The sequence below is a fragment of the Pseudomonas sp. GG8 genome, assembly GCF_052976945.1.
Genome location: NZ_JBRIIP010000001.1, coordinates 3460172 through 3514897 on the forward strand (window position 1 = coordinate 3460172; position 54726 = coordinate 3514897).

At 54.3% G+C, this 54726-nt stretch carries 62 protein-coding genes, 2 tRNA genes and 4 pseudogenes (1 of these 68 running past the window's edge); 33 read left to right on the top strand and 35 right to left on the bottom strand.

Annotated features, from left to right (window positions below; translation table 11 throughout):
• Positions 1-193 precede the first annotated feature (193 nt).
• On the bottom strand, positions 194-973 hold the full coding sequence (locus ACVBEG_RS16730) for an SDR family NAD(P)-dependent oxidoreductase (protein WP_322216287.1): 780 nt from the start codon (positions 971-973) through the stop codon (positions 194-196).
• Between the two features lie 83 nt (positions 974-1056).
• Between ACVBEG_RS16730 and ACVBEG_RS16735 the strand changes: the two are divergent.
• Positions 1057-1275 (top strand): annotated as a pseudogene (locus ACVBEG_RS16735) (tryptophan-rich sensory protein); the annotation flags it as partial.
• Here the strand turns inward: ACVBEG_RS16735 and ACVBEG_RS16740 are convergent.
• From ACVBEG_RS16740 to ACVBEG_RS16750, 3 genes are all read right to left on the bottom strand, one after another.
• A complete protein-coding gene (locus tag ACVBEG_RS16740) occupies positions 1262-1681 on the bottom strand; it encodes a hypothetical protein (RefSeq protein WP_447108094.1) in 420 nt (139 codons plus the stop codon). The pseudogene ACVBEG_RS16735 and the gene ACVBEG_RS16740 sit on opposite strands and share 14 nt — an antisense overlap.
• Positions 1682-1834: 153 nt before the next feature.
• Positions 1835-2044 carry a DUF6957 family protein gene (locus tag ACVBEG_RS16745; protein WP_447108095.1) on the bottom strand — a complete coding sequence of 70 codons (210 nt, stop codon included), beginning with the start codon at positions 2042-2044 and terminating at the stop codon, positions 1835-1837.
• Positions 2020-2256: a DUF6957 family protein gene (locus ACVBEG_RS16750; protein WP_447108096.1), complete on the bottom strand. Its 237-nt coding sequence runs from the start codon at positions 2254-2256 to the stop codon at positions 2020-2022. The genes ACVBEG_RS16745 and ACVBEG_RS16750 overlap by 25 nt, the downstream gene beginning before the upstream one ends.
• A gap of 60 nt (positions 2257-2316) precedes the next feature.
• Here ACVBEG_RS16750 and ACVBEG_RS16755 point away from each other — a divergent pair, with 60 nt between their 5' ends.
• On the top strand, positions 2317-2667 hold the full coding sequence (locus ACVBEG_RS16755) for a hypothetical protein (protein WP_447108097.1): 351 nt from the start codon (positions 2317-2319) through the stop codon (positions 2665-2667).
• Between the two features lie 140 nt (positions 2668-2807).
• On the opposite strand, the gene ACVBEG_RS16760 is transcribed toward ACVBEG_RS16755, so the two are convergent.
• Positions 2808-3086, bottom strand: a complete 279-nt coding sequence (locus ACVBEG_RS16760; RefSeq protein WP_447108098.1) for a DUF3391 domain-containing protein — start codon at positions 3084-3086, stop codon at positions 2808-2810.
• 47 nt (positions 3087-3133) lie between these two features.
• Between ACVBEG_RS16760 and ACVBEG_RS16765 the strand changes: the two are divergent.
• The 3 genes and pseudogenes from ACVBEG_RS16765 to ACVBEG_RS16775 form a co-directional block, all read left to right on the top strand.
• Positions 3134-3355, top strand: a pseudogene (locus ACVBEG_RS16765) (transposase domain-containing protein); the annotation flags it as partial.
• A gap of 186 nt (positions 3356-3541) precedes the next feature.
• Complete coding sequence (locus ACVBEG_RS16770) at positions 3542-4114, top strand: TetR/AcrR family transcriptional regulator (protein WP_322178512.1); 573 nt, start codon at positions 3542-3544, stop codon at positions 4112-4114.
• The gene (locus tag ACVBEG_RS16775; RefSeq protein ID WP_447108099.1) at positions 4111-5088 is read left to right on the top strand and encodes a DMT family transporter; all 978 of its coding nucleotides are present in this window, start codon (positions 4111-4113) and stop codon (positions 5086-5088) included. The genes ACVBEG_RS16770 and ACVBEG_RS16775 overlap by 4 nt, the downstream gene beginning before the upstream one ends.
• 212 nt (positions 5089-5300) lie before the next feature.
• Here the strand turns inward: ACVBEG_RS16775 and ACVBEG_RS16780 are convergent, their stop codons facing one another.
• Positions 5301-5612 (bottom strand): hypothetical protein, encoded by a 312-nt coding sequence (locus tag ACVBEG_RS16780; RefSeq protein WP_447108100.1) that lies wholly within the window; start codon positions 5610-5612, stop codon positions 5301-5303.
• 247 nt (positions 5613-5859) lie between these two features.
• On the opposite strand from ACVBEG_RS16780, the gene ACVBEG_RS16785 reads away from it, so the two are divergent.
• Positions 5860-6510, top strand: coding sequence for a CGNR zinc finger domain-containing protein (locus tag ACVBEG_RS16785; protein WP_447108101.1), 651 nt, complete (start codon positions 5860-5862; stop codon positions 6508-6510).
• Between the two features lie 21 nt (positions 6511-6531).
• Here ACVBEG_RS16785 and ACVBEG_RS16790 read toward each other — a convergent pair whose 3' ends face one another.
• Positions 6532-6780 carry a hypothetical protein gene (locus ACVBEG_RS16790; protein WP_447108102.1) on the bottom strand — a complete coding sequence of 83 codons (249 nt, stop codon included), beginning with the start codon at positions 6778-6780 and terminating at the stop codon, positions 6532-6534.
• Positions 6781-6863: 83 nt separating this feature from the next.
• A complete protein-coding gene (locus ACVBEG_RS16795) occupies positions 6864-7574 on the bottom strand; it encodes a response regulator transcription factor (protein ID WP_322216336.1) in 711 nt (236 codons plus the stop codon).
• A 151-nt stretch (positions 7575-7725) separates the two neighbouring features.
• Here ACVBEG_RS16795 and ACVBEG_RS16800 point away from each other — a divergent pair, with 151 nt between their 5' ends.
• The 7 genes from ACVBEG_RS16800 (at position 7726) to ACVBEG_RS16830 (ending at position 16490) form a co-directional block, all read left to right on the top strand.
• Positions 7726-8418, top strand: a complete 693-nt coding sequence (locus tag ACVBEG_RS16800; RefSeq protein ID WP_447108103.1) for a winged helix-turn-helix domain-containing protein — start codon at positions 7726-7728, stop codon at positions 8416-8418.
• Complete coding sequence (locus ACVBEG_RS16805) at positions 8396-9763, top strand: sensor histidine kinase (protein WP_447108104.1); 1368 nt, start codon at positions 8396-8398, stop codon at positions 9761-9763. Before ACVBEG_RS16800 ends, ACVBEG_RS16805 begins: the two co-directional genes overlap by 23 nt.
• A gap of 524 nt (positions 9764-10287) precedes the next feature.
• Positions 10288-10491, top strand: a complete 204-nt coding sequence (locus tag ACVBEG_RS16810) for a co-regulatory protein PtrA N-terminal domain-containing protein (protein ID WP_447108105.1) — start codon at positions 10288-10290, stop codon at positions 10489-10491.
• A gap of 241 nt (positions 10492-10732) precedes the next feature.
• On the top strand, positions 10733-11569 hold the full coding sequence (locus ACVBEG_RS16815) for a glycosyltransferase family 2 protein (RefSeq protein WP_447108106.1): 837 nt from the start codon (positions 10733-10735) through the stop codon (positions 11567-11569).
• Between the two features lie 264 nt (positions 11570-11833).
• Positions 11834-12574, top strand: coding sequence for a COG4705 family protein (locus ACVBEG_RS16820; protein WP_447108473.1), 741 nt, complete (start codon positions 11834-11836; stop codon positions 12572-12574).
• Between the two features lie 1197 nt (positions 12575-13771).
• On the top strand, positions 13772-14812 hold the full coding sequence (locus ACVBEG_RS16825) for a hypothetical protein (RefSeq protein ID WP_447108107.1): 1041 nt from the start codon (positions 13772-13774) through the stop codon (positions 14810-14812).
• 361 nt (positions 14813-15173) lie between these two features.
• Positions 15174-16490: an MFS transporter gene (locus ACVBEG_RS16830; protein ID WP_447108108.1), complete on the top strand. Its 1317-nt coding sequence runs from the start codon at positions 15174-15176 to the stop codon at positions 16488-16490.
• Positions 16491-16525: 35 nt separating this feature from the next.
• Here ACVBEG_RS16830 and ACVBEG_RS16835 read toward each other — a convergent pair whose 3' ends face one another.
• The 4 genes from ACVBEG_RS16835 to ACVBEG_RS16850 are packed head-to-tail and all read right to left on the bottom strand — an operon-like array spanning position 16526 to position 19158.
• The gene (locus tag ACVBEG_RS16835) at positions 16526-17269 is read right to left on the bottom strand and encodes a TraX family protein (protein ID WP_447108109.1); all 744 of its coding nucleotides are present in this window, start codon (positions 17267-17269) and stop codon (positions 16526-16528) included.
• Positions 17266-17703: a YqaA family protein gene (locus tag ACVBEG_RS16840; RefSeq protein WP_447108110.1), complete on the bottom strand. Its 438-nt coding sequence runs from the start codon at positions 17701-17703 to the stop codon at positions 17266-17268. The genes ACVBEG_RS16835 and ACVBEG_RS16840 overlap by 4 nt, the downstream gene beginning before the upstream one ends.
• An 11-nt stretch (positions 17704-17714) precedes the next feature.
• Entirely contained in the window at positions 17715-18851 is a 1137-nt protein-coding gene (locus ACVBEG_RS16845) for a nickel/cobalt efflux protein RcnA (protein WP_447108111.1), read from the bottom strand.
• A 7-nt stretch (positions 18852-18858) separates the two neighbouring features.
• Entirely contained in the window at positions 18859-19158 is a 300-nt protein-coding gene (locus ACVBEG_RS16850; RefSeq protein WP_069557030.1) for a metal-sensing transcriptional repressor, read from the bottom strand.
• A gap of 157 nt (positions 19159-19315) precedes the next feature.
• On the opposite strand from ACVBEG_RS16850, the gene ACVBEG_RS16855 reads away from it, so the two are divergent.
• The 5 genes and pseudogenes from ACVBEG_RS16855 to ACVBEG_RS16875 all read left to right on the top strand — a co-directional run bounded on the left by ACVBEG_RS16855 (position 19316) and on the right by ACVBEG_RS16875 (position 23676).
• On the top strand, positions 19316-19624 hold the full coding sequence (locus ACVBEG_RS16855) for a hypothetical protein (RefSeq protein ID WP_447108112.1): 309 nt from the start codon (positions 19316-19318) through the stop codon (positions 19622-19624).
• 47 nt (positions 19625-19671) lie between these two features.
• Positions 19672-20409, top strand: coding sequence for a HupE/UreJ family protein (locus ACVBEG_RS16860; RefSeq protein ID WP_447108113.1), 738 nt, complete (start codon positions 19672-19674; stop codon positions 20407-20409).
• Between the two features lie 12 nt (positions 20410-20421).
• Positions 20422-21057 carry a transmembrane anchor protein gene (locus ACVBEG_RS16865; RefSeq protein WP_447108114.1) on the top strand — a complete coding sequence of 212 codons (636 nt, stop codon included), beginning with the start codon at positions 20422-20424 and terminating at the stop codon, positions 21055-21057.
• A 496-nt stretch (positions 21058-21553) separates the two neighbouring features.
• Positions 21554-22987: a Shedu immune nuclease family protein gene (locus tag ACVBEG_RS16870; protein WP_447108115.1), complete on the top strand. Its 1434-nt coding sequence runs from the start codon at positions 21554-21556 to the stop codon at positions 22985-22987.
• Positions 22988-23228: 241 nt separating this feature from the next.
• A pseudogene (locus ACVBEG_RS16875) lies at positions 23229-23676 on the top strand (LexA family protein).
• A gap of 124 nt (positions 23677-23800) precedes the next feature.
• Here ACVBEG_RS16875 and ACVBEG_RS16880 read toward each other — a convergent pair.
• The 4 genes from ACVBEG_RS16880 to ACVBEG_RS16895 all read right to left on the bottom strand — a co-directional run bounded on the left by ACVBEG_RS16880 (position 23801) and on the right by ACVBEG_RS16895 (position 27057).
• A complete protein-coding gene (locus ACVBEG_RS16880; RefSeq protein ID WP_447108116.1) occupies positions 23801-24112 on the bottom strand; it encodes a hypothetical protein in 312 nt (103 codons plus the stop codon).
• A 390-nt stretch (positions 24113-24502) separates the two neighbouring features.
• Positions 24503-24916 (bottom strand): hypothetical protein, encoded by a 414-nt coding sequence (locus ACVBEG_RS16885; protein ID WP_447108117.1) that lies wholly within the window; start codon positions 24914-24916, stop codon positions 24503-24505.
• Between the two features lie 463 nt (positions 24917-25379).
• Positions 25380-25685, bottom strand: a complete 306-nt coding sequence (locus ACVBEG_RS16890) for a DUF4124 domain-containing protein (RefSeq protein ID WP_447108118.1) — start codon at positions 25683-25685, stop codon at positions 25380-25382.
• A gap of 451 nt (positions 25686-26136) precedes the next feature.
• On the bottom strand, positions 26137-27057 hold the full coding sequence (locus ACVBEG_RS16895; protein ID WP_447108119.1) for an AraC family transcriptional regulator N-terminal domain-containing protein: 921 nt from the start codon (positions 27055-27057) through the stop codon (positions 26137-26139).
• Positions 27058-27231: 174 nt separating this feature from the next.
• Here ACVBEG_RS16895 and ACVBEG_RS16900 point away from each other — a divergent pair, with 174 nt between their 5' ends.
• On the top strand, positions 27232-28254 hold the full coding sequence (locus ACVBEG_RS16900; protein ID WP_447108120.1) for an alpha/beta hydrolase: 1023 nt from the start codon (positions 27232-27234) through the stop codon (positions 28252-28254).
• A 175-nt stretch (positions 28255-28429) separates the two neighbouring features.
• Positions 28430-29698, top strand: a complete 1269-nt coding sequence (locus tag ACVBEG_RS16905; protein WP_447108121.1) for an MFS transporter — start codon at positions 28430-28432, stop codon at positions 29696-29698.
• 240 nt (positions 29699-29938) lie between these two features.
• On the opposite strand, the gene ACVBEG_RS16910 is transcribed toward ACVBEG_RS16905, so the two are convergent.
• The 6 genes from ACVBEG_RS16910 to ACVBEG_RS16935 form a co-directional block, all read right to left on the bottom strand.
• The gene (locus ACVBEG_RS16910) at positions 29939-30325 is read right to left on the bottom strand and encodes a hypothetical protein (RefSeq protein WP_447108122.1); all 387 of its coding nucleotides are present in this window, start codon (positions 30323-30325) and stop codon (positions 29939-29941) included.
• Positions 30326-30403: 78 nt separating this feature from the next.
• Positions 30404-30784, bottom strand: a complete 381-nt coding sequence (locus ACVBEG_RS16915; RefSeq protein ID WP_447108123.1) for a hypothetical protein — start codon at positions 30782-30784, stop codon at positions 30404-30406.
• A gap of 478 nt (positions 30785-31262) precedes the next feature.
• Complete coding sequence (locus ACVBEG_RS16920; RefSeq protein WP_447108124.1) at positions 31263-31697, bottom strand: DUF6957 family protein; 435 nt, start codon at positions 31695-31697, stop codon at positions 31263-31265.
• A 74-nt stretch (positions 31698-31771) separates the two neighbouring features.
• Positions 31772-32176, bottom strand: a complete 405-nt coding sequence (locus tag ACVBEG_RS16925; RefSeq protein WP_447108125.1) for a DUF6957 family protein — start codon at positions 32174-32176, stop codon at positions 31772-31774.
• Positions 32177-32677: 501 nt separating this feature from the next.
• Positions 32678-33055, bottom strand: coding sequence for a hypothetical protein (locus ACVBEG_RS16930; protein ID WP_447108126.1), 378 nt, complete (start codon positions 33053-33055; stop codon positions 32678-32680).
• Positions 33055-33783 carry a metallophosphoesterase gene (locus ACVBEG_RS16935; protein ID WP_447108127.1) on the bottom strand — a complete coding sequence of 243 codons (729 nt, stop codon included), beginning with the start codon at positions 33781-33783 and terminating at the stop codon, positions 33055-33057. The genes ACVBEG_RS16930 and ACVBEG_RS16935 overlap by 1 nt, the downstream gene beginning before the upstream one ends.
• 190 nt (positions 33784-33973) lie before the next feature.
• On the opposite strand from ACVBEG_RS16935, the gene ACVBEG_RS16940 reads away from it, so the two are divergent.
• Entirely contained in the window at positions 33974-34447 is a 474-nt protein-coding gene (locus ACVBEG_RS16940; RefSeq protein WP_447108128.1) for a helix-turn-helix domain-containing protein, read from the top strand.
• 180 nt (positions 34448-34627) lie between these two features.
• Here ACVBEG_RS16940 and ACVBEG_RS16945 read toward each other — a convergent pair whose 3' ends face one another.
• Positions 34628-35116, bottom strand: a complete 489-nt coding sequence (locus ACVBEG_RS16945; RefSeq protein WP_447108129.1) for a hypothetical protein — start codon at positions 35114-35116, stop codon at positions 34628-34630.
• Positions 35117-35237: 121 nt separating this feature from the next.
• Between ACVBEG_RS16945 and ACVBEG_RS16950 the strand changes: the two genes are divergently transcribed.
• The 3 genes from ACVBEG_RS16950 (at position 35238) to ACVBEG_RS16960 (ending at position 39038) form a co-directional block, all read left to right on the top strand.
• The gene (locus ACVBEG_RS16950) at positions 35238-35543 is read left to right on the top strand and encodes a helix-turn-helix domain-containing protein (protein ID WP_447108130.1); all 306 of its coding nucleotides are present in this window, start codon (positions 35238-35240) and stop codon (positions 35541-35543) included.
• 165 nt (positions 35544-35708) lie between these two features.
• The gene (locus tag ACVBEG_RS16955) at positions 35709-37691 is read left to right on the top strand and encodes an ATP-binding protein (RefSeq protein ID WP_447108131.1); all 1983 of its coding nucleotides are present in this window, start codon (positions 35709-35711) and stop codon (positions 37689-37691) included.
• 189 nt (positions 37692-37880) lie between these two features.
• The gene (locus tag ACVBEG_RS16960) at positions 37881-39038 is read left to right on the top strand and encodes a hypothetical protein (protein WP_447108132.1); all 1158 of its coding nucleotides are present in this window, start codon (positions 37881-37883) and stop codon (positions 39036-39038) included.
• 90 nt (positions 39039-39128) lie between these two features.
• On the opposite strand, the gene ACVBEG_RS16965 is transcribed toward ACVBEG_RS16960, so the two are convergent.
• The 3 genes and pseudogenes from ACVBEG_RS16965 to ACVBEG_RS16975 all read right to left on the bottom strand — a co-directional run bounded on the left by ACVBEG_RS16965 (position 39129) and on the right by ACVBEG_RS16975 (position 40738).
• Complete coding sequence (locus ACVBEG_RS16965; protein ID WP_447108133.1) at positions 39129-39428, bottom strand: DUF3841 domain-containing protein; 300 nt, start codon at positions 39426-39428, stop codon at positions 39129-39131.
• Between the two features lie 278 nt (positions 39429-39706).
• Positions 39707-40276, bottom strand: a pseudogene (locus tag ACVBEG_RS16970) (transposase); the annotation flags it as partial.
• 51 nt (positions 40277-40327) lie between these two features.
• Entirely contained in the window at positions 40328-40738 is a 411-nt protein-coding gene (locus ACVBEG_RS16975; RefSeq protein WP_447108134.1) for a hypothetical protein, read from the bottom strand.
• Positions 40739-40970: 232 nt separating this feature from the next.
• Here ACVBEG_RS16975 and ACVBEG_RS16980 point away from each other — a divergent pair, with 232 nt between their 5' ends.
• Positions 40971-41102 carry a hypothetical protein gene (locus ACVBEG_RS16980; protein WP_447108135.1) on the top strand — a complete coding sequence of 44 codons (132 nt, stop codon included), beginning with the start codon at positions 40971-40973 and terminating at the stop codon, positions 41100-41102.
• Between the two features lie 107 nt (positions 41103-41209).
• Here ACVBEG_RS16980 and ACVBEG_RS16985 read toward each other — a convergent pair whose 3' ends face one another.
• Together ACVBEG_RS16985 and ACVBEG_RS16990 are read right to left on the bottom strand one after the other, a co-directional pair.
• Entirely contained in the window at positions 41210-42496 is a 1287-nt protein-coding gene (locus ACVBEG_RS16985; RefSeq protein WP_447108136.1) for an RES family NAD+ phosphorylase, read from the bottom strand.
• Positions 42497-42550: 54 nt separating this feature from the next.
• Entirely contained in the window at positions 42551-42952 is a 402-nt protein-coding gene (locus ACVBEG_RS16990) for a hypothetical protein (protein ID WP_447108137.1), read from the bottom strand.
• 699 nt (positions 42953-43651) lie between these two features.
• Between ACVBEG_RS16990 and ACVBEG_RS16995 the strand changes: the two genes are divergently transcribed.
• On the top strand, positions 43652-43972 hold the full coding sequence (locus ACVBEG_RS16995) for a hypothetical protein (RefSeq protein ID WP_447108138.1): 321 nt from the start codon (positions 43652-43654) through the stop codon (positions 43970-43972).
• Here ACVBEG_RS16995 and ACVBEG_RS17000 read toward each other — a convergent pair.
• The 5 genes from ACVBEG_RS17000 to ACVBEG_RS17020 form a co-directional block, all read right to left on the bottom strand.
• Entirely contained in the window at positions 43949-44797 is an 849-nt protein-coding gene (locus ACVBEG_RS17000; RefSeq protein ID WP_447108139.1) for a hypothetical protein, read from the bottom strand. The genes ACVBEG_RS16995 and ACVBEG_RS17000 overlap by 24 nt on opposite strands.
• A 596-nt stretch (positions 44798-45393) precedes the next feature.
• Positions 45394-46023: a pentapeptide repeat-containing protein gene (locus ACVBEG_RS17005; RefSeq protein ID WP_447108140.1), complete on the bottom strand. Its 630-nt coding sequence runs from the start codon at positions 46021-46023 to the stop codon at positions 45394-45396.
• On the bottom strand, positions 45990-46466 hold the full coding sequence (locus ACVBEG_RS17010; protein WP_447108141.1) for a hypothetical protein: 477 nt from the start codon (positions 46464-46466) through the stop codon (positions 45990-45992). Before ACVBEG_RS17010 ends, ACVBEG_RS17005 begins: the two co-directional genes overlap by 34 nt.
• 1075 nt (positions 46467-47541) lie before the next feature.
• Positions 47542-47632: transfer RNA gene (locus ACVBEG_RS17015), tRNA-Ser, on the bottom strand.
• Positions 47633-47645: 13 nt separating this feature from the next.
• Positions 47646-47753 (bottom strand) — tRNA-Ser (locus ACVBEG_RS17020).
• Between the two features lie 121 nt (positions 47754-47874).
• Here ACVBEG_RS17020 and ACVBEG_RS17025 point away from each other — a divergent pair.
• The 7 genes from ACVBEG_RS17025 (at position 47875) to ACVBEG_RS17055 (ending at position 52124) form a co-directional block, all read left to right on the top strand.
• Positions 47875-48549, top strand: a complete 675-nt coding sequence (locus ACVBEG_RS17025; protein WP_322178433.1) for a Bax inhibitor-1/YccA family protein — start codon at positions 47875-47877, stop codon at positions 48547-48549.
• Between the two features lie 93 nt (positions 48550-48642).
• Entirely contained in the window at positions 48643-49035 is a 393-nt protein-coding gene (gene tusD, locus ACVBEG_RS17030) for a sulfurtransferase complex subunit TusD (protein ID WP_322178432.1), read from the top strand.
• A gap of 1 nt (position 49036) precedes the next feature.
• Positions 49037-49399, top strand: a complete 363-nt coding sequence (gene tusC / locus ACVBEG_RS17035) for a sulfurtransferase complex subunit TusC (protein ID WP_322178431.1) — start codon at positions 49037-49039, stop codon at positions 49397-49399.
• On the top strand, positions 49399-49698 hold the full coding sequence (gene tusB / locus ACVBEG_RS17040; RefSeq protein WP_322178430.1) for a sulfurtransferase complex subunit TusB: 300 nt from the start codon (positions 49399-49401) through the stop codon (positions 49696-49698). Before tusC ends, tusB begins: the two co-directional genes overlap by 1 nt.
• Positions 49695-50030: a TusE/DsrC/DsvC family sulfur relay protein gene (locus ACVBEG_RS17045; RefSeq protein WP_322178429.1), complete on the top strand. Its 336-nt coding sequence runs from the start codon at positions 49695-49697 to the stop codon at positions 50028-50030. Before tusB ends, ACVBEG_RS17045 begins: the two co-directional genes overlap by 4 nt.
• On the top strand, positions 50027-51028 hold the full coding sequence (locus ACVBEG_RS17050) for a glycosyl transferase family protein (RefSeq protein ID WP_322178428.1): 1002 nt from the start codon (positions 50027-50029) through the stop codon (positions 51026-51028). Before ACVBEG_RS17045 ends, ACVBEG_RS17050 begins: the two co-directional genes overlap by 4 nt.
• Before the next feature lie 88 nt (positions 51029-51116).
• Complete coding sequence (locus ACVBEG_RS17055; RefSeq protein WP_322178427.1) at positions 51117-52124, top strand: glutathione S-transferase family protein; 1008 nt, start codon at positions 51117-51119, stop codon at positions 52122-52124.
• Positions 52125-52197: 73 nt separating this feature from the next.
• On the opposite strand, the gene cysG is transcribed toward ACVBEG_RS17055, so the two are convergent.
• Together cysG and serS are read right to left on the bottom strand one after the other, a co-directional pair.
• Complete coding sequence (cysG, locus tag ACVBEG_RS17060; protein ID WP_322178426.1) at positions 52198-53592, bottom strand: siroheme synthase CysG; 1395 nt, start codon at positions 53590-53592, stop codon at positions 52198-52200.
• Positions 53593-54726, bottom strand: the 3' portion of a protein-coding gene (gene serS, locus ACVBEG_RS17065; protein ID WP_322178425.1) for a serine--tRNA ligase. Its footprint extends 147 nt past the window's final position; only the last 1134 of its 1281 coding nucleotides appear in the window; the start codon falls outside the window, past its right edge; the stop codon is at positions 53593-53595.

The following is a 54726-nucleotide window of genomic DNA, read 5'->3' on the forward strand; positions in this document are numbered from 1 at the left end:
GTTGCTACGTAAAAGCTGTCAGCGCGTAGCTAGTCAGCAGACCAAAATTTTGCGCAGAAACGCGTTTTCTGTCCCGATTCTGGCCGCCAAACCTGCTCTAAAACGCTTTTTCACAGCCTCGGCCAATTTCCGTCGGTCACACAGGGCATGTTTCGACCCAACATGTTGAAATAGGTCGTCAAGGGCCCATTGCTCAGGGCGCCTTGTTTTCGATCAGACAATTACCGCCATCCACCACCAGCACTTCACCGGTGATATAGCTGGCTTCTGGAGACGCCAGAAACGCCACTGCAGCGGCAACCTCTTCTGGACGACCGGCGCGGCCGATCGGAGTGTAGGTACCGGCACGGTATTCTTCCTCGGTCAATGCCCCCGTATCAATCCAGCCTGGTGCAACGCTGTTGACGGTGATGCCCCGTTTACCGACTTCCAGCGCCAGGCTCATATTCATCCCCAGCATCGCTGCTTTGGCCGCACTGTAAGCCGACTCACCTGGATTGCTGCCGCGTGTACCGGTCGTTGAACTGATGTGGACGATGCGTCCGTAACCGCGTGTCTTCATCCCAGGCAAAACCGCACGAGTCAGCAGAAAAGCGCTGGTCAGGTTGCGCGCCAGAGATAGATTCCAGGTCGCCAAATCCATGTCCGCCACTTCGACGAAGGGTTCCGGGCTGCCGACCATAGCCATACCGGCGTTATTGACCAAAATGTCGATATGGCCGAACTGCTCATGAGCCCAATCGGTCAGCTCCTTGACCTGCAATTCGTCAGTCAAGTCGGCTGTCATCGCCCGAGCGTCTATACCCTCAGCCTGCAACTCGGCGACACGTTGCTGGATCCGCGCACTGCTGGCAGTGATCAATACACGCGCGCCTTCGCGGCCCAAACGTCGGGCGATCGCCAGACCAATACCACTTTCACTGCCCGCACCGCTGACCAGAGCGACTTGACCTTGCCACATTGAAATCGCCATTTCTTATCTCTTTGTGATCACAAATTTAATGCACGATAGCAAAAAAGCCGATGAATGCGGGTGATTCGGGAATTTGTGATCAGGCCGGGTACCGGTTGACATTGATACCTGGAAGTCAGGTGGTGCTGGCTTTATGTGTGGCGCAGATTGGCCTTAATACGCTCTGGACACCAGTGTGTATAGGTGCTCACCACATTTTCGCCGGTATGGTGATCCTGACGCTACTCTGGGTTGTGGCCGCTGCGATGGTGGTGATGGCATTGCAGCTTGACGTGATCACTGGCTTGATCATGTTTCCTTAAACCCACCAGTCACTTTTTCTGCGGGATACAACGTTCCAGCCGCACTTTTTATACGCATGTGCCCAATGGGAGCTGCAGCGAATTGCTGCAGCAGAAAGAGATCAATCGACATCCCTGGCGGTACTACCGTTCTCGACAATATGTGCCGAGGTGCGGCACCGGCCGGGATGATATCGTGCAGAAAAGCTGGGGCAGGCTCACACCGAATATCCCACTCCAGTGGGAGGTTCGCACTGACGGCCGCCGCTTTAACCGTACCCAGTTGAATGAACTGATCCGCAAGATATTCGGGCAGATAGTTGATGTTGCACCGGCTTCGCAGGCTATCTCCAGGTGAATCGAAGCTGACCACAAATGCATCATGCCAATGGCCTTCCGAGTGAGTCTGGAGCGTGATGAATCCCATACATCTCGGCAAACTGCCGAAGCCTCACTGTGCTTATTGGGGGCCTAAGTAGCCCCGGACAGCGGGGAAGATTTCCTCGACCAGCGTCGCTGAATCACTTCATTCGCGAGCAAGGCACTCCGCCCAAACATGGAGCTTTTCCCAATCTCGCAACTACCTGACGAGCCCTGAAAAATTTTCATGCAGCGCTGCGACAGCAGGCACGCTTACGTGCTTTCTTGCACCACGACCGGCCAGAATGTACAGCTTGTCTTTGCTTTCAAAAAAACAACCATGAAAATCTTTTTGATAGCTTGTGATGAAACTACCGCCATCCGAGATGCGAGCTGCGAGCTGCGCTATCGAATACGACCCGATGGGCATACAGGACTGAGGCTGCAGCCCTTCCTTCTTACCTCACTCTCTTGGGCCTCAGGGAGTAGGAGGTCGAGTATCATCCAATTTCGCACAACGCAAAACGGCTGCCCTTCGAACTCCTCGCGCGCCAATTTTATTAGCTCGTCATCATCCAGTCGCGAGCCACCCAGCGTACGCGCTGGGCCGTACAAAACATCTGCCACCAATTCCGCTTCCACACCACCGCCTACATTTTCAAACTTTTAAAAAGCTGCTCGAAAGCCATTCATGCGCAAATCTTGGCTATTTTTACCTGTCGATACCTGCATTTGTCAGTGGATCATATTGACCACGGGCACGGTGCCGTTCTCGTGCCACCAATGGCAAATGACATATCGACTGCCGCTAAACGTCTCGCAGAGCAGATAGCCCTGGAGCTGAAAGACTTTTTCGATCTTGGACGTACGGATCCTTCTTCCATCCGCAAAGCGGCCCCGTGCGTCTGTAAAAACAATGCCTATCAAACACGGCGGTTGGAATTCGGTGCAGCACAGGTACCCAGTGACGTTGACGCCAAAATCAATATTTTGGGCATCCAGAATGCTTCTCGGGATAGCCATTTCTACTTCCCTTTACCTTCGATTTTTTGATACACACAAACGCCCCTGGACGACATCAATCAACCCTGTCGAACCTGTCTAAAGCACCATTTTCAAAAAGCCAGTGAGCAACGACGTATACGCCCCCATCGACCGTGGTGACGACCTCGAAACCTTCGCGTTGGTATCGGTTATACGTCGGACTGCTTCAAGCGCGCCACACTGATCAGCGCATGGGAATTACGCAGTAACGAATTGGATATGTCCTCAACCAGTCCGCCGATGCCCTCCAGCTCAATTGCACGCCCCATGCGTAAATCACTGAACATCTCGACAACGGCTGCCTTGGAGCGAGAACACAGTTTCAGCGCCTGTGATATTTCCTCCTGCATTGATACTTGAGGCCGCGTAAGGCCCTCTATTAACAGCGCCTTCGCAGAGGCTTGAGCCGTGTGCAGGGAAACTCGCATGCACGGTTCTTAGGGGGTTGGATGCGGGTGACCGCGTCTGACTACCCGACAACCAGATCCGGCCGTGGGCCTTTGGGCGTTCGAATTTGTTGTTTGCCGGATCGCTACGCATCAGAAAACGGGCGGCTGCGATCATGAGTTTGATCCCGTCGGCGCGACTTAATGGACATGATCCATATGCCTACCTGAAGAATGTTCTCACGCGCCTGCCGACGCAGCGGGCGAGTAAAATTACCGAGCGGCTGCCGCATAAATGGGCGTCCGTTTAACCACGCGGGTGCAGGAGCGCTTAGCTAGCGTAGCGAGTTTTCTGATTGGCCAAATCCTACGATTTACTGCTGCGTTGGCATGCTGCGGTCTGTGTCGTAACGGCCATGATTCAGGTCGTATTTGGATGCACCTGAATCTTACCGGTCAGTATAGTCAAGTCCGTCACGATGCCGGAGTGCCTTAAATTGGACAATACCCGTGAGCGCTTGATTGACTCAGCGCTGAAGCTGTTTCTGTCACAAGGTATATACATTACTGGTGTGATGGCCATCGCCGCGATGGCGGGTGTTACCAAGATGACGCTCTACAGCCATTTCCCCTCCAAGGATGCGCTGATAGTGGCTTGCCTTGAGGAGCGTGACCGACGCTGGCGTGAAGAGGTAGCGCGCACCTTGGCAGGGCATCCTGACCCGGTCAGTGGCATGCTCGCGTTTTTCGATTTGTATCAACGCTTTCTTTTGCAAGATAGCGGGCGCGGGTGCCTGTTCGTCAACAGTGCGGCTGAATTCCCCCAGTTTAGCCACCCTGTGCATTTGGCAGTGAGCAGGCATAAGCAAGGGATACGCGAAAATCTTACTGCATTGGCCATGAGCGCCGGTATAAGCGACCCTGACGTAGTTGCTGAGGGGCTGTTTATCTTGCTGGAGGGCAGTTTTGTCAGCGGCGCCATGGGCCAGGACGTGCGGGTATTCGACACTGCCCGGCACGTAGCTCATTGCTGGATCCGGAAGCAGGGCCAGCAGGAGCAGAGCGTATGACCCTAGGCTTATTAGCGGCCATTGCCGCCACTTTTTCCTGGTCGCTGCTCTACATATTTCCGGGGCTGGTCGGCGATTACAGCCTTTTTGATCTGGCTGTGGTGAGCTATGCCTTTGCCGGTTTAGGTAGCCTGCTAGTGCTGTTTGTTTACCGTAGCGAAGTGCGGCAATTGCGACTGAGCGACTGGGCCTGCGCCGCACTGCTGGGCTTCTTGGGATACATCGGTTACTTCTTTCTGATTACCACTGCGGTCTTGGCAGCTGGGCCGGTGATCCCTCCGGTGATGATGGGGTCAGTACCGATCGTGCTCGCGATTGCCGGCAACATGCGAAGCTCCAGCGTGCCCTGGCGCGCCATTGCCGGGCCACTGTTGGTGGCGGCATTGGGCATAAGTTTGGTCAACCTGAGCGTGTTTGATTTTAGCAGCGCAACGGTGGTGCTTCCGCCCGGTTCGATACTGCTTGGGCTGCTCGCATCGTTAATGGCAATTGGATTTTGGACTGGTTTTGGATTGTTAAATGAAAGTGCTTTGGCTCAACGCCCAAGCATATCTCCCATGTTGTGGTCAGCCATGCTGATATTCATGTGCAGCGTCGAAATGCTGGCCTTCATCCCAGTTGGGCTGTACTTGAAACTGTCCCACTTCGCTAGCCATCCGAGCGGGTTAGCAGGTACTCAGGCGCTAATAGTCTGTGGGTTAATTCAGGGGTTAGGGGCCACCCTTGCAGGTGCCTGGGCATGGTCAATCGCAACTCGGCGTCTACCTCTGGCTCTAAGCGGGCAATTGATCGCCAGCGAAACCATTTATGCAACTACGATGGGCCTGCTCATCAACCAACGCTGGCCCTCTCCTATGGAAGCGCTTGGGACAGGGTTGCTATTCGTAGGGGTGGTGTGGGCTATTCACGCCTTTTATCGCAGGCAAACACGCTTCGAGACGCATGGTGGGATAACTGACCTTAGCCAAAACTAATGCGACTGTGCCGGTATGGGCATTTCAGGTGTCCGCTTTGGATTGATTTGGCATCATTGCCCTAAGTGTTGAGGTCGGGAAGGTGTGTTGGGCGGACGGTTACGCAGGAAAAGGTCATTTATGCGATAAGGGCGCCGTATCCACCTATTTCAGAATGCGCAAACTGCCTAACGGCCTCTTGGCAAAATCAACCAAATGCCTTTGCTGGGTATTTATTCGATAGCACCAATGGAGACCAACTCGAAAAATCTATACTTCTCTTTGGTCGCTGCTTTTCGGGCTAGCTGCTCGGCGTCGAAACGACTCAACGTATTTGCATCGTGAACGAAGAGACTTTCTTCGCCTTCAAACTCACGTGTCACCCGAAGAGTAACGCGAAGCCCAGTGGAAGCTCGTTTTTTAGGCCTCTGTGGTTCCACAGGCGTCGAGACCGGAGTTTGCTCTGGCTCCTCTGGCGCGGCCTCGACTTTGATCTCAAGCCCCAAAGCGTTTCGCATTTCTTGCTCAGTCAGTCCTGTACTCATTACGACGCCTTTCTTGAGGGGAGTTAAGTGCAGCTTTATAGACACGAGCGGAGATTGACGCAATGCCCCTGGGGGCAATCGTTGCGATCCGTCTGGAGCCGTGACACGCTTCGAGGCCCCGCCTGCTTGTAGTGTTCGCAGAAAACCAGCGAGGCTGAACGGAGTGTTGACGCCATTGCGTAGAAATCTTGTGAACACTAGCTCGCGTCCAGGGACAGCAATCAGCTCCACAACAATGAGATGACATATGTTTTCTTACAAGTGGTCTAAAACAGCGTTTGTTGCGGGTGATCGTCTTCTCGATTTTCTCAATACCGTGGATTTTTCCGGGAGAACGGGGAATCACAATCGCCTGACTAGCTACTCCTCAGTAGTGGAGTGGAGTTTAGCCGCAGCGATAATTGACTCGGCCGAGGCCCAAGCGATCTCTTTAATTGTCGCGAACGCACCGTTCCAAGCGAAGCAAGCCTTAATCGATCTAGTGCAATGGAGGGAGACCGTTTACCAAGTTTTTTCAGCAGTCTCTCAAAAAAATGAACCATCGCCCGAAGACTGGAGAATTATTGAGGTATCGATTCAAGATGCCATCTCCAGCGCCTCGCTAAAACGCAACGACATAGGCATTGCCCATTGGGTAGCCGTTTCAAACGGCTTAACGACCATCCCACAGCGGCTAGCGTTAAGCCTGAACGAGCTGCTGAGCAGAGATTTGGTTGTGAAACTCAAAAAGTGTGAGGGGTGTACATGGCTTTTCATCGATACATCGAAAAGTCATCGACGGCGTTGGTGCGCAATGGCTACGTGCGGTAGTCGTGCAAAGGCGCAACGATATAGCCAGATGACCGCATTGGATCGCGGCCGAGCTGTGGAGACTCACGTTCACAACGTTATCCTTTAATCGATCCCTGCCTGAGTAATACTACTTGGGGTCGAAATATGAGGTCTTGCTGGCTTCCAGGCCTGACCACAGTTCGTCGATGCCTTTGAAACCCCAATCTTCAACTTTCTCGCGACTGATAATTCTGTCCTCCCCTACCCGCTTCGCCAGATCCACTATGGTTTGCTCAATTGGCATTCCGGATTGAGCCGAAAAAAACACCTTCACTTTCGGGGTCAGCAGCGACTTGTCATGCTGCTCAATGACTACACCAATGCGTCCGCCTTTCACCCTAGCCAACATGCCGCGCACTGAACCTGTACGACGTTTCGCTGGATAGCGCTCCCTCAGGGTTTAGTTTAACCAAGGCCGCTCTAGCCCTCAGACTCGGCCTCACGAGGAGATTTAGCGTCGACCTCCAGACGATACCCTGCGCTTGGCACGGTCTGTATCAACGAACCGGAAAAACCTTCGTCGAGTTTGCGGCGCAAGCGATAAATATGCTTATCGATCACATTGTCGTTAGGGTCAAACTCGTAATCCCAGGCGCTCTCCAGGAGCATGCTGCGGGTCACGATCTCACCGCTGTGGCGCATCAGCTTTTCCAATATCAAGGTTTCCCGATAGGCTAGTGCGATGGTACGCCCCTGGCGAGTTGCCTGACGTGTAGCACAATCGAGATGAAGCTCCCCAGCACGGAGTGTTCGTGAAGGGCCAGGAACTTGATCCCGTGTCCGCAGCAAGGCGTCCAGTCGGGCCAGCACTTCAATAAAGGCGTAGGGTTTGGCAAGATAGTCATCGCATCCGGCCTGCAGACCTTCGACCCGTTGAGAGGTCGAGGCCAGCGCGCTTAGCATCAGTATCGGGGTGTTCAACTGCCGGCGGCGTAATTCACGCACAAGCGCCAGGCCATCCATTCCCGGCAACTTGCGATCGACGACAAGCACGTCATACAAATCCTCGAGCGCCATCGCCAAGCCTTGTCGGCCCTCTTCGGCGACATCGACGATATGACCGCTTTCACTCAAACCGCGTAACAGATAAGCCGATGCGCGAGCATCGTCTTCAATTACCAGGATGCGCACACGCAGCCCTCCGATAGCGAACCTAAACTTTCTTTCATGTTCACGCGACCTGTGCGTTTACTTCGGTTTGGCACACTATGATGCCACTGAAAGGGTCGAGGGCCAGCGCCACGCCCCATCTGTTCGCCCAACCGAGGCCTGTGCAACGCTCATGACCCATGTTCTAGTCGTCGAGGATGACCCCACCACTGCCCGCGAAATCGAAGCCGCCTTGCAGGATCATGGCTTTGACGTGACCTGCTCCAACAACGGTCGCGACGGCCTGTTAAAAGCCATTGGCGACACGTTCGACATTATCGTCCTGGATCGTATGCTTCCCGGTGCCCTCGATGGACTAGGCATGCTCACCGCCTTGCGCGCATCAGGTGTCGCAACGCCGGTGCTGATTCTCAGTGCGCTGAGCGCACTCGACGAGCGGGTTCGCGGCTTACGTGCTGGCGGTGATGATTACCTGACCAAGCCATTCGAGTTCATCGAGTTGACCGCGCGTCTGGATGCCCTGAGCCGACGGCGAATCGCGCAACCGGGCCAAGAGCGGGAAAGTCGTCTACGGGTCGCCAATCTTGATCTTGACCTATTACGTCGCATCGTGCGCCGAGGTGATAGGCAGATCGACCTCCTTCCCCGGGAGTACGCCCTGCTTGAATACCTGGTTCAGCATGCAGGCCAAGTGGTGACTCGCACGATGATGTTCGAAGCGGTCTGGAATTACAGCTACGACGAACGCACCAACGTAATTGAGGTACATATAGGGCGCTTGCGCCGCAAGATCGATGCCGAAGGCGAAGAACAGATGATCCATACCATTCGCGGAGCCGGCTATGTTCTCCGTTCACCTGCGTGAAATACCGCGCACCATCAGCTTTCGTACCGCACTGATGTTTCTGGCGCTGTTCGGCTGTTCGTTCCTTGCCCTGTTTGGCTACATATATTGGCAAACTACCGGCTATTTGAAGTCAGAAGTCGACGCAGCGCTATTCCACCAGATCGACATCCGCAGCCGACAAGCGCCTGCATTGCGACAACAGGAAATCCTTCAGCATGCCGAACAGGACATAGAGAGTCGTACCCCACACGCCTTATTTAGCGCCGATGACCAGCTGATAGCGGGTGCGATCCAGGCGTTGCCCGATTTCAACCGTTACGACAGAGCCTATCAGTTCGTATGGCATAAGCAGAACGAACACAGTCGTCCCATTCGTTTCATGGTTCACCAATTGGAAAACGGGCAAAAACTGCTGGTGGCTCAAGACATCTACGATATTCATGAATTCGATGAGCTGTTGATTAATGCGTTGATCTCTGGGGGCGCGCTGCTGGTGGTGGTCGGCCTGCTAGGAGCGATCGCCCTTGGCTATTCCGCCAGACGCCGGCTGGACGCCCTTAGTCGTTCGATAGAACGGATCATAGAGGGTGATCTCAGCAAGCGTTTGCCGACTCGCGGTAACCGAGATGACATTGACCGTATCGCTAGCGTCGTCAACGGCATGCTCGATGAACTCGAACGGCTGATGAGTGAAGTCAAGGGTGTCTGTGACGACATCGCCCACGATCTGCGTACCCCACTTACCCGCCTGATCGCCGGACTTGAACGTGCCCAGCGACGCAGCCTGAGCAAGGACGAATATGCGGCGGCCATCGACTCAGCCATTGAAGAGGCCATGGGGCTTTTGCAGACATTTCGAGCGCTGCTGCGCATCTCCGAAATCGAAAGCAGCGCCCGACGCAGCAACTTCGCTATGGTCGACCTGAACCGGATCGCGGCAGATGCCACGGAGTTGTTCGAGCCGCTAGCCGAAGAGCGCGGCATGACTCTGGAACTGGTTCCCAGCAAAAAACCGGCTAACCTGTCAGGGGATCCTCAGCTGCTGTTCGATGCCGCCTGTAACCTGCTCGACAACGCCATCAAGTTCTCACCCGATGGAGGCCGCGTTCAGGTCACCGTGGTTGCTGACGCAACCCATAGCGGGATCCGAGTCAAAGACAATGGGCCTGGCATTCCTCAGGCTGAACGCGAAGCCGTGTTCCGCCGACTGTACCGCTCAGAGTCCAGCCGCCACATGGCGGGCAACGGACTAGGCTTAAGCATGGTGTCTGCGGTTGCCCGCCTGCATGACATGACGTTACAGGTGCAGGACGCGCAACCAGGGTGCCAGATCGACCTGGTGGGTAAAGCGCTGTCAGTTTGAGCGCGCGGCGTTGCCTGCGGCGGTTTTCTGGCTGCTGACCACGGCATGGGCATACTCGGACTGAGTATTGCTCGCGCCGCGCCCATGCGGGCCATTACCTAGTCACCACCGCCTTCAGCCATGCTGCTGACGGAAACACCCAACAACTCGATCAGCTCACTCGAGAGCTGGGAATTTTTTGTTCTCGTGGGAAATATCCCAATAACCCTTTCGATTTCTTACCGGTAAGCCAGTTTCAGGCAACCCTGATCTTGATGCTCATGGCAAGCCCATATCCGAATGGATATCGGTCATATATCGCCATAGGGGATGCGGTACCTGTTCGTTTGCAGGAATGCGGGAGATGTTGACTATCAACGTAGTCTGGAGCATTTCCAGCTTATTAAAATCGAAAAAAAATCCTGTCAAAAAATTTATGAACAGGGGAACAGCCTGTAAGGGTGCCGGCTCTAGGATGAGCACAAGCCTGAAGCTTATGCCAGCCACCTTCGAGCTGGCATTACCTGAACAGTGGAGATTTCCTAATGAAAACCCTTAAAGCTCTTTTGATCGTTAGCCTGATGAGTGCCTCTGTAGCTGCGTTGGCTGAAGGTGGTGGAGACCGGGTCGTGGCACGGATGGATGCCGCACGCGAGGTCTCGATGAAGCACTACCAGCAAGCCGAACATAAAGAGGCCGTAGTGATTGTACAGAAAGCGGTTAGCCACGATGTTGAGCGCTTGAACTGACAATGAGCCGCCCATTTATTCAACTGGGTCGCCATGTGCTTGAAGCGTCATGGGATGCAGTGGGGCAACGTCTGGAACCAGAGGTGAGTTGAGGGTTTGCTTGCCATGTGACGGCAGAACTCGACGTGGTAACGACGATAGATGCATTGGGCCGAGGAGTATTCCATCCGGCCCGGGCTATCGACATTGAAATACCATTTTTCGGCCACAAAAGCAGTAAGTAATCGAGGTCAAAGTACTTATGACATGCTCACTTCCGACTAAAGCAAACTACAGTATTGTGCTGGTTAATTATAAATCACTTGAACTGACCAAGGCTTGTCTGGAGCTGCTGCGCGATGGATTGAAGGAGACTGGCGTTCCTATTTTTGTGGTGGATAACAATTCGGGTGATGCGAGCAGCGAATACCTGCGCACACTGAATTGGATCAACCTGATTGAACGTAAAATAGACACCCCTGAAGCAGGAAACGTAGCTCATGGCCGAGCGTTGGATCTTGCTTTGGATCACGTTAAAACCGAGTATTTGTTTCTGTTGCACACCGATACTTTTATTTACGATCCAACTATTTTCACCGTAATGCTCGACCAGTGCGCTGGCCCATACAAAATAGCAGCTGTAGGATGTCTGGAGCAGTTGAATCGAGGTATTACGCGATCGGCCTGGCGTCTGTTTTCACGGTTTTTCAAGCACTACACCCGGCGGAGCTTTTTAGCCATGGGCTTCAAAGCAAGGGCGCCGAAACAGTTCAGAGAAACTCACTTGAAAAGCTTCTGCACCCTGTGGAATGTGCGTCTGATTAAACAGCACGGATTGCACTTTCAAATGGACGAGCGTAATCCCGGTTATGAGTTGCAAGACAGAATGGTAGCGCTGAACTATAAGATCAGCTTCATTCCACCACGAAAATTATTCCGTTACCTGGATCATATTCAAAGCGGGACAGTTTCAGCGATGGGTGGTTACGCGAACGATCATCGAAGAGTCAAAATCTACAATCAATTTACCCATAAAAGTCCATTAACACCCCACTCCCCCGGCCTAAATATTCGCTGGGGATCTCTTCAGCAAAAATAGACACTCAGGCCTGCCTCTTACGTCAGGGGCGAGTCACTTAATGAATTTAATTCTGATTTGGCTTTGACGGAATTTTTACCTTTTACAGCGTAAGGTGTGCCCGCCTATACATCGCGCTGTAGCTTGATCGTTGCCCTCATAACATAGACCTGTTGTCCACAGTGGATGCATGTGAATCCAGGACGAACGGCGAGTTTTTAAGACGTTGTACTTCATAGTTCTAATCCGATTTCAGGAGCCCCCCCTATGAGCACCCCTATCAGTCTGAACAAGCTGCCGGAAATAACCATGGCGTTCTGGGTGATGAAAATCTGCGCCACCACCCTCGGCGAGACCGCCGGCGATTTACTGTCGATGACTCTGAATGTGGGGTATGCGATCAGCTCACTGATCCTAATAAGCGCCTTCCTGATTACACTTGGCTTGCAGCTGTTTTCGAAAAGTTATAATCCTGTGTTGTACTGGATCGTTATTCTCTCCACCAGTACCGCAGGCACCACCATGTCGGACTTTATGGATCGCACCCTGGGCCTAGGTTATGCGTCCGGCTCGCTGATTCTGATCAGCCTGTTGATCGCGATTTTTACCGCCTGGCGCTTTAGCGAAAAAAGTCTGTCGGTGAACAACATCCACACCACTAAAGGCGAGCTGTTCTATTGGGCGGCCATTCTGATTTCCAACACGCTGGGCACAGCGTTTGGCGATTACCTGGCGGATGACTCCGGCCTGGGCTTTGCTGGTGGCGCACTGCTGATAGGGTCGGCGATTGCCGCAGTGGTGCTGGCCAAGTTCTACACGCGGATTTCCACCGTGCTGCTCTTCTGGTTGGCCTTTGTCCTGACCCGACCGTTCGGCGCGACACTCGGCGACTTCCTGACCAAGCCCCACGAAAAAGGTGGTCTAGATTTTGGCACCGTTGGTTCATCGTTAGTACTGGCCGGCGTATTGGTAGTGCTGGTGTCCTTCGCAGCCAAGGCCCGCAGCCCTGAAGAAATGTATGGCTAAACAGCTTGTGGAGCAGTGCGAAATCGTCGAGTTGGCGTTTGGCGTTTGGCAGCGTTTTGTGTAAGCCCGATATCGTATTTTGCATATGCATGTTCCACGTAAGGCGCTCATGATTGGTGATGACTACGCGGTATGGTCACGCTCCCCTTTAGATAGGACTAATCGAAAACGAAGGTATGCTCGGCGCAACCTTTGCCCAAGGGCTAATAGCGCACCAATGCGCGCCCAGGCAAAGGGGCTGGGGCCAGTTTGCGGATAAGCTACGCACAGTTTCAGATTGCACTGCGCGAAAATCCATTGCGACTGTGCGGACTAGGAAAATATCCCGCATGGCGTTGGATATGATGCAGCGTGACGTTGTCAGGATAACGTTCAATTACATCTGGCTGACTAACTGATTTAAGCCAAATGTCTCACTGGTGCAAAAATGAGGCGTTGATGTACTTAGAGCAGCGCCAAAAACTCAAGATATCCACCCGAGGTGGAATCAAGAACGCAATGAAGCCCATGTATCAAAAAACAATACACCATAGAATGCGATCACTTGTTGGGTCGATCCTACAGACGTGCAAACTCCAGCAACTGGCAGCAACTGGCAGCAACTGGCAGCAAGCGCCGGTGCCACGCAGGAGGCACATGAGATGCTGACGATCATGGTGGAGGATGCCGTCGCCCCATGATCGAAGAGTGAATGCACAGGTTACATCAATGATGATGTCGTCGCCGCATTCAAAGATAGACCCAAGACCTTGGGTGCCGCGCACGCCATGGAGATGAGGGGATGAGGGGCGATCTTGCAATCAAAGCCACCACCGATGAATGGAAAAACGACTCGGACATTGGCCATGCTAAGGCCTATCCACTCAGCGATTACATTTCGCCTCCCGTTGGCTCGACTCATATACCGTCAGACTATAAGCGTTGGGATCAGAAAAGCGTATTGCTCGGTCGGTTACGTTCTTGGGATGAGACCATCTCGATCATGGCCAAACACGTAGGACGCGCTGTATGCCTGGTGCAAGGAGTGTCAGGGCGAGTCGCATAACTGGCCTCCGCAGATGTGAAGAGGCCTGTTCACCCTGAAGCTCAACCCATTGCTGGGCTCATGATCAGTGAAACACTACACGTTCTAATCTTACGTCACTGGGACAAAGGCAGGCCGATTGAACCCGCCCTGCCCGAGCAGAAGAAGGCCTCATGAAACTATGGCGTAATCGACGCTTCGCTCTGCCAGTCTTCGTCGCCCTGCTGACTGCGCTAGCCGTTATGGACTTCGCAAGCCTTCGCTACTGTCAGGCAGCCGACAAGCCGCCAACTAGCGCCCTACCACTGAAGCACGTCACTGACATTCCATTGCCCGGTGGCGCCACTCGGCTCGACTACGAGAGCTACGATCCAGACCGCAACCTGTTGTTCATCGTACATCTTGGTGACGGCGAGGTTATCGCCTTTGACATGCGTGAGTCCCGCGTTGTTGGGCGCGTTGCGAACGTCTCGTCGGTACACGGTGTGCTCGTTATTCCTGAGTTATCGCGTGTCTACGCTTCGGCGACGGGCACCAATGAAATCGTTGCGATTGACGAAGCGAACCTGGCAATTGTCAGTCGCATACCGGGTGGCATCTATCCAGACGGCATGGCCTATGCGCCCGACGTTCACAAGCTTTACGTATCGAACGAAAGCGGCGAGACCGAAACGGTGATCGACGTGCGCACGAACACTCGTGTTGCGACAATTCCACTGGGAGGTGAAGTCGGCAACACACAATATGACCCGATATCACGACACATCTTCGTCAATATCCAGACTCGTCGGCAACTTATCGAGATCGACCCCGCGACCGACCAAATCGTGGCGCGCATTGATTTGCCCGGCGCGCGTGGCAACCATGGCTTATTGATCAATCCGCGTGACCAGCTTGCCTTTATCGCGTGCGAAAGAAACGACAAGCTCCTCGTACTAGACATGCACACCATGCGGGTTATCCAGGAGTTCGATACGGGGGGAGTCCCTGATGTGCTTGCGTTCGATCCAGTGCTGGACACACTTTATGTGGCCGGAGAGGCCGGCATTGTGTCGATGTTCCACGTCAAGGGGACAGTCGTCACGGAAGTCGGCAATGGCAGTGTAGGCCCGCATGCGCACGTCGTTGCTGTCGATGCCGCGACGCACCGCTCGTATTTTCCGCTCAAGGATATCGACGGACACCCGGTGCTACGGATTATGGAGCCCCGGTAGCGCATCCAATCCTGCTTCTTCAATCCTGACCAGCACTCGTTGAGTCCTTTCAAAAGTGTGGTGACTGGCGCATATCCTCTGGCGGCGCCATAACCACCTCCAAGGCTCTCCTTTCGAATCTTGAACGATGCAGGCCACCTGTTCCTTGAGCGGCTCAAACTAATAGTTTACGATCAATTATATCCCCCCCAGGGGGATATGAGTTGCTTCCCTTGTGTCCCGAGCCCTCAGACTCTGAGGTATTCGGTAAAAGCCCAGCAACTCAAACGACAACGATGAGCGTCGTCCTTAAAACCGACATCGTGAAACGTACTTGTCAAAAAGACCGTTGGCCAATGCGCTTGGCCGTCTGAGGCTTCACATGCTGAAAATCCTAGCTAACCGAACCTACCGTCACCTCTTCTTGGCTCAGGTGATTGCACTCGTAGGGACTGGCCTTGCCACTGTCGCGCTGGGCCTACTGGCGTTCGATCTTGCAGGGGCACAAGCAGGTGCCGTTCTGGGGACAGCGTTAGCGATCAAAATGACGGCCTACATCGGCGTTGCGCCGATTGCGGCGGCTTTTGCAGAGCGTCTGCCCCGTCGAGCAATGTTGGTCTCGCTGGATTTAGTGCGAGCCTTGGTCGCGCTTGCTCTGCCGTTCGTGACGGAGGTCTGGCAGATCTATGTGCTGATTTTCGTCCTTCAGTCGGCCTCGGCAGCATTCACTCCGACGTTCCAAGCGACCATTCCGGACATATTGCCGAATGAAGACGACTACACCCGTGCCTTGTCTCTTTCGCGTCTGGCCTACGATCTCGAAAGCGTCGCGAGCCCGATGCTCGCCGCTGCACTGCTGACGGTGATCAGCTTCCATAACCTGTTTGCTGGTACGGTCATCGGTTTCCTCGCCTCAGCGGCTCTGGTCTCCACGGTGTTGTTGCCAAAAGCGAAGCCGACTCCGCGACGTAGCATCTATGAGCGAACCACCCGAGGAATGCGCATATTCCTGGCTACACCCCGTCTGCGGGGGCTTCTGGCTCTCAATCTGACGGTAGCTGCCGCCAGTGCCATGGTTATCGTCAATACAGTGGTACTGGTGCAGTCGCGCTTCGCTCTGCCGCAGAGTTCTACGGCATTGGCGCTGGCCGCGTTTGGCGGCGGTTCTATGATCGCTGCCTTGGTCTTGCCTCGCCTGTTGAAAAACATCAAAGACCGAACGGCCATGCTGTTTGGCGGAGGAATATTGGTCGCAGGCTTGGCCGTTGGCATCAACCTGACCACCTACAACTTCCTGTTGCCTCTGTGGATGGTACTCGGCGTGGGCTATTCCCTGGCCCAGACTCCGAGCGGTCGACTGTTGCGTCGCTCGGCACATGCCGAAGATCGCCCAGCGTTGTTTGCCGCCCAATTTGCTCTATCCCATGCCTGCTGGTTGATTACCTACCCCTTGGCGGGATGGCTGGGTGCCAACGTCAGCCTCACTGCTTCGTTTATTGGGCTCGCTGTCGTGGCAGGTAGTGCACTGGTGGTCAGCATCGTGATCTGGCGTCCAGCTCATGACCAAGAGTCGATCAAACACACCCATGCGAATCTGCCGGTCAATCACACGCACATCGACGGCCAGGAGGGTGCGGATCACGAACATCCATACGTGATCGACGACCAGCATCGCCGGTGGCCAAATCGGAGATCGTAAACTCCTGACGTTTACCAGGGCTGATTGGCCAGCCCTCAAACCAGGAAACGTAGAGCTTGCAGAGCGGCAAGGTGGCCCGGATAAAACCAGTAGCCCCATTGCCGCACAGGCCAGACCTTGATGGTGAACGTCTGGCGCAGAAGCCAGAGTCCGATCAGGGGATCCGCGAACGCAGCGCTCAAGGCCAGCAGTGAATAGACTTCCAAGTCCATCGCCCTGGTCACGATGCTGCTGCGGGTGTTGCTCATCAGGCATAGAATCGCTGGTAGCAACCAAAGAACACCGGGGCTCTTGATCGCTAGTAAGACCGCCGCAGGAACAAGTGCCCCGTAAAATCCATACATCAATGGATCATCCAGCACATAGGCAATTTCGGCGGCAATCAACGCGATAGCACCGCTCAACAAGGTGCGATGCTGCCATCCCCAGGCAATCACCAATCCCAATGCCAAGGTAACCAGCACATTGAGTGACCCCGAGTTGCTGATGTAGCGATAAGGCACTTCTGAAACGGCAGCGAACAACAGCATCAACGCAAGGTAACGACCATTAGCAGGCGTCAGCAACTCGCCCGATTTGGAGCGCGCCACGTTGGCCGCAATGGCGACACAGAACAGCGGAAAAGAGAGCCTCCCCGGAATGAACAGGTTGTCCATCTCCGGCCATACCAACCGCAAGTGGTCGATGACCATGGTGAGCATCGCCAGCCACTTGATCAGATCCAGGCTACTGCTTCGGCTTTTGAGCGAGGAGTGCTGGGCAGCATGAGCAGCCATCATGCCCACCCCAGCGTGACGGCGGTCAGCACGAGATAACGAACTCCCTTAGCCAGGGTGACGATCAGCAGGAAACTCCAGAGTGGCTCGCGCATGACTCCTGCGACGACCGTCAGCGGATCGCCAATGATGGGCACCCAACTCAGCAGCAATGACCAGCGCCCGAAACGCAGATAGGACTGCTGGGCTTTTTCGAGCTGGTTCTCGCTCACCGGGAACCAGCGCTTGTGACGAAATTGCTCAATAGAGCGACCCAGAATCCAGTTCAGTGCAGAACCAAGCACGTTGCCTAAGGTCGCGACCGCCAATAGCGTAGAAGCAACGTATTGGTCGGAGAACAACATCCCGACCAACAAAGCCTCAGACTGCATCGGCAGCAGCGTGGCGGCACCGAATGCCGCCAGGAACAGACCAAGGTAGCTGGTGAGTTCAAACACTCAACTTCACCTTATGCGTTCAGGCCGATCCAGCCATGGAAACCCACGTAGAGTCCAACACCGATGATCAAGACACTGGATAGGTACGGCGCACGACGAGCCACAGTGCCCAGCCATGGCCAACGGTTGGAAGCCTGTTTAGCACCAATAGCTGCCGCAGCGCCGACAGTAACCAAGGTGAGCGCCAAGCCGATGCTGAAGCACAGGACGAGCATGCCACCCAGCGCGACTTCTTTAACCTGAAGGCATAGCAGCAGGATGGTGATGGCCGCAGGGCACGGAATCAGACCACCAGTCAGACCGAACATGATGATCTGACCCGTGGTCACCTCGCGGTTGGTGAAGCGTTTACGGATATCATTGGCATGTGCACGCTCGTGCGCATCCTGATAGCCATCAATCGACAATTCCAGGCCTTCCAGTTCGGAATGCGCGTGCCCGTGATCATGCTCCTGGTATTCCAAGTCATAATCATGGGAGTGACCCGCGTGGCCCAGACTCAAGCGGGCGCTGAACTCATGAGGCTCCGGGATATCTACTACCGACTCCAGGAAACCTTCGCGCTCGACGAAAGAGAATGATTGAGTGCTGCCGTCCGGACGAGTGGTCATCAGGCGAACATCTGAGGCTGCCCAGGTGTGTCCGGTCAATGTCATCAGGCGCCAGTGCGGTGGCACGCCTTCTTCGAAGATCGATAGCTCAACACGGCCATGGCCAGTATCGATTAGGTGGGTCTCATCATGATGGCCATGGTCATGCTCGCCGTGGTGGTGATCATCATCTTGCTCAAACTTGAACATCTGCTCGCCACGCCAGGTACGCCACAGCATCCACAGCGCAATCACGATGATCAGTGCAGAGGACGCAAGCTGGAAGTACGGCTCAGTGGTTTGCGCGTCCAGGCCTTTGCCCAGGTACATGCCACCGATGGCGACTAACCAGACCACAGCGGTGTGTGACAGCGTCGCGGCCAGTCCCAACAATACAGCCTGTTTGACCGAGCCACGGATGGCCACGATGAAGGCCGCCATCATGGTCTTTGAATGGCCCGGTTCCAGGCCATGCAAGGCACCGAGTAAAATAGCGCTCGGGAAATACAGCCAGGCGTGAGCCCCGCCTTGTTGCAGCAGTTCAGCGAAGTTGGGCATGTCAGACCTAGAGATACTTGGTGATTTGTTTGAAGGCTTCCAGAGGTGCGCGCTCGCCATTGTTCAGCGCCGAGACGGTGTCCTCCAGGCAATGATCGATGTGATCCTGGATGAGCGTGCGCTTGGCTTGGCACACCGCTTTTTCAACCGCATGCAGCTGCTGGGCGATGTCCACGCACTGACGACCCTCTTCGATCATGGTGATGATGCCGCGTAAATGACCGTCCGCCCGTTTGAGACGCTTGATAATCGCCTCGTGACTTTGGTGGGTGTGGGGATGGCTGTGTTCGTGTTCGTGCTCACTCATGACTTGAGCCTCAGGCCTCAATGAATTACGCTGGCATCCTATCCCCCCTAGGGGGATATGGTCAAACGCATCAATGCCCTACAAAACGAGTTGAAACCCGAACGCTATGTTCAGCAGAACACTGACAACGACGGTGGTAATCGCGCTTGTTCTCGCCATGTTTGTGGCCTGGGCCGGGCATACCTATACCTTGTCAGTGACGTCGAAACAGCCAGCCTGGGAGATTGCGCAAGACGCCCATCACTCCCATGAACAGCAAGCCGAGATGTCGTGTGCGAGCTGCTCGGATCACTATCACTCCCCGTTGACCCCTGACCATCAGCACGAAACGCCGCAACTCACCTCTGCATTGAGTTTGGCTGCGCAGCCGAAGCTCTCTATGCGAGTCGATGCGCCACGCTATTCCGTTCCTCGTCCGCCGATTTTCCTGATCGAGCGTCCACCCCGTCCTTCGTTCGCATCCTGACCATGGCCGCACTGCGGCCTTTGATCCCTGCAACGTAGGATTGATCTATGCATTCGCACTCGATGAGAGGCGTTGTCGCATTCACTGCGCCATCGCACCGCCCGCTATTGCTGTTGTTTTTACTTGTCGCTGCACTTTTCCTCGGGATGCCCGAGGCCATGGCTCACGCCGTCGCGGAAGGTGACAAGGGTTTTATCCAGGAAAGTTCCGGCGTCATGTTGCTGCCCTTCATCTACATGGGCGCCAAGCACATGATGACGGGCTACGACCACCTGCTGTTTCTGTTCGGGGTGATCTTCTTCCTCTACCGCCTGAAAGACGTGGGGCTCTACGTCACGCTGTTCGCTGTAGGCCACTCGGTCACGCTGCTGCTTGGCGTTCTTACCGAAGTCAGCATCAGCTCTTACATCATCGACGCCATCATCGGTTTCTCTGTGGTGTACAAGGCGCTCGATAACCTGGGCGCATTCCAGCGCTGGTTCGGTTTCCAACCCAACACCAAGGTGGCCACGCTGATCTTCGGCCTGCTTCATGGTTTCGGTCTGGCCACCAAGATTCAGGAGTACGAGATATCGCCTGATGGCCTGATTCCGAACCTGATCGCCTTCAACGTTGGCGTTGAGATCGGCCAATTGCTGGCCCTTAGCGCGATTCTCATTTTGATGGGGTATTGGCGGCGCACCGGCAGTTTCTGGCGCCACGCCTATACCGCCAACGTCGCCATGATGAGTGCCGGTTTCCTCCTGATGGGTTACCAGATCACCGGCCTGTTTGTCTCCGCGTAAGGAATTCTGACCATGTTCAATACTCCGCTTCCAACTGTTAATGAATTGCCTAGCACTCGCAAACTGGTGCGTTCGACCGTCATTGCACTGCTGACTGCGGTCGGCCTGCTGGTGACCGTGGTCATGCCTTCGGAATATGCCGTTGATCCTACGGGCGTGGGCCGCGCACTGGGACTGACCCAGATGGGTGAACTGAAAATCATCCTTGCCCAGGAAGCCTTGGCGGATGCCGCGCCACCGCAACCAGCAGCTCCAGCTCCGCAGGTTGCGCAAATCCAACCTGCTGCGTTACCTGCGGCCCAACCAGCGACGGCATCTGCCCCAGCTATGAAGTCGAATCAAATGACCGTCACACTCAAACCTGGTGAAGGGACAGAGATCAAACTGGAAGTGCTGAAGAACAAAACTGTCAGCTATGAATGGACAGCCGCTGGCGGGCTTGTGAACTACGACACCCATGGCGAGCCCTACAACGGTGAAAAGGGTTACTTCCACAGCTACAACAAGGGCAAGCAGGTTAAAAGTGATAAAGGTGAATTCACCGCCATTTTTGACGGCACCCACGGTTGGTTTTGGCGTAATCGCAGCAACAACGATGTGACCATTTCACTGAAAACGACCGGCGATTACTTGAGCGTCAAACAGTAATTCGAGGTAGCGATGGCTGTTCTACTGCTAGAAATGCAGAGTTCAACCTGACCTCAGACCATTTATTTCATCCATTTTTTGAAGAGTCTCCCCATGAAAACCCAAACAACTCTGATCCGTTCGATGCTTCTGATCTGCTTCCTAGGCCTGATGACGGCATGCGGCGTTGGTGAGAAAGGTGCAACCTCCGAGAGCGCTGAGCACGGCCATTCACACGAGTAACACCCGGAATAAAACAAGGCCGCATTTACGGCCTTGTTTGCTTATGCATGAAAATGAACGCCTGCTTCGTTTGCATTCCTTCGCGAAAGACCGCAATCGGCCTGAAGTGGTGTGTCGTGATTAAGGGACTATGTGCCCGCTTCATGTTGATTGCGACTCTTCCGGCCGACACGCACGAGCGAAGATGTAAGACCCGAGGTCGGCGCGGAGCTAGCATCGACACTGGATAGCGTATATTCGACAGCCAGATAATGACTCCGACGAAGGGTGCCAGATGGCAAATGGGATGGGGGGAGCTGCGGTCGCGCCGCAGCCGTTTAGTGATGACGACGTGCTGGAAGCGAGCTTCCGCCTAGAAATAGCGACTGAGGGAACAGAGCCTGCACGAAAGCTATTCCTGCGAACGTACATGCTTGCCAACGCTCAGGCCCGAACTTGGCATGCACTGCCTGAGGAAGATTGGCCGCTGCTGGCGACCATCCTTCCAAACAGAATCATCATGCGGCCGATCCATATAAATCCGCACGCACAGCGTTACCTGGAGCCCAAGAACGGGCGTTTCACCACAGTCATCTACGTCGATGACTGCGGCGACGAGTTGCCGGATGACGCTGACGCTGCGGCGTTGCGCATTGACTCGCGCTTAGCCTGGCGGCTCTTTGATCCTGCAAGCAATGGCCTCGGTCTTAACAGTGACCTTAATCCAGTCTGGCAAGGCCTATCGCGGATTCAACACGCTGACATACTCGTGATCAGCCAACACCCGGAAATGCACGCCAAAGACGGCGTGGTTTCGGTTAGCGCTCAGGAGGTCGACAAGCTGCGCCGCGCCTTCAATCGAGTCACGACGAACGGCCGTAAGCTGATTCGTCAAACAAAGCAACGCATCGTGCACGACGAAGTGCTCACTAGGCTTAATCCAGAACGATTCCAGCGAGTTGTGCAGGAGAACCAGACCTTGGTCGAGGTTCGACGCGAAGGTGCGAACCAGGCTGCGGCGCGGGAGCGTGCCGAGCGTCGATCCAACGTGCAGGCCGTGCGACAGCAGCTTAGTGCGCTTGTCACGGAGGCCCCCCAAGAGCTAATGGTTCTGCACGCCGAGATTGAGCGGGTGACACTCGCAAAAATGATTGAGGCATTCAAGGTGAAGCTCGCCACTAGACTCACCGAACCGCACTGGCAGAGGTTCTTTGAGCAGAACAAATTCGTTCTGAGTATGGCTTTTGCGCGTCCTGTCGAGCTAACTCATACGCAATTCCATGCAAAGGGGTCTGCCTTGACCGGTGCAGGTGCTCAGATCGGCGACTTCCTTTTCAAGGAATATGGTCAAGCACTCGCCATCGTTGAAATCAAAACGCCAGAGACGGCCTTGCTACAGGGCGCGGCTTACCGTGGGCAGGATGTATTTGGGCCGAACTCGGCCCTTTCTGGTGCTGTGACCCAGGTGCTGTTTCAGCAGAGCGAGCTTAGACAACGCTGGATGAGTCATGTATATGACAACCCGGCCCTGCGCCTGTCCGGTGCCGATGTCATCAAATGCGTGGTTGTCGCAGGCCGCACCCCCACAGATCCAATGAAACTGCGCTGCCTTGAGGTATTCCGAAATGCGTGCAAGGACGTGGACATCGTTACCTTTGACGAACTTCTAGCGAAGCTTGAGTTCTTGGAGATGGAACTGACTCCGAAGCCTGAACCAGACCTGTTCTAACCAGGATCCCGCCTGGTGATGCCGGACACGACGGTCGAGTCCGCCGGGAGTCCTGTACTAGGCTTTCGACTCTACCTCGGTGTCAACTATCGCTAGCACCACCATACACCGCCTGGCGCCCTTCAGCCGAGGTCGCCACGCAGTACCTCAATCAAGCAGTGAGACACCGCTGCTCATGCGGCGTTGAGGCGACGGGGGCTAATGTGCTCTGTATAGATATACAGTTTTCGGCACGCATTTCATGGCCATCGAATTTATCGCCTACCTCACAGAAGAGGGCAAGCAACCCCCTCTCTTTTCCTTCCTAGTTCCAGCTGGGTTCCCGTCCCCTGCGCAAGATCATTTGGAGCGCACGATTTCGCTGGATGAGATTCTGAAAATAAAAGCCCCGCACACCTACCTGGTTCGCGCCGGCGGGGACAGCTTGACCGGAGCGAGTATTTTCAGCGGTGATTTGCTAGTCGTTAACCGGGCACGTGAGGCTGTATCACGATGACATCGTGATTGCTGCCGTGAACGGCGAACCTACAGTCAACCGCTTTGTCCGGGAAGGAGACCAGATCGTCCTTTATCCGGAGAACCCAAAATACTCTCCCCGCACCGTTTGCGACCGCGATGAGTTGATGGTTTGGGGCGTCGTCAATTACAGCGTTCGCTGCCATGGAACCTGGACTGGCCTTCCGCGCTGATCACCGTGCTGTGAGTGGCAGGAAAGGACGTCTGTGCGAGAGGGCACCGTATCTCCCATTTCAACGCGCAATAAACCGCCTAACGGCCTCTTAGCAAAATCAACTAGATGCCTTTGCTGGGCGTTTACTCGATAGCTCCAATGGAGACCAACTCGAAAAATCTATACTTCTCTTTGGCCGCAGCTTTTCTGGCTAGCTGCTCGGCATCAATACGACTCAAGGTATTTGCATCATAAGCGAAGAGACTCTCTTCGCCTTCAAACTCCCGTGTCACCCGAAGGGTAACGCGAAGCCCAGTGGAAACTCGTTTTTTAGGCTTGAGTGGTGCTACGGGCGGCGAGACCGGTCTTTGCTCTGGTTTCTCTGGCGCAGCCTCGACTTTGATCTCAAGCCCCAAAGCGTTTCGCATTTCTTGCTCAGTCAGTGCTGTACTCATTACGACGCCTTTTTTGGGGGAGTTACGTTCAGCTTTATAGGCACGAGAGGAGGTTGCCGCAATGCCCCTCGGTGACAATGTGTACCTTTTCATCTAGATCGTTGCGATCAGTCTGGGGTCGTGGCACGCTTCGAGGCCCCGCCCGCTCGTAGTGTTCGAAGAAACTCAGCTGGGACACCGTGGTGTGGAGACCTTGTGAACATTAGCTCGCGCCCAGTAGCGGACTTCTGTTTGTAACCAAATCAAGCGCAGCGGCCTGACAGCCAAAGGGGCGTTCCACTCTCGATCGATGATCGTCACTGCCTTGTTGCGCCAAACGCGTTACAGCGTCCGCTTTGATCTCGCTTCAGTGAAGCCAGCGTCCTAGGATCATTGAAGGCAGGCGTCGCGCTACAGACTCAGATCGCGAGCGAAAAGCTCCTCAAGGATCATTTCAGAGGCAGAATCGGCCTGCATCAGGTGCCATTGCAGACGAGCATGCAGGTGATGCCTTAGCCTTGATCGCACAGAAACATAACCGCACAAGCCGTTGCTGCCACCGGTAACAATATCGTGTCGCTTCAACGAGGCCCCCAGCACAGCAATCGCGTGCTCACCAATGTCGGAAGCATGCAACCGCTCCGTGACATCTATGCCCGGCCGGCGCTTATATTCTCCAACCAGTTTGTCGACGGTGCTCGTGAATCCAGGGTCTCTGAGCAACTGCTGTGCGAGTGCCCACACGTGCGACTCCATCCCTAAATCCATCCAGCAAACCTCATTTTTGCGTCCACGATCGTGATCAAGGTTGATGTTGTCCGACACGAGTATTTTTCAAAATTTTCGATAGTTATTTGAAGCCAAAAGCAAAGCGGCGGCCTGACGGCCGAATCGGCGATTTCTCTAATGCCCCTAGGGGGCATCACCACCGCATTCAGTCAAAACCGATTAAAAGGCAGAACAACGACAGTGTCAAAAGCGCCCCATAAAATGGGGGAAAGACCTCCAGCAGGAGGGAGGCACAGATCCGCGCTTTTTCTTTGGTCTCAAATATAAGAACTCCGTCTCAAAAATTTTTTATTAAGGGGGGCGAGTGCATATTGTCGTACTAGCCATATCCTATGTCATATATGCCACTAAATATGTGCTTAATCTGACGTCTTGGCTCCACTCCAACCTTCACATTTCCTACGGACAGTATCTGTAGAAATCTCGATTGCAGTGGGTGGCGGAAGGTAGCGTTCGGCCAAGAGCGTACCGTCCTGATACTCGTTTGCAACGAGCCTTTCTACTTTTTTTGCTCTAACGCTTCATTCAGTTTCTCGTCGTTCTCCATCAAGACTTCCACCTGTTTGATGCGCTTGGCGTAGTCAGCCGCTGCGGCTTGGAGGATGGCTTCTTGCCTTTGAGACGTATCTGAAGTTTTTTCATCAGCCAATGGGCTAAGCGAGTCAACGCTACACGGCACCTGTTGAAAAATGCTCTTGCCGTCTGGATTGGTGCATTTGTAGATAGCACCGGCGCTCGCAGTGCTTGCACCTGCCAAGAGCATTGCAAACACGACCATTGGGGAAAGGATGTTAGTTTTACTCACGCTGTACCTGTCGGTGGCATCGAGCTTTTCAAAATATCGCTGTTACTTTCATCCATATTGTAGTCCATTGCCAGCGGGTTGAATGGCCTCCGACACTGAGGCTCCATTGCATTCGACATGTGCAACATGAGTTGAATGTGAAGGTTGGTATAGGCACCTTGAGGATGGCAGTAGCGACGGGCAACAATCGGCCGATTGTGTTGAAAAAGTCGGTTTTCCCAAGCCGCCGGAACATTGGTCAGTAAAAGCGCCTGATTAGCACACCGCTACGTGAAATCCGAGCCTGAATACCTCTGCGAAGATTCAGGATTTGAATCTCAGACGTGTACTTTTCTGCCATGGTAACCAAGCCGACTTTTTCAAAAAAAATCGGCCAGAAGCAGCCAGTCGACAAGATCGTCACTCATGATGTATCCCGTTTTTTCATGTGCTGCTCCTGCCCACTTCGAAACTATCTGACGGCCCCCCGCAACACCGCAATGTCCCGCTTGGGTGGTGCGCCAAACAGTCGACTGTACTCGCGACTGAACTGGGAGGGGCTTTCGTAGCCGACGTTGAATGCTGCACTCGATACATCCAGGTGTTCATTAAGCATCAAGCGTTTTGCCTCGTTCAACCGCAGCCATTTCTGGTACTGCAATGGGCTCATCGCAGTGAGTTGGCGGAAATGGTGGTGAAAGGTCGGAGCGCTCATCTGCACTTGTGCGGCGAGTTCTTCTATGCGAAGCGGCGAGGCGTAGTGCAGTTTCAGCCAGTCGATCGCCTTCGAAATCCGATAGCCCTGACCATCCACAGACGTGATCTGGCGCAATCTAGCAGCCTGGTCACTCAGCAGCAGTCGGTAGTGAATTTCTCGCTGAATCAATGGCGCCAGTACAGGGATCGCCTCGGGCTCCTCCAGCAACTCCAGCAGACGCCCAAACGAGGCTAACAAAGCCGGGGTCGCTGAGCTGATTCCCACGCTTTTCCCAACGGCTTTATCACCACTTGGCGGCAGGCTGCCCTGGGCGATCAACTCAGCCAACATGCGCAGATCGAGCTTCAAAGTCAGCCCCAAACAAGGCTGCTCAGGGCTCGCCACCAGCACTTCTGAATTGGCGGGCAAGCCCAACGAGGTGACCAGAAATCGCGATGTGTCATACCGATAGCCTTCACCGCCGACCCACAGGCGCTTCTCGCCTCGGGCGACGAGAATGATGCTTGGCTCGACCATGCAGACAGCTGGGGGTGATGGGTGTTCACGCCGAAAGAAACCGAGACCAGCGATAGGCGTTGGGTAATCACCCGGTTGGGTGATCCGAGCGCCAATGATCTGCGCAAGAGCCTCTTGGGGCGATGTGTTCTGAGCGTGGGTGTCGATCTTGATGTTCATGGGTGCGTATACCTCGTGAACGAACTCTAACTCGCCAGCCCGTGCCCTTCCCAGCCAGAAAGCGAAAGCTCATCGGATTAGGCAAGTAATCCAGCGAAATGCGCTACAGGACAGACGAGCAGCGCCGGAGAATGTGCCCCTAGCAGGCAACAACTCAACGGCAAGGAATATCACATGAAAAGCATGCTGCTGGCCTTAGGGCTGCTCATCACCTCTTTCTCATCAATGGGAGCCGACATGTCAAACGGTGCGGACAACTTCTACCAGAGCGACGAAGTCACCATGCAAAAGGTCGCCTTCAACAACCAATACGGGATGAAGGTGGCAGCAAACCTGTTCATCCCGAAGGGCCTCGACGCCAAAACCAAGCATGCCGCCATCATCGTGGGTCACCCGATGGGCGCGGTGAAGGAGCAGAGCGCGAATCTTTACGCCACCAAAATGGCTGAACAAGGTTTCGTCACGCTGTCGCTGGATTTGTCCTTCTGGGGCGAAAGCGCGGGCACTCCGCGTAACGCCGTATCCCCTGATATTTACGCGGAAGACTTCAGTGCCGCCGTGGACTTTCTGGGCACCCAGCCGTTGGTTGATCGCGCGCGAATCGGCGTCATCGGGGTCTGCGGCAGCGGCAGCTTTGTCATCAGTGCCGCCAAGATCGATCCGCGCATGAAGGCTATCGCGACCGTCAGCATGTATGACATGGGTGCGGCCAACCGTAACGGTTTGCAGCATGCCGTCACCCCGGAGCAGCGCCAGCAGATCATCCGCGAGGCGGCCGAACAGCGCGATGTAGAATTCCAGGGCGGTGCAACCAAGCTCACTGGCGGCACACCGCAGAAACTTACGGGCAACCCAGTCGGTGACGAGTTCTACGATTTCTATCGCACATCGCGGGGCGAGGTCACACCTGCCGGAGCAACGCCACAAACGACCACCATGCCGACTGTGACCAGCAACGTGAAGTTCATGAACTTCTACCCGTTCAACGACATCGAGAGCATCTCGCCACGCCCGTTGCTGTTCATCACCGGCGCTGAAGCACACTCTCGCGAATTCAGTGAGGACGCCTACCAGCGCGCAGCCGAGCCCAAGGAACTGCTCATCATTCCGGGAGCAGGTCATGTGGATCTGTATGATCGGGTCAGCCTTATCCCGTTCGCCAAACTGACTGCGTTCTTCCAGAGAAATCTGAAGTGATTGATCGGTGCCTGAGATAGGCACCGTTTCTCTCGCGGTACTGATCCTAGTGCCACGTTTCAGCATCTGTACCACGCCTGAGTCCCCCTTCATCAAGGGTTCGTGCGATGACAGAGACCATACGCCTGTCAATTCCACCGACAGTGCGCATCAAGATACCCAGGTTCTTTTATCCATGACCGATCAAATAGTCTCCCTGCAAAATCGCCCGCAATCCTGGGGCGCAGTTTTCGCCATGTCGCTCGCCGCGTTTGCGCTGGTGGCATCCGAGTTCATGCCCGTCAGCCTGCTGACGCCAATTGCAGCCGACCTGCACATCACTGAAGGCCAGGCCGGCCAGAGCATTTCCGTCTCAGGGCTGTTCGCTTTGCTGACCTGTCTTAGCATCGTAGCGGTGGCAGCACGCGTTGAGCGCAAACGGCTGCTCCTGTCCCTTACGGTGCTGATGATCGTTTCCGCAACGGTGGTGGCCTTCGCGCCGAACTACACCGTATTTATGGTTGGCCGCGCGCTTATCGGCGTCGCCATTGGCGGCTTTTGGTCACTGTCGGCGGCTACCGCCATGCGGCTGGTGCCGGATGACCAAGTGACACGCGCGTTGGCAGTCGTCAATGGCGGTAATGCCTTGGCCACAGTGATTGCCGCACCCCTTGGCAGCTTTCTAGGTGCGCTGATCGGCTGGCGGGGTGCGTCTTTTTGTATCGTGCCGGTCGCCGCAATTGCCGCCATATGGCTTCTGCTCAGTTTCCCCAAAATGAAGACCGAGCGTCGTTCCGCCAGCGGCAATCTATTCAGACTAATGAAGAGTGCGCCGGTGGCATTGGGCATGCTGGCGGTCGGTGTATTTTTCATGGGGCAGTTCATACTGTTCACTTATTTACGACCGTTTCTGGAAGCTGTCACCCATGTCAGCGCTTCCATGCTGTCGCTCATATTGTTCGTTTTAGGGGCAACTGGCCTCGCGGGTACTTTCCTGATTGAAGGCGTCCTGAAGAAAGGCATGTATCGGACGTTGATCGCCATTCCCATGCTGATGGCCGTCATTGCCCTTGCGCTCATTGGGTTTGGAAACTCGGTGATAACTGCAACCGTCTTGCTCGGCTTCTGGGGCCTGGTTGCAACAGCAGCACCGGTAGGTTGGTGGTTATGGCTCGCAAAAACACTGCCAAATGACACGGAAGCGGGAGGTGCACTGATGGTGGCCATTGTTCAGCTGGCAATTGGTTCCGGCGCGACCATTGGCGGTCTGGCATTCGATCTTAGTGGGTATCGAGCGACCTTCGAGTTGAGCGCTGCGGTGCTGGTGGTTGCGGCCGTGTTTGCCTACCTGGCTGGACGTGCATCATCAAGAACGCTTGCAGCTACTGGGGATGCCCCAGCCTGCGGCACACAAGAACACCCTAGACAGTATCAAAGCGCTCTCGGAAATCAACTTTCGCAATAACCTAGAAGAGGTTCGAATTGCCGACGCTGGTTTACCCCGGAGTGCCAATCGCTTTGCCCCAGATGGGTATGCGCATTTTGCTATCTGGTCGGGTGCTGTCGTAAGGCCAAAACTACCTGCCACGTCACAAACTGGCCCCGGTGTATCGCGGCCATGCCAATTATAGGAACAGACGCTACTGGCCCGTTGTTGCAACATCGGCAGGAGATGGATCCCTCAACGCCAGAATTATTCGCTATCCTAAAAAATCATTTTGCTGAGCACAATCACACCATCTACGCGCTTGCGGATATTAAGTACGTCACCTTCTTGCCAACCCATTTCCTGTACCCGCTCATCAGGCAAGCTAACGATCTGATCGCCGCTGCCGTCACCGGCATTAATCAATGTTGACTGAAAGCGGCTCTCGCCCAGGGCCTGCAACAGTAACCGCAGGCCACCTCCGTTCGACACAAAACCACGTGCACTGATCAGTCCGTATTGTTCCAGCAAATCGGTAGCGGCATCGAGCACTTCTGTCGGCACAACGTCGGTCGAGCGGATTAGCTCAGTGACATCGCCAGCGGCGTGCTGCACTGCTGACATCGCTGAAAGGATTTGTTCAATACGGTGTCGCGGGTCGTCCATGACGCCTCCTTAGGTGCTGAAAACCGATGTGCAAGCAGTTCGAATAACAACCTTTTACGCAGTATGCCAATCTCGTGATCACTCACCTATACACCCCGCCGCCGACCAGTTCGTATGCTCATCACAACGGACGCTGACCCAGCGCGTTCCTACCAATTGCCCAGGCATTCCACAGACCTCACAAACCGACAAAGATGCCTCTTGCGCGTTGTCGACCGCTGCGCGGCACCTGCCGTCACCGCCTTCATAGTAGAAACGCAATCCGCCAAATTTCTCCTTGATCTGTCGTACCATTACCGGAGGAACATCAGGGTTCTCATTGAGGTAATTCGTGAGGTTTCGACAGAGCTCATCAAGCAACTCTAACCATCCCGGATAACACGAAATTTCACGCATATGCTCGCCAGAAAACATCTCGGGATAGCGCCTTCGCAATAACGGCAGCAAATCATCTGTCATCAGCCTCCACTCCCATTGCTCGACGAATATGTGGATCTCTCAGCGTGGCTAACTCAGGCATGCTGATAAGCTTTCTGGCAGCTCGGCTGAGGAGTGTATACAGCGTGTTTTTGCTTTCAAAACAGGAGCCGTTGACCAGGCGGCGTGAGTTGGACAGCGCACACGATACCGTCGCTTTCCAATCCGCTTCCCCTCACTACCGCATACCTCGCAAATCGTCAGCGAACCCTCCATAGCTTTGTTCACTATGCCCCGGCAAACCTCATCCCCTCCGCGATAATATATCCGCAGCCCGCCACACTTTTCTTTCACACGTATGACTGTGATCGCTGGGACATCGTGGTGCGCATCAAGGTAGCATTGGAGCGCCTGACAGACGTTATCCAACACTATCCACCACCCGGGCATGCATGCAATTTCACGTATGGCCAAGCCATCAAGAAGCAGGCGGTGTCGCACAGGCAAAACCGCCAGGAGATCACTTTCCATCGTCCACCCGGAATTCGCTGCCGCACTGCTGCGCCAGCGCAAAGACCGATGGCACTCCAGCAGACTTGCGTGCCCCCCGCCCTGCGAGTACGAAGAGCAGCATGTCCTCGGTCTCAAAAAAACAGTCCTCGTAGCTGCGCTGGAAACCGGACAGCACACCGTGGGATAGGTCACCCGCCGCATCATCCGCTCCACCAATCGTGCTCCCGTAAAGCACCGCCGGTTTTAAGCCGTTCGCTTTGATCAGACGGTCGTGCCGATCAGTTAGCAAGACGTCGATAATCATCCAATTTCTGACAATGCAAAACGGCCGGGCCCCGAAGGTTTCGTGCGTGGCCTGCAGTAGCTTTTCGTCTGTGAGCTTTGATCCGTACAACACGCGGGCTGGGCCATACAGCAGATCACCCAGTAGTTCAATGTCCAAAAAAATCTGCCTTACCTAGTCAATAATGCGGGAGCACACTCTCGTGGCCCCTCGTGTTGCTCACGGTTTTAGTCTCAGCTAACGATTGCCAAGATCGCTTCAACGCTCGCCTTTTTCCGAAGGCCCGGGCCCATCAACAGATAGGTCGTATTTTTCGTTTCAAACAAGAAGCCTTGAGTGAATGAGCGCTGAAATGTGCTCCGCACCCAATCACCTGGTCGACGCTTGCCACCGCTGTGCAGAACAACATCCGAGGCATAAAGCACGTAAGGCGATAATCCATCTGTTGCTAGCGAGACCTTATAATCTTCGGAGACATCAACTTCGATGATGCTCCAGGCTCGAACCAAGCAATATGGGCGACCAGTAAAGCTCATAATCGCCTCGGCCTCGGCTTCGACCTGCCCCATATCAAAGCCCTCAACAGGCTCGCCGCTGCGATCGAACAGAGCTGCGACTTCCTGCAAAATATCAGTCATACGAATGCTCCCTAGGGATCAGGTACTTCAGTCAATCTATAGTCTGATCGGAACCCATTTCTGCGTAACGGGATTGCCTACTCGTCGAGGCTCATGGGCGTCGCTCTCCGGTACCAAAAATTCATACCTGCTACTTTCCTGGTCATCACAGAGCGGGTCAGTGCAACTGGCCCGTGAAACGAAGGCCAGATTCGTCATGAGCCCAGCTGCAAATGACATAAAGACTGTTGAGCGTCTCAACAAGGACATACCCTTTCACCACGGCTTGGCTCAGGACGCTCGACGTGTGGATACCCTTGCCGTTCTCAAACCTGCCGAACAAATCTCCGAATATGATGCCAATTGCGTAGTTTCTCTCAAAAGCCGCGCAGCATAGATACCCTGTGATTAGAGTCCCAAAATCAACCTTTAGGGCTTCCGTCACGACGCTCGGAATTCCAACAGGATCATCTGCATTTGTGATTACTCGACTAGCAAGCAGCCTCCTTCTGTTTTTCATCATCAATGCACTTTATGAAATGGGCCTAATGCGCCGTTTTGGTGATACCAGTGAGCAACGACATAGAGGCCGCCACCCTCCACTTGGACGATGAGATAACCATCGCGGTAATACCGTTTCACTATTGGGGGCGTATGCGCAGGAAGACCCTCAGGAAATCGCTTACGACGATCGCAAAACATCAACCCCGTCATCTGCGGTGGGCGTTCCAATGCACAAGCGAGGAATCCCGCAACCTCCTCGTCGGGGATTGCTTCCCGAGCTTGTTGAATGACTCTTGGAAGCCGAAAAAATTGGAGGTCGGCGAGCGTCGCTCCGAAGGTTTTTATCCAGTAACTGGCATGCGTGGAGCCGTTCCGATTCGCCTTAGAAGACGTCATCAGATCTGCACCTCAAAGCCACTGTGAAAGCCCGTGTCTTCACCCGGATAACCCCTCGGATTTGAGATCACTCTGCACCCTAAGAGCTCAACGTCGACTGCTCTATGCGTATGACCAAAAACCCAAAGATCCGCCTTCTCGATGAGCTCAGGCCAATGATTTGCGTATGCAGCACTTAGATGGCCGTCATGCTTGTCGCCGATGACAGCAGGCGTTGGAGCATGATGAGTCACGACGATCGTTCGCCCGGGAAAAGGCTTTTTCAGCTCTTGAGTTAACCAGCCACGTGCCACCTTGTTTCGAGAGACCAGGTCATCCGGGCGCAAACGACGATAAGAAGCATCGGCCCTGATAACTCGAAAATCGTTCATGCAATCTCGGGCTAGAGTGCTCGCAGCGACCATGTTTCCCGTCGTAGAAAAATCAGTCCACGCGGTCGTGCCGAGAAAGCGGATTTGCTGCCAAACAAAAACTTCGTTTTCAAGTATGTGGACATGGGGCGCGGCTGCGTCTTTCATTTTTTTCAGCGTTTTGTCGATGTGACCTTTGTAAAATTCGTGGTTTCCACATACGTAAATTAAAGGGCACGAAAATGTCTGGTTCGCCCATGTCACCCCCCTGGCGTGAATGTCGATGTCACCGGCCAGGATGACTAAGTCGGCGTCCGTTAGGAGTGGGGTGAACTGGGAAAACTCATTATGCAAGTCCGACAAAATATAGAGTTTCATGGCCCCCCGCTAAGCTTCGATTTAGACCTATATTGATTGGTATGCCGCTGAGAAACGCGGTCATCCATGGGGGCGCGTCACCTAGCACAAGTAAATTGATCGCCGACCCAGAATAATCCGGATGGGGAATATATACCGTCGCTCCGGACTGATCAACATGGCTCTATCCTCGCTTTTCCGAGGGATGCTGATGTCACTGAGCAAAGGTTTAGCAGCGGCGCTAAAAGCTGCGCGATCGGTCAGAGCCCTTTCTCAGCAAGATCTCGGGAACGCAGGTGATCGTAAGCACCTCTGGCTAATGGAAAACGCGAAATCTTCACCGACCCTGAACAAGTTTGATGAGCTGTCCCGCGCCCTCAAGCTCGACCCGGTTACGCTTCTCGCGCTCTGCGTTGCTGCCCGAGACAGAATTTCGCCGGCTGACGCGCTTGTCCGGGCGCAAAGGGAGATCGATGAGTTCGAGCAGTTGGGAGGCATCGAGAAGCTGCTACGCAACTTCGAGGGTGATGGGCAGAGTTCGCGCGCTGAAGAGAGAGCGCACAAACTTGCTGCGGTTCAAGAGTGCAAACGCCAAGGGCTGAGCCAGAAAGCCACGATCGAGAAGCTCGGGATTCCGAGGTCGACGGTGAGCGATATGTGGAAAGTTGAAAGCCTGGGTGAGTAATCCCACCGGCCGTGATTGGCGGCGAAACAGTCAATGAACATCCCCTGCCCGCTTATCTTGAAGCGACCCCGCACAAAAGCAGGCATGCCTTGGTGAACCTGGCGACCATTGAACAACTCAACCCGGCGCAGCTTAAGGATCGGAGTGCCGGCGGCGCGAGACGCTCCGAATTGCGCTACGTCAGTTCCCGAATCCTAACTGAGTCAGTTGGGACTTAAGGAAGCTTTCCTTCAATACTCTCGGGAAAGACACCGCAAGCTTCCACATCACGTAGATGAATCCTACAGGGACAATAATGCCCAGCCATCCACCCATCAGCAGCCCCACAAAGCTCAGCGGAATAAAGAGCAGGGCCAGCATACCGGCGCTCAACCGCATCTTGCCGATCCACGTCTTGAATCCATTCTCCTCATAGATTTTCTGGCCATCTGACTTTTTGATTGCAAAAAGGATGTAGCCCAGCCGACCAAGTTTCACGAAGTAAAAATCACCCTCAATGCCCGGTCGCATGTACGACTCGATGAGCTGCCCTACTCCGACTTTTTTGACGAGCTTGGTGCTGCCGTCTTTCTCGGCAATGCGCAGATAGGTGTATTCGCTGCCATCTGGCTTGTTTGACGATGGGCCGACCACTTCCAGCTTACCGCTGACTACGGTTACTTCTGACATCACACGCATCCTTGGCTATTAATTTTTGGCGTCAAAACGCCATCACAGCGAAATCCTAAGTAACTCTTAGCATGGCGTCAATTCAAATCTAAGAATCTCTTAGCCTTTGGGCGTGAGAGAAATGACGATTTTCAGTAAGCGTCTTAAGCAGGCTAGGAAGGCGGTTGGCCTATCTCAGGAGAGATTGGGGATTCTGGCCGGGATCGAGGAAGCTTCTGCCAGCGCGAGGATGAATCAGTATGAGAAAGGTGTTCACGAGCCTGGCGAGGGGACGGTCAGGCAGATTGCTGAAGCCTGTGGTTACCCGGTGGCGTTTTTTTATTGCGAGCAGGATGATGAGGCGGAGTTGCTTTCAATATTCCATAAATTGAAGAAGGCGCAGCGTGGGGAGTTGTTGGCATTGGCCAAGGAGTTGGCTGACGCATGAGTTCAGGCGACCCGGGGCTTTTTGTGGATTATCGATGCCACCCCGCCAAGAGGCTTTCATCCATATCAGGTACGCACGCGATGACGTAGCATTACCATTTAATACCTCCATCAATGTAGAGCAGACGGCTCTTATCAGACAATTACACGTCCAAGGAAAGGATTGATGGCAGATCAACCGCTTCACACATCGCTTTTTGAAGAAGATTACCTCCTGCGTGAATTGGGGCCTGTCGCTCATGTCCCTCAGGTTGCGCTGACTGAGCTAGTTGCTAATGCTTGGGACGCCGGCGCAACCAAGGTTGATCTTTTCCTTCCAGAGGATACTGGCGGAACGTTGACCATTATTGACAACGGCCACGGCATGACGCCAGAACACTTCCGCAAGCGCTGGATGACGCTGCGGTATGACCGTCTCAAACACCAAGGCTCAGGCGTCGAATTTCCCAAAAGTCTGCAACAGCGACCCAGAAAGGCTTATGGCCGCAATGGAGTCGGCCGCCATGGATTACTATGCTTTTCCGACGAGTATCAGGTAGATACTTGGCGCGACGGCACTCTGAACACCTTCATTGTCGGAACGGAATCGGGCCCCAGTCCATTCGTATTGCGCCGCGAAGAATTTGGTATACACGAGGGATCAGGGACGAAGCTTTCAGTTTCGGTGACTCGTAAACTACCAGACCCTAAAGAAATCTTGACCGTGCTCGCAGCGCGCTTCATTCACGATCCCGAATTCCAGATACAAGTGAACGGCACATCGCTGACGCTCTCGAAGCTTGAAGAGCATGTCACTGAGCACACCATCGCGTTGAGCGAAGGTCGGTCAGCGAAAGTCATCGTGATCGACTCCACCCGACTCAATCACTCCTCAATCCATCAAGGCGTAGCTTTTTGGGTTGATCGCCGACTCGTTGGCGATCCCTCTTGGGCGATTGGACAAGTCGCCAACTTCGACGGACGTACGCGCTTTGCGAAGCGATACAAAGTCATAGTGGACACAAGCGGCTTCGACAATCACGTGCAAGCAGACTGGACAGGCTTTCGCGCAACACCAGCAGTTGAAGAGTTGTTCAAAGCCACTGCAGAACATGTAGATAAAGTTGCAAAAGGCTTGGCCGCTGAAGTGGTCGAGGCCACGTCCGAAGATGCTTTGGTTCAAAATCGAAACGAATTGAAATCTTTAGGGCAAGGCGCACAACTAGAAGTTAGCGAATTTACGAAAGCAGTCGCCCAGGCCCATCCCACCATTTCCCCCGACTTCCTTGCCACTGCAGTAAAAGCCGTAATAAACCTCGAAAAGTCCAAGAGCGGTGCAGCACTGCTTCAAAAGCTCGCCGAGCTTTCGCCTGCAGACGTAGAAGGCCTCGATTCCTTGTTGGAAGACTGGTCAGTGAAAGACGCCCTTCGTGTGCTCGACGAAATCGATAGCCGCCTAAGTGTTATAGAAACCCTCCAACGCCTGGCCGACGATCCGAATACAGACGAACTCCACACCCTTCACCCGCTTATTCTACGTTCGCGGTGGTTGTTCGGCCCCGAATACGAGTCGATGGAGTATTGCTCCAATGCAACGTTGAAGAGCGTGGCAAGACAACTGTGGGGCGACCACAGTGCCTCATTTATAAACGAGAAAAGACGTCCTGACATTGTTGTCCTGCCAGACCGCACCATGGTGCAGTTGACCGGCATCGAAACTTTCCATCCAACTGACACCACCATGATTCAAATGCAAAACATTTTGCTGATTGAGCTTAAGAAAGGTGGTTTCAAGCTTTCCAGAAGCGAGGTCACCCAGGCCGACGGATACGTGCAGGACATTGCTTCCTCCGGCTATATCAGCGGTGCTCCCTTTATCAATGCTTGGGTCGTCGGACAATCTGTAGCGGCAGGAGTCAGTACGGACAAGCTAGTAGGTGACGCTAGCCGACAATATGGCCGAGTGCGCGCCACAACCTATGGTGCCCTCGTCGACACGGCCAATGTGCGCCTGATGCGTCTGCGCAAATCGCTAGAAGAGCGCTATGACAACCTGCAGACCGACCAGCTTCTCGCGAAAGTTTTGTCTATCCAAGAACAAGCCGATCTTAATCTGAAAATGCCCAGCGAAGACCTCCTCGCGCAAAGCCATGCTAGCGGGAAGGCCTAAGAGCCGCAGGGATTCATTCCGAAATCTGATGAGGATATCGGATAGCAGAGTTAGCGCTTATGCTCTTCCAAACCCCCTCTGTGAGCGCAGATACCTAGCTGCCCTGCTGTGTCATAACCTCTGGCATCTGCTGTATTACTTTGGCGTGCTTGCTCGCCTGCCCTCCTACCTACTCTATTCGCGGCGCTGATGACTACCTCTCCCTTTGCTGTACCCAGTGACCTAGTCATAAAGAACTTAAAACGCGTCGCCCAGCATTGGGGCTTTGTAAGCGTCATATTGGGAGTCTTGGGTACAATCTTTGGAATCGGCACTCTGTACACATACTTCCAGGCGATTGGTCTCCCGGAGCTATTGCCCTTGGCTTTGGATACAAAGACATCGCTTATTCCTTGGATGATCGTGGTTGGCATTCTGTTCGTCATGTATGTCGTGGGGTTGATCGTCACCTCGGCCGCGTATGCATGGGTCGTAGCAACGTTCAATAAACAGCCGTCTTACCAGCCCTTAATGGCTGTGTTACTGACGATACCGGCGCTAGCGGGAATTACAGTATTGATCGTCGCGATATTCCAGTTTCAAGAATACGGGACTCCGTGGAAGCTTTTGGCTTCCGGCATCACAGTTTTCGCCGTCACCCTGTTGCTTATGAAATTTCAGAAATTCAAGATGGCTATCGATGTCACAGCATTAATGGCACATCCCACGACTAAAATCGGATGGCAACGCAGAGCCGCCGTCCTGTTCACCGTTACTGGAATTTTGTGCGGCACAGTGTTTATTGCGGTATTACCAGTGCTGTTGTTACTAATGACGTACCAAGGCCCTGAAGACAATGCGGCTCTTTATAAGCTCACGTGGATGTCGATCGCTGCCGCCGGAGTAACACTAATTCCAGCAATGGCATTTTTCATCTCCCAAGACAGTCTTCCAACAAGGCTTCGAAATACCTTCGTGGGGCTGGTACTTATGATCGTTGCTATGCTGTCTTTCGCCCCGGCCACATTGCCAATTATTGTTTATAGAGCCGCGCTGATGATGGGTGTTCGGAGCAATCAGACGGCGTCGTATATGATCACTGACACCTATGCGTCTGAAGATTTCGACGCGCGCTGGGGTACCGTGACAACGCTACGAGGCCATCCAGTGGTGGAAGGGTTTCCACTGTTTACTGTGGGATCACTAATCCTGCTTTGCCCTGCGAACCTTGTAGAAACCAAGCTTCAGCACTGGCCGGAGTTTTCTCAGGCTTGTTTGGTGACTGACACCAAGACAGCTAAACGAATGCCCACGAAAACAACGGCTAAATCTGGTATGGCCAGCGAATCACCGTCGCCTTCCCCGTAGCCAAAAATCAGGCTGGACTGAGATTATGAATAATTACTAGAACATTATTCCGGCGGATCGCGATTTATCAGTAGCGGTATACATTACCGGTCAATCTTTCGCGTAGCTATCAAGGTCGTTTCGATCAAGCACCGCGATCACACAACTATGTTTCAGCGTCCAGAAACATCCCTGGATACTTTTGCTTTCAAAACGCCCCATGTCGGCCTTGGACTGGTCGAGCACGAAGATGGCTAGCCATGATTGGCGGAGTTTTTGTTTTAACAGCAGCGCATCCTCTGAGCCCTCCTCTGCAGCCTTGACGTCGTTATCAAACTGCTCGGCATCCGCATCCGACTTTGGCACATAGAACCTGTTGAGAGCGAAATGCCAAAGGTCGAAGCATGACAACGCGATGAGGTTGGACGAGAAGCCATCCTACGGCAGCAGGCAGCAAAGCGTTTAGTTCCGGCACACATGGCACGAGATTGCCTGCCATCAAAAAAGTCCTACTTGAGTATACGAAATGAGCACGCAGTAAACCGCTGTATATTCAGCGGACATTCAGTAAGCAGCATGAGATAGTTCAGACGGACTTTTCGCTATTCGGCCCATGGTTGCCTTAGGGAAACAAGTAAAACCCATCAGCGCCGTCGCTTGCTCAAGCCTTAAGCTCAGCAGGAACGCTAACCTGGCTGCTTGCTCACGAGATCAAGCTCACGCATCAAACTGCGCACTTTGAACCGACCGAGTTGCTCACCATCGTCACGCATTAACGAGAGAATGCTTCGGCTGCTGGCAGCACTGCGACTTTGTGAAAACAACTCGCTCACCCGGCTGCGCAACCGAAGGCGTTCGGCGTCTGAGGCGGTGGGCGTAGTAACTTGAGCGGTTGATTTCAAATACTTTGCACAGCCAATCAATTGGCTCATGGACGCTCAACTGATTAATCAACGCGTACGCTCGTGATCTTCCGACATCAAGAGCGCGGTGGCCTTTTTTAATATCGATTTTTCCCGTTCAAGGCGGGCGATCCGGGCTTCCAGCTCCTGGATTTTCTGCTGTTCCGGTGTCAGCGCTTTACTCTGCGGGGTAACGCCTTGACGTTCCTGCTGAACCTGAGCGACCCAGCGGCGTAGTGCCGACTCGCCGACACCGAGTGAACGGCTGGCTTCGATGTAGCTGTAGTCTTGCTTGAGCACGAGGTCGGCAGCCTCGCGTTTGAATTCAGCAGAAAAGGTACGGCGCTGTTTGGTCATCTGACACCTCGATCTAGCAAGCATTCTCGCCTAAATGGGTGTCCGGTTTCATTAGACCACTACAGTGAGCAGAACATAAATGTGAAGCCCACGAACCTCTCTCATGTAGCTCAGCAGTTGCCCCTCCTTCAACGTAGGTTGGGCAGGGTCATCGATCAGCAACATCGAATCCTCATACCAACCTTCTGGGTGCTCGTAACCCTGAACCTTTTTAGGCGCTCGTGGCTTACCAGCACTTACAAAACCGAACGGGTCGTCTGGATCGAAGGTGTCATCATCCACTTCCGGGATGGTGAACTGCACGACATAGCTACCCATCGTGCCCGCCTGATGGCCTGCCATACTCGTGTCGTAGTCAGTCATTACGCGACTCTTACGTTTCAGCTCGGCCAATGCGAGGTCAAGCAGGCTGGAGATTCCAGAACCGTTGTCCGCTTCTACTGTGATGGTTAGCTTTGACACGGAGTCTTCCCTATTGAATGAGTTGGCAATGGCTCGGCCATACTGATGTTGCAGGTAGCCCAACCACATTCGCTGTGCCGATCAAAGTAAGGGTAATGGCTACCGGCCACGCATTCAACGTTAGACAACCGTCAAAGCTTTCGAGGACAATGCTCAAAGCATCAGGGGGGGTTGTATGACTTGTAGCTGATGGACGGTTTAAAGCGGCATGCGGCCACTTTTAGGCACTCTCGTGACCGCAAATATCGAGGCCTCGGCAACGGCCATCCTGCAAGCACAGCGCGCAGTCCTGATGATGGAAGCCCGCAGCGCCAAGACCGGTGACTTGGTTCACGAAAGCCATCCCGCAGGGCGCGCCGGATAAAATCCCTCAATACCTCGGGAAGCACACAGCGAGCCGACCATAGCGCTTTAATGGGATGCTCTGAACGACAGTAAAGCGAATTCGACTGATCTGGCGCGATCTCGACTTCAAAAGTCAGCGTGATCAACAGCTTTGTGAGCCTCCTCCTTCCCTTTCGGAGTTTTTTCCTTCAGCGCCATCGGTTCTGCCTTGTAGCTCACATGGTGAACAGAATGGCACACCAGGCTGCCGCTCACATACTCGATGCAAGCCCCTTCCGACTGCCTCGCTCCGCTGACTCCGTACCCACCGCCAATGGTGCGCCATGTCATCGATGATGGTGCACATGCGACATGCGAAAATAGAACGATGTTGCTCCCGGCCCTGTCTTGCACGGACTTAAAGATCACGCCGTCAATCTTGGGTTTACAGTGCGTAGCCAAGTATTCAGCAATCACCTGCGTGATGAGATAGTCTCGCTCCGCCCCAGGGAGTACAGGTATCGTGATCTCGTTATGCAGGTATTTCAGGAACTCTTGACGCCCGGTCTTTGCATGATGCTTCGGGTCGAAAAAGCTTGGTGAGGGCCCGAGATCTGCCTTCTCAAAGCGCCCAAAATCCAGCACCCGCACCATCCTGCTCAACCTGAATTGACCGCTGACCACCGTACCGCCTACGGGTGGGCGGAGCTCAGCAATGCAGGTGTCACGCTCAAACGCGCCATAGAAGGCAGGTACACCGACGGGGTTCATTCTTCCATCCCCGGCAAGCTCTTTCGAAGGAGCAGCCAAATTGCGCGCTGGATCAGCCATGATCTCGTCAATACTCGAAGATTTCACGCAGGTGCGAGCACGGAAAATCGGCGGAGAATCCTCAGGCGTGAGCAACCGGATAACGGCATGCTCGTCTGACGACGCAGAGTACTTGTCCAGGTCTTTGAAGATCCAGTCCAAAAACGTTTTCGCGCTGTCATTGAAGAAGCGGTTACCGTGCTTCATCCCTTCCTGAAAATCCCCCCACTGGTGGCCAATGTCGTCCAGTCGGTAGGGCCGCTTGGAGTAATTGGCATCGTTGCTGTAAGAGAGCAGGCGAGCACACACGGCCCCCACGATGGGCTCGATGTTGTCGCAGCCGAAGATCTCGCCGACCCAACATTCAAGGCTGTCCCCTTGCTGACTGTCTTCCAGCCCATCATTCCAACGGCGGTAGTACTCGCCCTCGTGGACGTAGCCATCAAGGATTTTCTCGACGCGGGACGCGAGGTTGGACAGGGGGATGCATTTTCGTTTGGCATTGCAGAGGCTGCAGGTGGTTGATGCCCCAGTACGTTTAATCTCGCCGGCCAGATAGGGATCATGAACACAGTTGTAACAGACCTGATCCTGATGAGCGCAAGACGCCATGTAGTTCCTCATTTTTCCATTTGTCTAATCGATGCAGCAGGATGCCAGCCCGTGCCCCAACCTCACTCACGTGAACATCGCGCCAGCTAGGCTCCAGAGCATCTCCACCCATTGAAGAGCCTCATGGATGACGTAACGCATTCCTTGCCAATGAGTTTGCCCAATGGCGACTCCGAGTATGATCGTTGATGCGCCCAGAAATTGTGTCGCCGCTTTCAGCAGCCACAATCGTCTCCAAATCGGAAGCTGTGCCGAAAACTCAGGTTCATATTTCCGAAAATTGCCCCCGACCACATAGACCACAAGACCTAGGGCAACCCCTACTGTTGCGGCCAGCCACTGCGTTAAGGGGAAGGTAAGCAGGAAATAGGCTAGCCGCCCGGGCCATACCAGTTTTTTTGCGTACCGCTTGGCCGCGACTTCACCTTGGGTTTCGAAGCGCGGGTTGTATTTCCTGAGCATCAACATTTCGTCATCCTTCTGCGCTCACTCACTCACTCACTCACTGATCAAGCGTTTGCCTTCATGCTATGTCAACTCGCATTCTAACTGACCGCCCGCGCCAAGAACCTAAGAGACAGGCCGCTGGTGGTGGTGCTCGGCAAGCAGAGCGCGCAGGCGTGCGGATGGAAGCCCGAAGGGCCAAGACAGGCCAGCATGGCCAGACTTGGTTCACGACAGCCAGCCCGCAGGGCACGCCAAACGGTAGCTCAGCCACGGTCAAATTTAGGCTACTGCTCGGAGCAATCGCTCCCTATTTAACCGTGAGCAACCCCTAGCCGGTAATACCTGACCCAAATATCAAAACACACGAGCAAATGCCCAGACTGGATGCCCAACAGCATTGTTCCGGGAAGAAGGTGGCGGCTAAATGGCTTTGCTGCGGACTGAACACAGTAGACGCTCAGAACATCAGGTTGACTATTCCCCCCGGATGAAGCGCAACTTGCCAATTGCTATCGTGCAGCAACGCGTCGTTTAGAGAATCGATAACTGACTGGTTTAGCGTAAGAGAACTGGTACTCATCATGCCGCCTTTTTCTCCCAGTAGGCGCTGAACCTATTGCGCATTACGCTGCTCAACCCGCACGATGAAATATGGGTGGCTATTTGAACCCGCTCATAGTCGTTGGCCCTTATAAAAAAATAAAAAGGAATGTGCTAACCATGAAATTTAATCAGAACACACCATTCTCGGGCTATCGCGACAATCTGATCCTCATCGCTCTGGTGGAAGTCGACCAGCTGAAGCGCCTAAGCTCAGCATCCAGGAGTCTCTCCAGAGCCCTCTCGTCCTTTAAGGAACCAAAAGGCTTTCTGGATCTCGTCAATGAACTCGCCTACCGAGCCATTGGTCACATAGTACCGGAGGTATTCGCCGAGTCGGTCGAAGAAGAATTGCAAGACATTCCCATCAGCGCTAACGAAATTGATGAAATTCTCAAGAGACCACTCGGCTCGGCCTTACAGATGCTTGTGAGCCAGTAGGCGTAGGCGCTCGCTTCGATGATAGGTGTTGAAAAAGAGTCCTGAATCGAAACTCAACGTCTTCTCGTGCAAGACCGTGGCTACGCCAGTAGCCGTATTGAGTTCCACTACCACAAGTTGTATCCGGTCACTGCCAAATTCTTCGTTACCGACTTGATGCTGATTAAAGTACAAATGAATCTTACGGGCCTTCACGCCTTCCTTTCTTTTTACGAACCCATACCTATCAACTTCAAATCCAGATGATTTTTTACCAATATCATCTGCAAGCTCATCACCAACCCTGCAACCCCAGATATCACGCCCCTCAGTCATATAGGCAAAACCAAACGGCAAATTATATAGAGTGATCGCCCTGTACTTATGACCTTGATTGCCCTTAAAGTCATCCAGTAGCCCAACCACCAAGTCATCCGTGAACTTCATCCCCGTCGCCTTTTCGAGAATATTGATAACGAGATGCAAGTGATTACGCAAAGCGTTTAGAATCTCATCGTTCCTGGCAGCACTCTTCCGAAGCGTCTTGCTATCAAACCTTTCAGGATTGTGCAGGGGACAGTCTTCATATGCAGCCTGATTATGCTCTGCCAATCCAGGGACTGAGCTACCCTTGTGTTTTGCATACAAAACTTGGGAGTCGGTAGAGGGGACATTCCTGTTAACTAGGGTTACAGGGTTTTGGCAGGCAGGGCACAACGCGTAAGAGTGAACCTTGTTCCCGTCATTGAAGATGTAGGGCGCAACTCTACGCGTCTTGTCGTTGTAGCTCTTTTCAGTGAGAGTGACGGCAAATTTAGGGTTGGTCTTGATGCTGAATACGTTCAACGGCTTTCCTTAACGTGTCCTGGGCTTGGGCTGCGGGTTTAGGATTGCAGGGTGCCAACGGCTATTAAGGCTGCTTCCAGAGATGACTGTTTTCAAAGTCAGCTCTGTAGCTACCGAGTTTGCCCAGCAGCCTGTAAACCACGAGATAGAGTGGTTTGTCGCTGGAAGCAATCATGGCAACACGGCACTGATGTAGCAACCCTGTGAGCTGGGGATTGTCGGGATGACGGGACTGATCGGTTCAGGGTTCAGGGTTCAGGGTTCAGGGGACGATCGGGGGCAGGACGCGCTTGGGGTACAGTGCAAGGCGTTGACTTGATCAAGTCTGGCTTTATCTTCGATGGGACTTCAATGATCAGCGACCTAGAGTAGTCTGCTGCGTGCAAAACGAATACTTAATGCCGCGATCAGCATGCGCTCTGACCAACCTCCCCCCTCAATGACTTGAGAGACAGGCCGCTGGTGCTGCTGCCAGGCAAGCGGAGCGCGCAGCCGTGCGGATGGAAGCCCGAAGGGCCAAGACGGGCCAGCATGGCCAGGCTTGGCTCACGACAGCCATCCCGCAGGGCACAGCCGAAACTATGCTATCGCCTTCATCAGGAGTTAGGCGACGGATCAGCGTCCGGCCCATGTGATCCCCGAGGCTTTTTCTCCGGATCGAAGCCATTGGGAAACCTCGTGAAATGCATGCGCGCCCCTTTGAGCCCGACCCTTTGCATCTTGGCGTCGCGGATATCAGCACTGTCGAGTATCGCTTGAGGCATTTGCACATTCCGAAATGACGACTTCCTAAAATCTCCATTACCCAAAACCGCTTCATGCAATGAGCAGCTCTCGAACCGGGAGTGATCTGCCATCACTTGGAGCAGATCGCTTCGCTTCATGTCGCAACCGCTAAAGCGCGCATAGCTAAGCTTGGAACCCTGCAAGCAGACGTCCACAAGATCGCACCTCTCTATCACCGCATAGCTCAGGTCGACGTATGGCAACTGAGCGCCTCTGAGGGCGACTCCCCTGAGCTCGATACCTCGAAGATCAGTCAGCAGATCTGGATAGTCCGCAGACGAGTGGATTGCGCGAGGAGCATGAAAATCCTGTTTCCACTCAAGTGGTTCATTCCTCAGCTTCATGAGGAACTGACGTAGTGAGTCTTGGCCTTCCGGAGTAAACCAGCGAGACCGCAACTCGCCTATCAAGGCATCTGATAATTTGGGTTGTATGTCCATGTTCTCACTACCAAGCAACCAGCTGACGCCACAACAACGCCCGCCTTATGGATCTGATGGGGTGCGATCCGAGATGGCACCGATGTTTCTAACTCAATCGCGTAGGGCGACCCTGTGAAGCGTCCTGCAAAGCCTACCTGCCCTTCCAGCAGCTTCTCAGGATCCCAGCCCAGCATAGGCCCAATCTCGTACACCCAACCCCCGACGTTTGCCCAGTGGATCGCACCTTGACCCAATTGCTGGTTGACGTTCGCCAGGACAGTGGTTCCCCGAAATGCACTCTGGGGGTTTTGTTTCACGTGCTCATAAAGTCTTCTATCGAGCCCTTTCAGCGGGATGCCACTTGAAAACGCCTGCTGAATATCAACCTTGTCTGTCCCGTAGTACAACATCCCATAGGGTTCGGGATCGACCTCATAGCCGTTCGGAAGAATAGCTTTCACGAGTTACCTATCAATAGAATTCACACAGAGCTCAACCCAACGCAAGCATCATGAGCAATATACCTTGAACCGCCTGAGCTATTAGCCTCACCGCCTTTTATCGTATGTAGTTGGAAAATGAGCGAATGAAGCACCCGAGTGCGGTTTGATGGTGGGTCAATTGCGCTTCGGTGGTGCTTCGGCGGCGCTTCGATGAGGGTGAGTGTTAGTAGTAGGCAGTAGATAGTATGGATGGATTGGGCATTTTCTACGGACTCCCCCTGGGTCTTGAGGGCTGGGGGTGGCTTTTGGGGAGGACGATTTGATGAGGTTTCGGGGCTTGGGAGTATCTGGGGATAGGGGAATAGTAGGATTTCTGTAGGAGAGATAATGTAGAAAATCAGATTGATCGAGTTTTCCAGCGACGTCCTGGACAACGACTCTGCAGCTGAGTAGCTACCAATTTTGAGATATTGCAGGATCGCACGATTCACATCCTCAATGATCTCGGCAGTGGTGTAACAGCAGACCTTCGTGGCGAAAACAAAATCACCTAGCCCATCCAAGGTGACGCTGTGTAAAACGCTGTCGATTTCACGCTGAAGCTGCTCAAGCCTATGGAGGTGACGCATATGAGCGAAGTGCGGTTTTAGCAGATGCTCTCTACGATCAAATTGCTCCACAGCTTCCAATTCTCAATATCGGCCAAGGGCCTGGAGCTTACGCCTGTTTCATCAAAGGTTGCCATTCCAAGGAGCCGAACTATCTGGCGATTCGTTTTGCGAGCAAAGTCAGCTCACTTTCCTCTGGGAGATAGGTCAACTGCAGGACTGGACGTTGGTTCTTGATGGGGTAGGGATGAGCTTTCATTGGATGCTCAGCAGCTTTGAACGGCAAAGAAACCGAGGCTTTCGCAAGCGTGCAGTTGGAGACGCCTTGCCTTTCTGGTGCGCAGCAGAATGCAGTAGCGTGCAACTGGGTGGATGCATGCTTGGGATTCTGATCTTTGGGGGGAATTGATGACAGCCCGGGGCTTTGCGGATGAGCAGGCATAAAAAAGGGCCTAGATCGCTCTAAGCCCTGATTTTACTGAGTTTGGCGGGAAACCAGGGATTCGAACCCTGGGAACGCTATTAACGTTCGCCGGTTTTCAAGACCGGTGCATTCAACCACTCTGCCAATTTCCCGGGTGCTTCAATGCGGAGGTGCGTAGCGTGCAGTCAGGATGTACCTAAGATAAGAACTCATGGACCTGTTACAGTCGGCAGTTTTCAAGACTGCTGCCTTAAACCACTCGGCCACACCTCCGTTGCGTTGCGGGCGCCATAATACCCGAATGAAACACACTGTCAAACTCTCTTCATAACTAGCGGCAAAGCGTCTGTTATGATCTTTGCGTCTTAACATTTCAATCACCAGGAGTTGCGCCATGCGCGAACAGGATTACGCAGTGAACAACGGCGTGCAGGCCGAGCAGCTAGAGGTTAGCCGCGTCCTGCGCAATACATATGGTCTTCTGGCTATCACCCTTGCTTTCAGCGGTTTGATGGCTTTTATCGCTCAGCAGAATCACGTTCGTTACCCGAACGTATTCGTTGTGCTGATCGGTTTTTATGGCCTTTTCTTTCTTACCAATAAATTACGCGACTCGGCGTGGGGCTTGGTATCGACCTTCGCTCTGACCGGTTTCATGGGTTACCTGCTGGGCCCGATTCTCAACCGTTACCTGGGAATGCAGGGCGGTGCTGAGGTTGTCAGTTCCGCGTTTGCGATGACCGCGCTGGTATTCGGTGGTTTGTCCGCCTACGTGCTGATCACCCGCAAGGACATGAGCTTCCTCGGTGGTTTCATCACTGCTGGCTTCTTCGTCCTGCTGGGCGCGGTGCTGGCCAGCATGTTCTTCCAGATCAGCGGGCTGCAATTGGCGATCAGCGCAGGTTTCGTGCTGTTCTCCTCCGTTTGCATCCTGTTCCAGACCAGCGCCATCATCCAGGGCGGCGAACGTAACTACATCATGGCGACCATCAGCCTGTATGTATCGATCTACAACCTGTTCGTCAGCCTGTTGCAGCTGTTTGGCCTGATGGGTGGCAGCAGAAACTGATTCTCTGTTGAGCTTCAACAAAAAGCCCGCTTAGCGGGCTTTTTGCTGTCTGACTCTATTATCATTGCCCAAGATTCGTTGACTGAGCCGACCATGAAGTTCTCCATTGCCCTTTTTTCTGCGGCCCATGAGCCCTCCTCCCGCCGCGCCCTCCTGTTTGCGCAGGCGGTGCTGGCTGGCGGCCATGAGATTGTCCGGCTGTTTTTCTATCAGGAAGGCGTGCACATCGCGTCGGGCAATATCGTCACGCCTCAGGATGAGCAAGATCTGCCACGCCAATGGCGCGAGTTCGTCACCCACCATCAGCTCGACGGTGTCGTGTGCATCGCCGCCGCCTTGCGACGTGGCGTGCTTAATAAAGAAGAAGCTCAACGCTATCAGCGACCAGCAGCCAATGTCTCAGCGCCGTGGGAGTTGTCGGGGCTAGGCCAACTGCATGATGCGGTGCAGGCAGCCGACCGACTGATCTGCTTCGGAGGACCTTGAGATGCCAGCATCACTATTAATTATCAGCCGTCAGGCGCCTTGGTCCGGCCCGGGCGCGCGGGAAGCGCTGGATATCGTATTAGCGGGCGGCGCGTTCGATTTGCCCATCGGATTACTGTTTCTCGATGATGGCGTGCTGCAGCTTTTGCCCGAGCAACAGGCTGCTCAAGTGCAACAGAAGGACTTGACGGCCAATTTGAAGGCATTGTCACTGTTCGGTGTAGAGGACATTTTTGCCTGCAACGACAGCCTGGTAGAACGCGGAATTCCCCCTAAGGAGTTAAATTTGGATACGCTGCAGCTACTTCAGGCGTCAGAAATTTCCGCGATTATTGACCGTTACGACCAGGTGATAACGCTCTGATGTCGACCTTGCATGTTTTGTCTCACTCCCCTTTTGCAGACAGCCGCCTGACCAGCTGTCTGCGCGTGCTCGGCCCGGACGACGCCATCCTGCTCTGCGGTGACGCGACGTATGCCTTGCGCCCTGATTCCGCGCCGCGCCGCGCATTGGAGAAACAAATAGAGTCGCTAAAGCTGTTCGTGCTTGAAGAGGACATCCTGGCGCGTAACCTTGAGATTCCGCACGGGGTCGAAAGCGTCGATTACCCAGGGTTCGTCGCATTATCGATCTGCTTCGACAAGGTCAACACTTGGCTATGAAACAGCTGACGATTGCCGAACACAGCATTGCACTGGACAAGGATGGTTTCCTGGTAGACCTGAACGACTGGTCAGAAGAGGTTGCAACAGCCTTGGCCTTGCGGGAAGAAATCACCCTCAGCCCGGAACACTGGGAGATTCTGCAACTGCTGCGGGCTTTTTATACCGAGTTCCAGCTGTCGCCCGCGACTCGCCCGCTGATCAAATACACGGCGTTGAAGCTAGGCCCTGAAAAGGGCAACAGCATGCACCTCAATCGCCTGTTCAATGGCACCCCCGCCAAACTCGCCGCTAAGCTGGCGGGCCTGCCCAAACCGACGAATTGCATATGACCGAATTTGCCCCGCTGATCACAGAAACACCTGCCGAACATCCGTTCGCCCAGTTCGTGCGCATCCTGGGCAAGGGCAAACGGGGCGCCCGCGACCTTACTCGCGTAGAAGCGCGTGAAGCCATGGGCATGCTGCTCGATGAGAAAGTCGAAGACACCCAGCTTGGCGCCTTTCTGATGCTGTTGCGGCACAAGGAAGAAAGCGCGGAGGAACTGGCAGGCTTCACCGAGGCGGTACGTGAACGCTTGCAGACCCCGGCATTGCACGTCGATATCGACTGGCCGACTTACGCCGGCAAGAAGCGCCATCTGCCGTGGTACTTGCTTGCGGCCAAGTGCCTGGCGCAAAACGGTGTGCGCGTGTTGATGCATGGTGGCGGCGCGCATACCGCAGGGCGCCTGTACAGCGAACAACTGCTAGACCTGCTGGGCATCCCGCTGTGCCGCAACTGGCAGGAGGTCGGTACGGCGCTCGAGCAACACAACCTGGCGTTCATCCCGCTAGGGGATTGGGCGCCGCAGTTGCAGCGAATGATCGACCTACGCAACATCCTCGGCCTGCGCTCCCCTATCCACTCACTGGCACGAGCCCTCAATCCTCTGGGCGCTCGTTGCGGCCTGCAAAGTATCTTCCATCCCGGTTATCAGGGCATGCACCGCGAAGCCAGTGGTTTGCTGGGTGACAACGCCATCGTGATCAAGGGCGATGGCGGTGAAGTCGAAATAAACCCGGACACCATCAGTCACCTTTACGGCACTACAGCCGGGCAAAGCTGGGATGAGGAGTGGCCTGCGCTGTCACCAAGACGCCATGTCAAACCGGCCACGCTCGACCCGACACAGTTAACGGCACTCTGGAGAGGTGAAGTCGAAGACAGCTACCCGCAGCTGGCCTTGATTTCGACCATTGCTCTGGCCTTGCGCGGCCTTGGAACCCCACGCGATGCCGCCTTCGAATTGGCTCAGCAGTACTGGGATAATCGCGACAGATCTATTTAATCGATCATAGTCGCCCATGCTTTGCACTATTCGTTCGAACCAATGCAATTAGACTGGCCTCCAATGCAAAAGAGCTTAGGAGTCAGACATGGGCCTTCTGGTCGACGGACGCTGGCATGATCAGTGGTACGAAAGCAGCAAAGACGGCGCCTTCCAGCGTGAAAACGCGCAACGCCGTCACTGGATCACCGCTGACGGCCAACCCGGCCCCAGCGGTGAAGGTGGCTTTGCAGCACACGCTGGCCGCTATCACCTCTACGTTTCCCTCGCCTGCCCATGGGCCCATCGCACACTGATTCTGCGCAAACTCAAAGGTCTGGAAAGCTTGATCGACGTGTCCGTGGTCAGTTGGCTGATGCTGGAAAATGGCTGGACCTTCGATAAACAAAAGGGCTCCAGCGGTGACAAGCTTGATGGCCTGGACTTTCTTTATCAGCGCTACACCGCCGATGACGCCGCCTACACTGGCCGCGTGACCGTGCCATTGCTGTGGGATAAACAGCAACAACGTATCGTCAGCAATGAGTCGTCCGAGATCATCCGCATGTTCAACTCGGCGTTCGATGGCCTGACCGGTGATCGCCTGGATTTCTACCCTGAACCGCTGCAACAGCAGATTGATCGATTGAATGATCGGATCTACCCAGCAGTCAATAATGGCGTTTACCGCGCAGGCTTCGCCACTTCGCAAGGCGCTTACGAGCAAGCATTCGATGGATTGTTTGCAGAACTGGATTGGCTGGAGGTGCTGCTTGGCGAGAAACGTTACCTGGCCGGTGAGTACCTGACCGAGGCCGATGTACGCCTGTTCACCACCCTCGCTCGCTTCGACGCGGTGTATTACAGCCACTTCAAATGCAACCTGCGCCGCATTGCCGATTATCCGAACCTGAGTAACTGGTTACGCGAGTTGTATCAGTGGCCGGGCATCGCTGAGACGGTGGACTTTGAGCACATCAAGGGTCACTACTATGCGAGCCACCGGACCATCAACCCGACCGGGATCGTACCTAAAGGACCAGCGCTGCACCTCCACGCCAGCCATGACCGCGAACGGCTTACAGGCCGTGGAATCTGGCACAAAACTGGAGTTTGAGGATAAGGCATGAGGTGCTGCCTTGATCACCCGTAAACCCGGATCATCAAGGCATGCACTTAAAGCAGATGCGCTAGAGCTGTCCTTGAGCGCCTTCGAACCACGCCAGTTTTTCTCGCAACTGGACCACTTCGCCGACGATCACCAGCGTTGGCGCATGCACTTCATGCTCAGCGACCAGTTGTGACAAGTTGGCCAATGTGCCAGTGAATACCCGTTGATTCGAGGTGGTGCCCTGCTGAATCAGCGCTGCAGGCGTGTCCGGGGAACGGCCATGCTGGATCAACTGTTCACAAATAATCGGCAAGCCGACCAGGCCCATGTAAAACACCAATGTCTGCGCCGGTGAGACCAGATCGCTCCAGGGAAGGTCCGTGGTGCCGTCTTTCAAATGCCCGGTAACAAAGCGCACTGATTGCGCGTAATCACGGTGGGTCAGCGGAATACCGGCATAGGCTGCGCAACCGCTGGCAGCAGTAATGCCTGGCACCACCTGAAACGGAATACCGTGGGCCGCCAGCTCTTCGATCTCTTCGCCACCACGCCCGAAGATGAACGGATCGCCGCCTTTGAGACGCAGTACACGCTTGCCTTGCTTGGCCAGAACAACCAACTGCTGATTGATCTGATCCTGCGGCAAAGCGTGATCGGCACGCTGTTTACCGACATAGACTCGCTCGGCATCGCGCCGGCAAAGTTCCAGAATCGCCGGCGCCACCAGGCGGTCGTAAAGCACCACATCGGCTTGCTGCATCAGACGTAAAGCGCGGAAGGTCAGCAAATCCGGATCGCCCGGCCCTGCGCCCACCAGATACACCTCGCCGGGTGCGCTGGGCGCCTCACCATTGATTTTAGCAATCAGCAGACGCTCGGCTTCAGCGCCCTGCCCGGCCAACTGGCGATCAGCGACAGGTCCCTGAAACACCTCTTCCCAAAATGCCCGGCGCTGCTGAACATCGGGGAACAGGTTTTTCACCTGACTGCGGAATCGCGCCGCCAAGCCGGCCAATTGGCCATACGTCGAGGGAATCCAGGTTTCAAGCTTGGCGCGAATCAACCGCGCCAGCACCGGCGCATCACCGCCACTGGACACCGCAATCACCAACGGTGAACGGTCAACGATTGCAGGGAATATAACGCTGCACAACGCAGGCGAATCCACCACGTTGACCGGCACACAACGCTGCCGGGCATCTTGCGACACCTGAGCGTTAAGCGGCTCGTCATCGGTGGCGGCGATGATCAGCACGCACCCCACAAGGTCGCCTTGGGCATAGCCACGTAAAATTAGTTCGCCGCCGCTGCGCTCCACCAACTCGCACAATTGCGCTTCTATCTCGGGCGCAACCACCCGCAATAACGCACCGGCATCAGCGAGCAAGCGTGATTTGCGCAAGGCAATTTCACCCCCGCCGACCACCAGCACGCGACTGCCACGCAGGTTATGGAACAGCGGCAGGAATTCCATTTAGCCTATAACCTCAAGCCCACCCATGTAGGGTTTGAGTACTTCAGGAACACGGATAGAACCGTCGGCCTGCTGATAGTTTTCCAATACGGCGACCAGCGCCCGACCTACAGCCAGACCGGAACCGTTCAGGGTGTGAACCAATTCTGGCTTACCGGTTTCCGGATTACGCCAGCGCGCTTGCATACGTCGCGCCTGGAAATCGCCACAGTTGGAGCACGAGGAAATTTCGCGGTATTTGTCCTGGCTTGGGATCCAGACTTCAAGGTCGTACGTCTTCACCGCACTGAAGCCCATATCACCGGTGCACAAGGCCAGTACGCGGTAAGGCAGTTCCAGCAGTTGCAGAACGCGCTCAGCGTTGCCGGTGAGTGTTTCCAGTGCCGCTTGCGACTGGCCAGGCTCTACGATCTGAACCATTTCGACTTTATCGAACTGGTGCTGACGAATCATCCCGCGTGTATCGCGACCCGATGCACCGGCCTCGCTGCGAAAGCATGGGGTATGCGCAACAAACTTCAGCGGTAATTGCTTTGGATCGAGAATTTCGCCAGCAACGATATTGGTCAGCGACACTTCCGCAGTCGGGATCAAGTACAGATCCGCCTCGCCTTCGCGAGTGATCTTGAACAGGTCTTCCTCGAACTTCGGCAACTGGCCTGTGCCCTGCAACGCGGGTGCCTGTACCAGGTACGGGGTGTAAGCCTCTTCGTAGCCGTGATCGGTGACGTGCAGGTTGATCATGAACTGCGCCAATGCACGATGCATGCGAGCAATAGGGCCCCGCAACAACGCGAAGCGGGCGCCAGACAACTTGGCGGCGGTTTCGAAATCCAGCCAGCCGTACTTTTCGCCAAGCTCGACGTGGTCCTTGACCTCGAAGTCAAACACGGTAGGTGTGCCCCAACGACGAACTTCAACGTTGTCGTCTTCATCCGCGCCGACTGGAACCGATTCGTGTGGCAGGTTCGGCATGCTCAGCAGCATCCCGTCCAGCTCGGCCTGAATATTATCCAGTTCGACTTTACCGGTGCTCAGTTCGTCAGCCATACGCTCGACGTCGGCCATCAACGGCGCGATGTCTTCGCCGCGCTGCTTGGCCTGACCGATGGATTTGGAGCGGGCATTACGCTC

Excerpts from the sequence above, each read along its gene's own strand:
- ACVBEG_RS16730 (WP_322216287.1), bottom strand. The coding sequence starts at position 973 with ATGGCGATTTCAATGTGGCAAGGTCAAGTCGCTCTGGTCAGCGGTGCG.
- ACVBEG_RS16740 (WP_447108094.1), bottom strand. The coding sequence starts at position 1,681 with ATGGGATTCATCACGCTCCAGACTCACTCGGAAGGCCATTGGCATGAT.
- ACVBEG_RS16745 (WP_447108095.1), bottom strand. The coding sequence starts at position 2,044 with ATGCCCATCGGGTCGTATTCGATAGCGCAGCTCGCAGCTCGCATCTCG.
- ACVBEG_RS16760 (WP_447108098.1), bottom strand. The coding sequence starts at position 3,086 with ATGCGAGTTTCCCTGCACACGGCTCAAGCCTCTGCGAAGGCGCTGTTA.
- ACVBEG_RS16775 (WP_447108099.1), top strand. The coding sequence starts at position 4,111 with ATGACCCTAGGCTTATTAGCGGCCATTGCCGCCACTTTTTCCTGGTCG.
- ACVBEG_RS16780 (WP_447108100.1), bottom strand. The coding sequence starts at position 5,612 with ATGAGTACAGGACTGACTGAGCAAGAAATGCGAAACGCTTTGGGGCTT.
- ACVBEG_RS16785 (WP_447108101.1), top strand. The coding sequence starts at position 5,860 with ATGTTTTCTTACAAGTGGTCTAAAACAGCGTTTGTTGCGGGTGATCGT.
- ACVBEG_RS16800 (WP_447108103.1), top strand. The coding sequence starts at position 7,726 with ATGACCCATGTTCTAGTCGTCGAGGATGACCCCACCACTGCCCGCGAA.
- ACVBEG_RS16805 (WP_447108104.1), top strand. The coding sequence starts at position 8,396 with ATGTTCTCCGTTCACCTGCGTGAAATACCGCGCACCATCAGCTTTCGT.
- ACVBEG_RS16810 (WP_447108105.1), top strand. The coding sequence starts at position 10,288 with ATGAAAACCCTTAAAGCTCTTTTGATCGTTAGCCTGATGAGTGCCTCT.
- ACVBEG_RS16815 (WP_447108106.1), top strand. The coding sequence starts at position 10,733 with ATGACATGCTCACTTCCGACTAAAGCAAACTACAGTATTGTGCTGGTT.
- ACVBEG_RS16825 (WP_447108107.1), top strand. The coding sequence starts at position 13,772 with ATGAAACTATGGCGTAATCGACGCTTCGCTCTGCCAGTCTTCGTCGCC.
- ACVBEG_RS16830 (WP_447108108.1), top strand. The coding sequence starts at position 15,174 with ATGCTGAAAATCCTAGCTAACCGAACCTACCGTCACCTCTTCTTGGCT.
- ACVBEG_RS16835 (WP_447108109.1), bottom strand. The coding sequence starts at position 17,269 with ATGATGGCTGCTCATGCTGCCCAGCACTCCTCGCTCAAAAGCCGAAGC.
- ACVBEG_RS16845 (WP_447108111.1), bottom strand. The coding sequence starts at position 18,851 with ATGCCCAACTTCGCTGAACTGCTGCAACAAGGCGGGGCTCACGCCTGG.
- ACVBEG_RS16850 (WP_069557030.1), bottom strand. The coding sequence starts at position 19,158 with ATGAGTGAGCACGAACACGAACACAGCCATCCCCACACCCACCAAAGT.
- ACVBEG_RS16855 (WP_447108112.1), top strand. The coding sequence starts at position 19,316 with ATGTTTGTGGCCTGGGCCGGGCATACCTATACCTTGTCAGTGACGTCG.
- ACVBEG_RS16860 (WP_447108113.1), top strand. The coding sequence starts at position 19,672 with ATGCATTCGCACTCGATGAGAGGCGTTGTCGCATTCACTGCGCCATCG.
- ACVBEG_RS16865 (WP_447108114.1), top strand. The coding sequence starts at position 20,422 with ATGTTCAATACTCCGCTTCCAACTGTTAATGAATTGCCTAGCACTCGC.
- ACVBEG_RS16870 (WP_447108115.1), top strand. The coding sequence starts at position 21,554 with ATGGCAAATGGGATGGGGGGAGCTGCGGTCGCGCCGCAGCCGTTTAGT.
- ACVBEG_RS16880 (WP_447108116.1), bottom strand. The coding sequence starts at position 24,112 with ATGAGTACAGCACTGACTGAGCAAGAAATGCGAAACGCTTTGGGGCTT.
- ACVBEG_RS16895 (WP_447108119.1), bottom strand. The coding sequence starts at position 27,057 with ATGAACATCAAGATCGACACCCACGCTCAGAACACATCGCCCCAAGAG.
- ACVBEG_RS16900 (WP_447108120.1), top strand. The coding sequence starts at position 27,232 with ATGAAAAGCATGCTGCTGGCCTTAGGGCTGCTCATCACCTCTTTCTCA.
- ACVBEG_RS16905 (WP_447108121.1), top strand. The coding sequence starts at position 28,430 with ATGACCGATCAAATAGTCTCCCTGCAAAATCGCCCGCAATCCTGGGGC.
- ACVBEG_RS16910 (WP_447108122.1), bottom strand. The coding sequence starts at position 30,325 with ATGGACGACCCGCGACACCGTATTGAACAAATCCTTTCAGCGATGTCA.
- ACVBEG_RS16915 (WP_447108123.1), bottom strand. The coding sequence starts at position 30,784 with ATGACAGATGATTTGCTGCCGTTATTGCGAAGGCGCTATCCCGAGATG.
- ACVBEG_RS16925 (WP_447108125.1), bottom strand. The coding sequence starts at position 32,176 with ATGACTGATATTTTGCAGGAAGTCGCAGCTCTGTTCGATCGCAGCGGC.
- ACVBEG_RS16930 (WP_447108126.1), bottom strand. The coding sequence starts at position 33,055 with ATGACGTCTTCTAAGGCGAATCGGAACGGCTCCACGCATGCCAGTTAC.
- ACVBEG_RS16935 (WP_447108127.1), bottom strand. The coding sequence starts at position 33,783 with ATGAAACTCTATATTTTGTCGGACTTGCATAATGAGTTTTCCCAGTTC.
- ACVBEG_RS16940 (WP_447108128.1), top strand. The coding sequence starts at position 33,974 with ATGTCACTGAGCAAAGGTTTAGCAGCGGCGCTAAAAGCTGCGCGATCG.
- ACVBEG_RS16945 (WP_447108129.1), bottom strand. The coding sequence starts at position 35,116 with ATGTCAGAAGTAACCGTAGTCAGCGGTAAGCTGGAAGTGGTCGGCCCA.
- ACVBEG_RS16950 (WP_447108130.1), top strand. The coding sequence starts at position 35,238 with ATGACGATTTTCAGTAAGCGTCTTAAGCAGGCTAGGAAGGCGGTTGGC.
- ACVBEG_RS16955 (WP_447108131.1), top strand. The coding sequence starts at position 35,709 with ATGGCAGATCAACCGCTTCACACATCGCTTTTTGAAGAAGATTACCTC.
- ACVBEG_RS16960 (WP_447108132.1), top strand. The coding sequence starts at position 37,881 with ATGACTACCTCTCCCTTTGCTGTACCCAGTGACCTAGTCATAAAGAAC.
- ACVBEG_RS16985 (WP_447108136.1), bottom strand. The coding sequence starts at position 42,496 with ATGAGGAACTACATGGCGTCTTGCGCTCATCAGGATCAGGTCTGTTAC.
- ACVBEG_RS16990 (WP_447108137.1), bottom strand. The coding sequence starts at position 42,952 with ATGTTGATGCTCAGGAAATACAACCCGCGCTTCGAAACCCAAGGTGAA.
- ACVBEG_RS16995 (WP_447108138.1), top strand. The coding sequence starts at position 43,652 with ATGAAATTTAATCAGAACACACCATTCTCGGGCTATCGCGACAATCTG.
- ACVBEG_RS17005 (WP_447108140.1), bottom strand. The coding sequence starts at position 46,023 with ATGGACATACAACCCAAATTATCAGATGCCTTGATAGGCGAGTTGCGG.
- ACVBEG_RS17025 (WP_322178433.1), top strand. The coding sequence starts at position 47,875 with ATGCGCGAACAGGATTACGCAGTGAACAACGGCGTGCAGGCCGAGCAG.
- tusD (WP_322178432.1), top strand. The coding sequence starts at position 48,643 with ATGAAGTTCTCCATTGCCCTTTTTTCTGCGGCCCATGAGCCCTCCTCC.
- tusC (WP_322178431.1), top strand. The coding sequence starts at position 49,037 with ATGCCAGCATCACTATTAATTATCAGCCGTCAGGCGCCTTGGTCCGGC.
- tusB (WP_322178430.1), top strand. The coding sequence starts at position 49,399 with ATGTCGACCTTGCATGTTTTGTCTCACTCCCCTTTTGCAGACAGCCGC.
- ACVBEG_RS17045 (WP_322178429.1), top strand. The coding sequence starts at position 49,695 with ATGAAACAGCTGACGATTGCCGAACACAGCATTGCACTGGACAAGGAT.
- ACVBEG_RS17050 (WP_322178428.1), top strand. The coding sequence starts at position 50,027 with ATGACCGAATTTGCCCCGCTGATCACAGAAACACCTGCCGAACATCCG.
- ACVBEG_RS17055 (WP_322178427.1), top strand. The coding sequence starts at position 51,117 with ATGGGCCTTCTGGTCGACGGACGCTGGCATGATCAGTGGTACGAAAGC.
- cysG (WP_322178426.1), bottom strand. The coding sequence starts at position 53,592 with ATGGAATTCCTGCCGCTGTTCCATAACCTGCGTGGCAGTCGCGTGCTG.